This window comes from Collinsella tanakaei YIT 12063 (genome assembly GCF_000225705.1).
GTDB classification, from domain to species: Bacteria; Actinomycetota; Coriobacteriia; order Coriobacteriales; family Coriobacteriaceae; genus Collinsella; species Collinsella tanakaei.
This window is the reverse complement of the sequence record NZ_JH126467.1, coordinates 560,153-617,823: the sequence shown is the minus strand read 5'-3', so window position 1 is coordinate 617,823 and position 57,671 is coordinate 560,153. Positions and strand designations below refer to the sequence as shown.

Genomic DNA, 57,671 nt, shown 5'->3' with positions numbered 1-57,671 from the left:
GCGTGACGGGCAAGGGGTCCAAGGAGCGGCTGGTTCCCATCGCGGGGTCGGCTGCGAAGTCGTTGCAACACTATATATATAGCGGCGCGCGCGACGGGCTTGCGGCCCATGCGCGAACGCTAGACGAGTGCCCGGCGGTTTTTCTAAACAAGAACGGCGGGCGCTTGTCGCGCCAGAGCCTTCATGCCACGTGCGAGCGATACGGCCGCGCGGTGGGTATCGAGGGCCTGCACCCGCATACGCTGCGGCACTCGTTTGCGACCCATATGCTCGCCGGCGGCGCGGATCTGCGCGTGCTTCAGGAGATTTTGGGGCATGCGGATATCTCGACCACGCAGATCTACACGCATGTTGACCGAACCCAGCTGACCGAGGTGTACCTGGCGGCGCATCCGCGCGCCTAGCGGTCCGCGAGCGCGGCGCGTGCGGGACCGCGCGTGGGATTTGGTGGGACCGCGCGGGGGAGCGAGTGGGACTCGAGAGCGGGTGCGGGCGTGGGGTGCGGTGGGGGGGGAGCGAGTGGGACGTCGCCGACTCCATTGGGCCTCAAAAATTGAGATAAATATGGATATGAACCCAATTTGTGGGGGTGGGGCGTTGCGCGCTGGTGCGGACGGTCCCCATTTGGCATGACTGGGCGGACTAATTATCAAAAAATGCCATCTACCTGCTGGTTCACAACGCTGCCACAAACTCTCAAAAGTCGATTCAAGCTTAACTTGAAGGTTAGGGCGCTCTATCCAGGGGCGAGGGGTGGGCAAAAACAGCTGATACAACACAATATGTAGTGGTTGCTTGAAATCGCGAGTGGTCGTTTTTATGGGATGAGTGGGGGGATGGGTGGAGGGTGGGGGGAGAGAGTGGGAAAAAGTGTTGATAAAAGTCGCTCTAGCCCATAATATTGAAAGCGTCGACAGAGGGGGTGGTTCCCCGTACACGCGCATCCGAGCAACCGAGGGGAGGGCGCAGCAGTGATATTGACCGGAACATACGAGCGCAATCTCGATGCCAAAGGTCGTCTGTCCCTGCCTGCCGCCGTCCGTGACGAGCTCTCTTCGCACGTTTACGTGTTGCCCGCACCCGATGTCGAAGCCCTGTACGTGTTCTCGAGCGATGAGTACGAGAAGTGGGTTATGGGCCTCTTCGACAAGCGCGGCGGCTTCGACCCCCGCAAGCGCGAGGACCAGGCGCTCATGAGGAAGATCAACTCGATGGCGACTCCGATGGATATCGATTCGGCATCGCGTATCGGCCTCACTGAGGCGCTTCGCGAGAAGAAGCATCTTACTCGCGAAGTCACCGTGGTTGGTAACTTCGACCACCTGGAGATCTGGGACCGCGCTGTGTGGGAGCAGACGCAGCAAGCCGACGATGACGACCTAGCCGACCTCTTCTACTCGTAAGGACTGAACGCGAACATGGAATCGGGAACTTTGACACCTGCATTTCGGCATGAACCCGTCATGCTCCAGGAAGTGCTCGACACCCTGAAGCTCAAGCGCGGTTCCGTTGTGTGCGATTGCACGCTTGGCGGCGCTGGCCATTCGGTAAAGATGGCTGCTCAGGTGGGCGAGGACGGACTGTTGCTTGGCGTCGACCAGGACGACATGGCCCTAGAGGCCGCGGCGGCGCGCCTTGAGCGCGAGGCGCCGGGAACCCCCACCAAGCTCCTTAAAGGCAACTTTGGGGATCTTGACAAGCTTCTGTGCTCTGCAGAGGTGCCGGGGGTGGATGGATTCCTGTTCGATCTGGGCGTTTCCAGCCCACAGCTCGATATCCCTGGAAGGGGATTCTCGTACAACGAGGACGCCCCGCTTGATATGCGTATGGATCCGGGTAACAACACCCTAAACGCAGCTGAGGTCATCAACACCTATAACGAAGCAGACCTCGCCCGGATTCTTCGCGTCTACGGTGAGGAGAAGTTCTCATCGCAGATCGCTCGCGAGATCGTGCGCCGCCGCGAGACGTCGCCGATCGAGACCACCGGAGACTTTGTCGAGGTGATCAAAGCGGGCATACCCGCGGCGGCTCGCCGCCACGGTGGTCATCCGGCGAAGAGGAGCTTCCAGGCCATCCGCATCGAGGTCAACCACGAGCTCGAAGTTTTGGAGCGCGGCCTTGAAGCGGCTATTCGCTGGACCAACCCCAAGGGCCGCATATGCGTTATCTCCTACCATTCGCTTGAAGACCGCATCGTCAAGCACATGTTCCAGGAGATGAGCCAGGGGTGCATCTGCCCGCCGGAGATTCCGGTGTGCGTATGCGGGCACGTGCCGACATTGAAGGTAATCACCCGAAAGCCGCTTGTCGCCTCCCCTCAGGAGGTAGAGCGCAATCCGCGGGCTCGATCAGCTAAAATCCGCGTCGCTATGAGGCTGTAGCCGCATAGCGGTAACGATTGGGCAGGTCCGCGGCGCAACTTTAAACGAACCATAACTATAGCTAAGGACCGGGGTCTCATATCATGGCTTATTACAACACAAACACAGCAGTCGCCTATGATATGACGGCCGAGCCCTATATGGGCGAGGAGGCTTTTGCCCCCGCTCGCCCCCAACGCCTGGAGCGCCCGCGCCTCGACGTGGTCGGTGGCGCGGGCCGAGAGGCAAACCAGGCTGTCAGCCCGGTGTTCACCCGTGTTATCAAGGTCGCCCTTGTATTGGTGGCCATGTTCTTCGCCCTTGGCGTCGCCCGTGTTACCATAGCGAGCGCGACCGCGGCGACTCTGAACGGCAACGCGCAGCTCAACAGCACGCTTGAGACCGCTCAGGAGGAAAGCTCCAACCTGGAGGTCATGCGTTCCGTCTACGGCGCTACCACCCGTATTCGCGACCTCGCCGCCGGCACGCTCGGCATGGTCGAGGCCGAGGGCGGCGTCACCGTCGACGTGTCCGCTACGCCGGTCGCATCCGTTCAGTAGAGCTCCGCGATTTTTAGAGGGACTATGCCCTATAACAATTATGACGAGAGGGGATATCGCCCTCATAAACCGCGAGATGGCCGCAGCGTGCGCAATGCGCGTGAAGAGCAGCGCAGGGACGAGGAGCTTGAGCGCTCTTTGGTAACAAGGAGAAAGTTCTTTGGAGGTCTTATGGGCTTTGGCGCTCTGTTGTGCGGTGCCAAGCTTCTAGATTACCAGGTCTTCAATGCAGATGAATATCGCCAGCAGGCGGATTACCGCCGCCTGTCGCACCAGACGCTTTTCGCCAAGCGCGGTACCGTCTACGACCGCAACGGAAACGTCCTGGCGTCCAGCGTGGAGTGCCAAAACGTTTACGTGAACCCGCAACTTATCGAGAGCAAGCGCAAGGCGGTAAACGCCTTGGTCGATATTTTGGGCGTGGACGCCGCCGAGGTTCGCGACATCCTGGACCGCGATACCACGTTTGCCTACGTCAAGCGCCAAGTGGATCAAGAAGACGCCGATCTTCTTGCCGAGAAGGACATCGCGGGCATTGAGTTTGAGCCCACCATCAAGCGCGTATACCCGTATGGCAGCATGGCCTCGCAGGTGCTGGGCGTGGTCAACGTCGACAATGAGGGCATCTCCGGCCTGGAGGGCTACTACAACGACGACCTTATGGGCGAGAACGGCAGCATTGTCCGCGAGCGCGCCCGTGACGGCAGCTATATCGCGGGCGGCGCCTATGAGAAGGTCCCTGCGCAGGATGGTACGGACATGGTGCTTACCATTGATGCCAACATCCAGCGCGCGGCCGAGGATGCCATGAAGGAGGCCGTGACCTCGTCCGGCGCCAACTATGGTTCGGCCGTGGTATGCGATCCTACAACTGGAGAGATTCTAGCGGCGTGCTCGTACCCCACCTATGATCAATCAAACCTTGCCGAGGCGCGCACGGAGGACATGAACCTTCGCGTGGTGACCGACGCCTACGAGCCCGGATCGGTATTCAAGGCGTTGGTTTGCGGCATGGCGATCGATATGGACAAGGTCACGCCCGACACCGAGTTCTTGGTCCCCGCCAGCGTCGAGGTTGGTTCGGACCACGTCTACGACGTCGACAAACGCGACTACACCATGACTATGTCGGTGCGCGAGATCATGCGCCGCTCATCCAACACCGGTATGGTGCTGGTTGGCCGTAAAGTGGGCGAGGATAACTTCGCTAAATACTTAAAGAAGTACGGCCTGGGCACCAAGTCCGGCATCGATTTCCCGGGTGAATCCACGGGCATCATTCGCGATCGCAGCGAATATGACGGCTCCAGCTTGGGCTCCATGTCCTTTGGCCAGGGTATCGCCGTGTCGCCCATCGAGCTTCTGCGCGCTATGACCGGCATCGCCAACAAGGGCGTTATGGTAACCCCTCACTTCCTCAAGTCTAAAAAGGGCGAAGAGATCGACTGGGCTTCCAAGGAGAAACGTGCCATCAGCGAAGAGGCGGCCGAGCAGGTTGTCTCCATGATGGAAACGGTTGTGGCCGAGGGTACCGGCGCGGGCGCCCAGATCGAGGGCTACAACATCGCCGGCAAGACCGGCACCGCGGAGCGCGCCGGAGAGGGCGGCGGCTACCAGGAAAACAACAACATGGCGTCGTTCCTGGGTTTTGTAAGCCCCAAACATCCCAAGGCCATGGTCTACATCACCCTGGACGGCACGGCCTACACCTCCAGCGTGGCGACGCCGCCGTTCAAGACCATTATGCAGGCGACTATCGACGCGCTTGGCATCAAGGCGGGGGAGTAAAAAGCGTTCTATGGCACTCTTCGCCCGCCCGCCGGCGTGGACGAGTGCGGGCGGGCGCATGTTGCCGTCATGCGCTGTTCACATGGACTGCACCATTGCGTCTTGACCGAGCGGTACAATAGCAGGCTGTCTATAAGCTAACGAAGGGTCTAGCATGATAGAGATAGCGGTAAAGTACCTCGAGAACGTGACGGGTGCTAAGCCATGGACCGGCAATGCCGACCGCGTCTGCCGGGGTTGCGTCATCGATTCACGTCAGGTGGAGACCGATTCCATCTTTGTCGCCTTCCCGGGCGAGCGCGTCGATGGCAACGACTACGCTTCCCAGGCGATCGAGGCGGGTGCGGCGTGCGTCGTTTTGACCCGCGAGCCGTCTCGCGAGCTGATAAGGCAGGCGGACGATCACGAGTGCGCCATCTTCACCGCGGACGACGCCACCGAGTTCCTCCTGCGCCTGGCGCAGGGTTATCGAGCGCGCATGCGCTGCACCGTGGTAGGTATCACCGGCTCCATTGGCAAGACCACCACAAAGGACGTGCTGTGCGCCCTGCTCGCGACGCGCTACCGCGTCCACGCCACGCGCGGCAACTACAACAGCCTTATCGGCATGCCCCTCACCATTCTGGCCGCTCCGCGCAATACCCAGATCATGGTGCTCGAGATGGGCATGGACTCGCTGGGCCAAATCGAGCGCTTGTCGCGCTGCGCCCAGCCCACCTACAGCATCATCACTAAAATCGGCAGCTCGCACATCGGCCTGCTGGGCAGCCGCGAGAACATCGCGCGCGCCAAGGCGGAGATCGTTTGCGGCATGGCTCCCTCGTCCGTGAACTTCGAGGGGCATCATTCCAAGCTCATCCTCAATGGCGAGGACGAGTTCACGCCGTTTATCACCGCTGCGTTCGCCAAGCCGGCTGGCGTGGACGTGGTGCTGTGCGGCACGTCTGCGGACGATGACGTGAGTGCCACCAACATAGAGCTGGACCAGAACGGCTCGCCTGTCTTTGACCTTATGTTCGCCAACGGCGCGCAGTTCAAGACCAAGCTGGGTATCACCGGCAAGCAGGCTGTGCCAAACGCGCTGTACGCCGCCGCCGTAGCGTCCGAACTGGGCATTCCGCAGTTCACCATCGATGAGGTGTTCCGGGAGGCTCAGATCACCGGGCACCGCCAGGAGGTTCGCTTGGCTGCCAACGGCGCGCGCGTCATCGACGACTCCTACAATGCTAGCCCCGAGTCCATGGCCGCCGGCCTGGATCTGCTCTCCACGCTGCCGTGCCGCGGCGCGCGCGTGGCGATCCTGGGCGAGATGGGCGAGCTGGGCGATGAGGCTCCCCGCCTGCACCAGCTGGTCGGCGCATACGCCGCTTCCAAAAAGCCCGGGCTGCTGATCTGCGTGGGCGATGAGAACGCTCGACAGATGGCGTCCGCCGCCCGTCTTATGGGTATGGACGAGGACGGCATCCAGGTGGTGCCGGATTGCGACAAGCTCATCGCCCGCTATTCGCATGTTCTCGCCCCTACCGACCTTGTACTTGTTAAGGGCTCGCGCTTTGTGGGCCTCGATCGCTTTGTTGAAGAGGTGTGCTAGATGTTCTTCAACCCCGCTTACCCAACGTATCAGGCGTTTGTCGCCCTGGGTATCGCTGCTATAGTTACGGCGCTCCTCATGCCGCTGTGGATCAAGCTTCTTAAAAACGAGGGGATTGGCCAGCAGGTTCGCGCCGACGGTCCCAAGCGCCATCTGGTAAAGCAGGGCACCCCCACCATGGGCGGCGTAGTGATCCTGCTGGGCATAGTGGTGTCCTGCCTGCTGCTGGCGCAGCCCGCGCCCTCCATCATGCTGGCTGCCGGCGCCGCGTTGGCCACCGGTGCGCTGGGCCTGCTCGATGACGTTACCTCCGTGGCACAGGGCCGCTCGCTTGGCTTGACGCCGCGAGCCAAGATGGTGGGTCTCACGTTGATCGTGGTCGCGTTCTTCCTCGCCGCCGTCAACCTGTGCGGTGTGGAACCGGTCATTCGCTTCCCTGGCGGGTTCGCGATCGATCTGGGCGTCCTCACCACCACGTTCAGCGTAGCGGGCACCACCATCTCGGTGCCCTGGCTCTACCTCGTCTTTGTGTTCCTCCTGCTTGCGGGAATGTCCAACGCCGTCAACCTCACCGACGGTCTTGACGGCCTCGCCGGCGGTACGGTTATGATCGCCATGTTGGTCATGGCCGCCATCTGCTTCTTGCGCGGAGACCCCAACCTGGCCATCTTCTGCGCCGCATGCGCGGGCGGTTGCCTTGGCTTTCTGTGGTTCAATGCCTATCCGGCAAGCATCTTCATGGGCGATACCGGTTCGCTTGCGCTGGGCGCGGGCTTTGCCGCCGTCGCCGTGCTCACCAACACGGAGGTCATCTCTTTGGTAGTGGGCGGCTTGTTCATCGTCGAGGCGCTCTCCGTCATCATCCAGGTCGTCAGCTTTAAGGCCACGGGCAAGCGCGTCTTCCTCATGGCGCCCATTCATCACCATTTCGAGAAGCTTGGCTGGGCGGAGACCAAGGTGGTCATCCGCTTCTGGATCATCGCCGCCGCATGCGGGGCGCTGGGCCTCGCCTTCTTCTTCCAACTTGCATAGGGGAGTACCCATGTCATTGCCAGATCGATTTTCTCTGCTGGTCCTCGGCCAGGGAACCACGGGGCTCGATGTCGTCTCCTGGGCCCTGCGCCATCGCGGCGATCGCGTCGACTCCATTACGGTGTACGGCGGCGGCTCCTCTTCGCCTACGGAGAAAACCCGCTCGCTCGAGGCGTCGGGTGTTGAGTTTGTCTACGGCACCGAGCTTGTTCAGGGATCGTATGACGTGTGCGTAGCCAGCCCCGGCATCTCGGAGTTCTCCGAGTTCTTTGGTTCTGCTCGCGCGGCGAGCGTCCAGATTATGGGCGAGCCCGAGTTTACCTGGCGTCTGTCTCCCCAGCGCTGGTGCGGCATCACGGGCACCAATGGCAAGACCACCACCACCTCGCTCACCCAGCACCTGCTGCGCTCTAGCGGCATGGCGGCCTCTGCCGTGGGCAACATCGGCATGACCGCCATCAGTGCCGTTGATTCGCGCTCGCAGGGGGACTGGCTGGTCGCCGAGCTCTCCAGCTACCAGCTGGCCACCACGTGCGAGCTTCACCCCCGCGTGTCCGTGCTGCTCAACATCACGCCGGACCACCTTGCCTGGCACCGCTCGCACGATAACTACGCCCGCGCCAAGATCAGCCTCTTTAAGAACATGGACAAGGATGATCTTGCGATCGTGGATGTGGAGGACGATGGCATCAACGCCTACCGCGACCAGATCTTCGTTTCAGGCAGGCGCGTGCTGAGCGTCTCCTTTGAGGATCCGGGCACCGCTGACGCGGCCTTTGTGCGCGACGGCGTCCTTACGGTGCGTTTGGCGGACGATGAGACGTCGCTGGTGAGTGCGGGCGAGCTCAAGATCTTTGGTCACCATAACGTGATCAATGCGCTCGCGGCCTCTGCTGCGGCCCTTGCTTGCGGCGCCACCGCGGTCGGTGTTCGCGAGGGTCTCAAGGTGTTTGCGCCGCTGGAGCATCGCGTCGAGCCGTGCGGCGAGCTTGACGGTGTCCGCTACGTCAACGATTCCAAGGCGACCAACACCGACGCCGTCCTCAAGGCGCTTACCGCGTTTCCGCAAGACCGCGTGATCTTGCTGCTTGGCGGCCATGATAAGGGCACGCCCCTGGATGAGTTCGCTGAGCAGGTCGCCGCTCAGGTGGGCGCCGTCGTCTGCTTTGGCGAGGCGCGTGAGCGCTTCCGGCACGCGCTGGAGGAGACCGAGGGCGCCAGCGACATCGACATCGCGGTCGCCAGCGACCTGTGCGACGCCGTTGACGTGGCGCGCTCGCTCGCCGGCAGGGGAGACGTGGTGCTGCTATCGCCCGCGTGCTCGTCTTTTGACGAGTTCACCGGGTTTGAGGAGCGCGGACGCCGCTTTAAGGCGTACCTGCAAGAGCTGCGCGAACATGCAGCGGAAGTTGAAATGGACTAGGGGCGGTTTTAAGGAATCGCAACATTATAGTTGGACGAGGAGCCGCCAGTGGCACGTGATACGCGAAACAACCAGGATGCGCGCATGGACGCACGCGCCGGGGAAGGGGTTCGCGGTCGGGCCGAGCGCCCTCGCCGCCGACGCGCTACCGAGTTTGAGCATTCCAGCATGGGCGAGCGCCTGATCGCCGGCGTTCCCGCGCGCATCATGGCGCCCCGCCTGGTGTTTATCGTCTGTCTTGCGGCGCTGTGCTCATTCGGATTGCTTATGGTGTATTCGGCCTCTTCGGTCGAGGCGCTTCAAGAGACCGGCAGCTCGACGTACTTCCTGGTTCGCCAGCTTATCAATATGGCTATCGGTTTGGCGTTCATTCTTATCATGTGCATCGCGCCCGCTTTCTCGCTTGAGTCGTATCGCTTTTTTTGGACCAAGCCGTTTTGGGTTATCATCATGGGACTGCTGGTGCTTGTTAAGGTGATCGGTGCGGGGTCGGGCGGCGCTGTTCGCTGGATCGACCTTGGCTTTACCACCATCCAGCCCTCTGAGTTTGCCAAGCCCGTTGCCATCATCATCGCGGCGCGCCTTGCCGTGGATTATTTTATCGACCGAGAAATCGATTCCCAGAAGTTCATTAAAGGCCTGGTCTTGGGCATCGGTCTGCCTCTAGCCCTGGTGTTTGTTCAGCCGGACATGGGCAGTACCCTCATCATCGCCGTCGCGGTCTTCTTTATGCTCGTCCTTTCCGGGCTGCCCGGGCGCTATATCTTCTACATCCTCGGCGTTTTCGCGGTCGCCGGCACCGCCGCGCTTGTCGCGCAGCCCTACCGTATCGCCCGCTTGATGGTTGCGATCGACCCCTGGAAGGACCCATACGGTGACGGCTACCAGGCGACGCTCGCCATCATGGCGTTTGCGTCGGGCGGATTGTTCGGCCGCGGCATCGGTGGGTCGACCATGAAGTACAACTACCTGCCCGAGGCGCATAACGACTATATTCTTGCCATCATTGGCGAAGAGCTCGGCCTGGTGGGCACCGTCATCTTCTTTGCGGTCTTCATAGCGCTGTTGGTCTCTGCCTTTAGGATTGGAACGCGCTGCCCTAATCGGTTTGGCAGGCTCATAGCTTACGGCTCCTCGCTCATGCTTGGCATCCAGTTCTTTGTCAACGTCATGGGTATCTTGGGCGTCACGCCTATGACCGGCAAACCCATTCCCTTCATTAGCTACGGCGGATCTTCCGTGCTGACGTCGATGATCATGGCCGGTCTTATCCTGCGCGTCTCGATCGAGAGCAACCAGACCACCATCCATGACGTGCGTCGCCAGAGCCTCTCCGTGGTTGATCGCGACCGCGGTGGACGGGCGACCTCATCTGGCTTTAGCGTGCTTACGGGCGGCGGCTCCGCGCGAGGCGAATCTTCGCGCGGGCGTTCCTCGCAGTCGGGCTCGCCGCGTCAGGGGGGTTCCACCCGGGGCGCAAGGTCCTCGTCCACATCCTCGCGGGGTCCTGCGGGCTATGGTCGTACCGGCATCTCCGGAGGCTATGATCGCGTGAACCTTAACGGCGACCCCTCGGACCGCTTGCGGTCGCGCGATTCCGGCCCGCGCGTGAACAGGTATGATGGTTCTGGCCGGCGCGACAACCATGGTGGTCGTACCGGATATTCAAATTCAACCAGGAGGGGTCGTTATGACCGATAAGCTCTCTGTCGCTATCGCCGCCGGCGGCACTGCCGGACACGTTAATCCCGCACTTGCGCTTGCGGAGGAGCTGCGGCAGCGCGGACATGCGGTCCGCTTCTTTGGCGAGTCGCGCCGCCTTGAAGGCAAGTTGGTGCCCCAGGCGGGATTCGACTTCTTTCCCGTACACGTCACCGGCTTTGACCGGGCCCGCCCATGGACCCTGGCGACCGCCCTGTACCATCTAAGCCGCGAGCAATCCAGGCTTGTCCGTGCGTTTAAGGACGATGCCTCGCTCAAACCGGACGTGGCCATCGGCTTTGGCGCCTACATCGAGCTCCCGCTTATGCGCGCCGCCGCCAAGATGGGTATCCCCGTGGCGCTGCACGAGCAAAACTCCGTACCCGGCCTTGCCAACAAGCAATCCGCCAATGCCGCGTCTCTTATCGCTATCGCGCAGCCCAGCGTTGAGAAGATCTTCCGTGAACATGCCGGCGCCCATACCAAGATTGTTATGACCGGCAACCCGGTGCGCCGCTCCGTGCTTGAGGGCGATCGCGCTCGCGGCCGCGCTGCGCTGGGGGTGGGCGAGGACGAGACCTTGCTGCTGGTCTTTGGCGGCTCTCTTGGTGCCCATCACCTCAACGAGCGCATCGCTGCGTTAAAAGAGCGCCTGCTTTCAGTCCCCGGCTTGCATGTTATGCACTCGACCGGTGCCGACGACTTTGAGGCGACGCGCGACCTTTTGGCCCTGACGGATGCGGAGGCAAGCCGTTGGACGGTCCAGCCCTATATCCAGGATATGGGCGATATGCTGGCGGCGGCGGACCTGGTGCTCTCGCGCGCCGGGGCCTCGTCCATCGCCGAGATCGCCGCCCTGGCCGTGCCCTCCGTGCTGGTGCCCTATCCCCACGCCACGGCGGACCACCAAACCACCAACGCCCGCTTCTTGGTAGATGCCCATGCGGCTGTGATGTTCGCGGACGCGGATATCGATGGCAAGGCGTTTGAGGATACCCTGGCAGACCTGCTGGCGAGCTCGTCCAAACGCTCCGCGATGAGGCGGGCGGCCAAGGATTTGGCGCAAGACCGCGCGGCGCAGATGCTCGCGGACCAGATAGAGGCATTGGTTCGTTAACCGCTTGCATGCCCCCATCCTGCTGGTTGATTTGCCTGGGCGATCGCCTGCGGGATGGGGGTATTTTCCTATGCGTGCGCGGTGAGTGCATAAGGGCGCGCATGAGAGTACAATAGATAAGTTAATCATGTAAGCGACGCTACGAGGAGTAGGCATGTCGAACATCGTAGTACCCGAGACAACCGAGGCGCCCGCGTTTAAGAGCGCGCATTTCATTGGTATTGGCGGCGCCGGCATGAGCGGCATCGCGCTGGTGCTGCATGAGCGCGGCTACGCGGTGAGCGGCTCGGACCTCAAGACCTCCCGCTACATCCGCCAGCTCACCCGAGCCGGCGTCGATATCCATATTGGCCATGAGGCCAAGACCATCGATGAGGTCAAGCCCGAGGTGGTTGTTGTTTCGACCGCTATTCCCGAGACCAACCCGGAGCTGGTTCGCGCACGCGAGCTGGGTATTCCCGTGTGGCCTCGCGCCAAGATGCTCTCTGCGCTGGGCCAGGGCTACACCACTGTCGCCGTGGCGGGTACGCATGGCAAGACCACCACGTCTTCTATGTGCGCCACCATGCTCGACCGTATGGACCTGGACCCCAGCTTCCTTATCGGCGGCATCGTCGAGGGCTATGACACCAACGGCCGCAACGGCTCGGGCGAGTTCTTTGTCGCCGAGGCGGACGAGTCCGATAGCTCATTTTTGTACCTCAACCCCAACGTGGTGGTGGTTACCAACGTCGAGGCGGACCACATGGACCATTACTCGTCCCTTGAAGAGATCGAGGAGACGTTCTGCACGTTCATGAATTTGGTGGGCGAGGACGGTTGCGTTATCGCGTGCGGCGACCAGAAGCGCCTGGCCGAGCTTGCCCGTTCCACCGGCCGTCGCGTGATCACCTATGGCGTCGATGCCGATAACGACGTGGTCTGCATCCCCGGCGAGTCGATGCATGCCATCGGCGCAACCTTTACGGTGAAGCTGCCCGACGGCACCACCCATGAGGTTTCCATCAAGCACAACCCCGGCCATCACAACATGCTCAACGCCACCGCATCGCTCACCGTGAGCTACGTGCTTGGGTTGGACGTGGACGCTGCCGCCCGGGCGCTTTCCAGCTTTGAGGGAGTGCGCCGCCGCTTCACCCATGTGGGCGATGTCAACGGCGTGACGTTGGTGGACGATTACGGCCACCATCCCACCGAGATCAAGGCGACCCTTGCCGCGGCAAAGGAGCTTGCTTTCAAGCACGTGTCCGTTGTGTTCCAGCCGCATCGCTACTCGCGCTTGCAGGCGCTGCGCGATGATTTCGCCAACGCTTTCGCGGACGCCGACAAGCTCATCTTGATCGACGTGTTCCCTGCGGGCGAGATGCCCATTCCGGGCGTTACCAGCAAGATGCTTGCCGACAGGGTGCGCGAGCTGCATCCCGGTATGGACGTGCGCTACGTTGCCGATCGCGCCGACCTTATGCAGTGCATCGATGAGACCGTCTCGGACGGCGACCTGCTGATCACCATGGGCGCCGGCGACGTCACCACCGTGGGTCCCGACTACCTCGAGCACGTGCAGCAGCTCGATGGCGACCGCTAGATCGCCATGGGTCTGTTCAACGCTGTCATGTCCCTCTCGGGACTCATCGATACCGAGGTTGTAGAGGACGAGCGCCTTGCTCGCCATACCAGTTACCGCATCGGCGGCAAGGCGTCCCTCTTCATCACCTGCCATAGCTACCACTCGCTGCGCCGGACCGTGGAGGTTCTGGGGCGCGAGCAGGTGCCGTGGGTCATTATCGGCAAGGGTTCCAATCTGCTTGTCGCCGATGACGGCTACCAGGGTGCGGTGATTTCGCTGGGACGCGAGTTCAGCCGCTTTGTGCTCGCCGATGACGGCGTAACTATTACCGCCGGCGCCGGCGCCATGCTGGCGCGCTTGGTTAACGAGGCGTTGAGCCGTGAGCTCTCGGGCTTGGAGTTTGCCGTCGGCATTCCCGGTACCGTGGGCGGCGCGATATCCATGAACGCGGGCTCGCGCGATGAGTGGATAGGCGCCCTGGTCCAAGACGTTCTTACCTATAAGGCGGGCGAGGGCATTCGCCATTACGGTCGCGATGACGTCACGTGGGGGTATCGCACCAACACGCTGCCGCGCGACGAGATCGTTCTGGAGGCTACGCTTCGCCTTGCCCCCGGCAACAAGGCCGATATCAGGACTAAGATGGAGCGCTCGCTTGCGCGCCGTCGCCGCACGCAGCCCATCGGTTCCGCCTCGTGCGGATCGGTGTTTCGCAATCCGCCCGACATGAGTGTTGGAAAGATGGTCGAGGACTGTGGATTGAAGGGTTTTTCTATAGGCGGCGCCGAAGTCTCGACGATTCACGCTAACTTTATCGTGAACAAAGGGACCGCTTCGGCCGATGATGTCGCGGCGGTTATTCGACATGTGCACGGAAAGGTAAAGGAAACGTATGGCGTCGAGCTCCAACCGGAAGTCAAATTCCTCGGCTTCTAGAGCCGCGAAGCCCACGTTCCGCAAGGCGACCGCTGCGCAGAAGCGCCCCGTTTCAAGCTCCGCTCCTGCCACGCGTCCAGCTTCGGTTCCCGCTCCCAAAAAACCTATCAGCGCCTATACCGCGCCGTCTCGCAAAACCTCCAGCAGGGTTGCGGCAAGCATTAAGGCTAAGCGACCCGCCAAGCAGGTCTCTGGAAAGGGGCCGGCTCCCCGCGGACTTCAAAGCGTTCCGGCAAAACCCGCCGCCGCTCCCATGTCTGGCAAGGGCATCAAGAAAGCCGGCATGCGCAAGGCCGCCGTGCCAACTCTCAACCAATCAATAAAGAAGGGTTCGCGCCCCGTAACGGCGCGCGCGCTAAATACCCCGGCTCCCCAGGCAGCGCCTGCCAAGGAGCCGCGTCCCGCCGGCAAGATCGCATCCGGTGCAAAGGCCATCGCCTCTAAGCTGCCGGTGCCCCGTGTTCCGCGAGCGGCCATCGCCGCCGTTTTGCTGGGCGTGCTGGCGCTGGCAGTCGCCGCCATCGTTATCTTGAACTCCGGCTTGTTCGCCGCTACCGAGATCAAGATAGAGGGCAGCGTCCATGTGACGCAGGGGCAAGCGGAGCAGCTGATCGACATCAAAGAGGGGACAACGCTCTTCAACGTCAACGAAGCCGAGCTGTCGAGCGCGCTCAAGAAGAACCCATGGGTCTCCGGCGTGGATATCGAGCGCGAGTTTCCCCATACTCTTGTCATCACCCCGCACGAGCGAACGGTGATAGCGATCGCTTATATCGCCGCGGATGATATCGCGTGGGCGATCGGGGATGATTCGTGCTGGATTGCGCCCATGTCGCTGAGCGTGTACGTGGATGCGGACGGCAACATCGTCGATGACGTAGAGCCCGTCGTCGCCGATTCCCAGGACAGCGCTACCCAAGATGGCGCCTCGCAGGATGCGGACGCTCAGGATCAAGTGGATACGGCGGCGACTGCGCTGCCCGAGGGCATCACCGCGCTTTCCGGCAAAGATGCCGCCGAGGCCCTTGCCAAGCAGTCGAACGCGATTCTGCTGTGCGACGTTTCCGCCGATGTGTCTCCGTCAAGTGGCGATGACGTCACCTCTGATTTGGTCTTGGACGGCATCGCCTACGCGAAGGGTTTCACGCCGGAATTCGTCGCCCAGATCAAAGATATCTCCATTGCGTCCGAGGAGGCGATTTCTGCAAACCTTGACTCCGGAGTGGAGATCGCGCTCGGCCCGCCTGACGATATCGCCCTGAAGGAGCGTGTGGTGACGCAGCTGCTCCAGCAGGAGCAGGGAGTCACCTTCATCAACGTGCGAACGCCCAATGCGTATACATTCCGCAGCGTTCCCACGTGATGCCTTGGACAAAATCCCAGCTCTCGGTGAATGGTCAGCTGGTCTACCTGCTGTTTGTTTGTTAAATTCACATTTGGGGGCGTATGCATTTGACTTTTATCGGGAAAACATGCAAAGATAACGTGTTTTATCTCTAGGTTTAATCTTAACTTGAGGGTTATCATTACCGTTGTTTATTCGCAATCTTGCGTATACGGATGTTCGGAGGACCGACACATGCACGAGAACGAGATCAACAACTATCTTGCCGTCATCAAGGTGGTCGGTGTCGGCGGCGGCGGTACCAACGCGGTCAATCGAATGATTGAAGAGGGTATCCGCGGCGTCGAGTTCGTGGCCATCAATACCGACGCGCAGGCGTTGGCGATCTCCGATGCCGACATCAAGGTGCACATCGGCACCGACCTCACGCGCGGCCTGGGCGCCGGCGCCAACCCCGAGGTCGGCCGCAAGGCAGCTGACGAGAGCCGCGACGACATCGCCGAGGCTCTGGCTGGCGCCGACATGGTCTTCATCACCGCTGGCGAGGGCGGTGGCACCGGTACCGGCGCTGCTCCCATCGTTGCGGACATCGCTATGAACGAGGTCGGCGCGCTGACCGTCGCCGTCGTCACCAAGCCCTTCACCTTTGAGGGCCGCAAGCGCAAGAAGGCCGCCGAGGAGGGCATCAAGACCCTGTCCGACAGCGTCGACACCCTCATCGTCATCCCTAACGATAAGCTCCTCGACATCGCCGAGAAGAAGACCACCATGCTGGAGGCCTTCTCCAACGCCGATGGGGTCCTTTCCCAGGGTACCCAGGGTATTACCGACCTGATCACCGTCCCCGGCGTCATCAACCTGGACTTCGCAGACGTCAAGACGATCATGCGCCAGGCTGGCACCGCTATGATGGGCATCGGCGTCGCCTCCGGCGATTCCCGCGCGGTCGACGCTGCCCAGCAGGCCATCTCCAGCCGCCTGCTCGAGAGCTCCATCGATGGTGCCACCCGCGTCCTGCTCTCCATCGCCGGTTCCAAGGACCTTGGCATCCAGGAGATCAACGACGCCGCCGACCTTGTCGCCAACGCCGTCGACCCCGAGGCCAACATCATCTTCGGTACCGTTGTGGACGAGTCCCTGGGCGATCAGGTTCGCATCACCGTCATCGCCACCGGCTTCTCCGATTCCAACGTCAACCGCCAGGATGACCTTTTTGCTCAGTCCCAGGCCCAGGCAAAGGCGGAGGCTGCTCCCCAGCACGCCGCCCAGGCCGCTCCCACCCGCAACATCGGCGGCACCGAGCTTCCCAACTTTGGCAACGACCAGTTCGAGCTGCCCGACTTCCTTAAGCGCGGCACGTTCTAACGTTTTTTCAGTACGATAGCTTGCTTATATAGGGCGCCCCGGCATCAACGTCGGGGCGTCTTCTTGTTTCTCGAGCTTATGCTCTCGTGCAGACACGTCTCGCACCCCGTGCGGCCCCTTTGCACGATATGGTTGCCATAATCTGACCCATGCAAGCGCTGGTTGCTAGGACAGGCTGCCCGATTGTGAGATGGTGGATGTATCGAAGCGGCTTTTCTATGGGAGGCGAAGCGATGGACAAGGGGTTCGGGGAGCGTTTGGTCGCCCTGCGGCAGGGCAGGGGATATAGTCAAGAGCAGATCGCCATGCGGTTGGGTGTGACTCACCAGGGGAGAACACCCGCGTGACGGAACAGGGGGAGGATGTCGATGTGCAGAGCCTGCGCGCGGGCGATGTGGTCGATGTCCGCTTTGCGGTAGCGACCAAAGATGTTGACAACCCATATGAACTGCCGGCGCTCATCCAGCCGGATGCTATCGAGGTGGTTGAGAGCTCCCGCGCATCCGGTGGTGACTAAAATGAAGCGCGGCGTGTGAGGATCGCGTGCTGCGGGTACAACGTATACCAAATGAGTTTGGGGCGAGGGCGGAAGCGTTCTCGCCCCGTTCCGTTATGCAGATACTGATGATTGGTGGTCGATGCTGTGGAGCGCTTTACCGTTGACGGCGTGACCCTTGTGGGGTCTCGTGATGCCGATATCGCCTTTGGTTTCACCGAGCGCACAGGAGGGGTTTCCAAGCCTCCGTATGCCTCGCTTAACCTGGGAAGCCATGTTGGAGACGACCTTGAAGCAGTACAGCATAATAGGCTTTTAGTCTTGCGTGCGCTGGGAGTTGAAAACCTTTACAATGCCCTGATAATTCCCAACCAAGTTCATGGTGATGACGTGGTGGCGGTGCGAAATTCTGGTGCAGGCTATCTCGAGAGTATTCGCGAGCGGGTTGCGCAGGGCGCGGACGCCATCGTATGCACCGCCCGCCAAGTTCCCGTCATGCTCTGCTTCGCTGATTGCGTACCGGTTATTCTGACCTGCGGAAACAATGGCTTTGCCGTGGTTCATTCCGGCTGGAAGGGCACATATGCCCGTATCGCAGCAAAGGCGGCCCGCGCGCTGTGCGAGGAGACGGGAGTCGACCCATCCGCTATTTCTGCGTATATTGGCCCGCATATTCAAGGGGACGAATATCAGGTGTCTGATGACCTGATGCATAAGTTCTCTTTACAATTTGATACCATTGCAGAAACCGCATCGCGGCTTTTGGATCTGTCCGCGTGCATACGTCAGTCGCTCGAAGAAATTGGAGTTCCTCCGTGCGCAATTCACGACTTGCGGCTCTCGACCGTGCGTCTCAACGACCGGTTCTTCTCGTACCGGGCGGAGAACGGCACTTGTGGTCGCCACGCCGCCATAGCCGTGGCCCTCTAGCGAGCATCGCTATCGGGGCCCTCACCCTGGCAACAGCCCTATCAATCTCTGCATGCTCTTCCGGTGCCTCGGATGGCCAGATCACGGTGGCGGGTTCGACCACCTGCCTGCCCATCGCCGAGGTCGCCGCTGAAGCCTACACCGAGCAGACGGGGCTCAGCGTCCTCGTCTCCGGCCTGGGCTCCAGCGCCGGCATCGAGGCCGTCTCCAATGGGACGGCGGAGATCGCGACCTCCTCGCGCGGTCTTAACGAAGAAGAGCAAAAGCTGGGCCTCACCACCATCCCGGTCGCGCACGACGGCATCGCCGTCATCGTGAACCCGGACAACCCCGTCCAGAACCTCTCGACCGAGCAGCTTCGCGATATCTATGCGGGCAAGATCACCAACTGGTCGGAAGTGGGCGGCGAGGACCTCGCTATCCAGCTCGTCAACCGTGACGAGGCATCCGGCACCCGCGAGGCGTTCAAGTCCATCATCATGGACGGCGAGCCCTTCGACCGCCGTGCCGCCGTACTTTCCGGCACCGGCCAGGTGCGCGACGTCGTCAGCCGCACCCGCGGCGCCATCGGCTACATCTCAATGGGCTTCGTGGAGTCCAAGTACGCCGAGACCCAGGTTCGCGCCATCAACGTGAACCACGTGGAGCCCATCGAGGCGACGGTCGCCAGCGGCGGCTACCCCATCTCCCGCGACCTGTATTTCTTCACCAAGGGCGAGCCCACGGATGAGGCACAGGGCTATATCGACTACGTCTTGTCCGAGGAAATGGACGAGCAGATTCGCGAGGCCGGCTTCATTCCCGCCGGCAATGGCTCTGAAGCAGGGGAGGAGTAGCACATGGGCGATACCGCTTCCAACGTCCAAGTGACGTCTCAATCGCGCAAACGCGATCTTGCCCTGGTATCCCGCAGCACCTACCTTAAGGAAAAGGGGTTGCAGTACCTGTTCTTTGGCTGCGCCTTCCTTGCTGTGGTCACCGTTCTTTTGATCTTCGCTTTCACCATGATGCAGGCCGCTCCGGTCTTCACGGATATCGGCCTTGCCAACTTCTTCAGCTTCACCTGGGCTCCCACGGAGGGACAGTACGGCATCCTGTCGCTCCTCGCGGGCTCCGGTCTGGTGACCGTAGGCGCGTTGGTGCTGGGCGTTCCTTTGGGCGTGGGCACCGCCGTCTACCTCACCGAGATCGCGACCGACCGCGTGCGCGCCCTCATCAGCCCCGCCGTCGACCTGTTGGCCGGCATCCCGTCGATCATCTACGGCTTCTTCGGCATGGTCATCATCCGCCCGGTGGTGGCCGAGCTTACCGGCGGCATGGGCTTCGGCGCGCTTACCGCGTGGTTCGTGCTGGCGATCATGATCGTCCCCACCATCACCACGCTCACTATCGACGCGCTCAACTCCATCCCCATGGGTATCCGCGAGGCCTCCTACGCCATGGGCGCAACCAAGTGGCAGACTATCTACAAGGTCGTTATCCCCGCTGCGCGCTTCGGCATCGTCGACGCGGTGGTTTTGGGCATGGGCCGCGCTATCGGCGAGACCATGGCCGTCCTCATGGTGGTCGGCAACGCCCCGGTCATCCCGGACTCCATCTCAAGCCCCGTATCCACCCTCACCAGCCAGATCGCGCTCGACATGAGCTACTCGTCCGGCCTGCACCGCACCGCCCTGTTCGGCATGGGCGTGGTGCTCTTCATCATCTCCGCCGCGCTGGTGGGCATCGTCCGCGTTCTCTCAAAGATGAGGAAGGAGGGGTAGGCGATGGCTCAGGACGCTTCTACCTCTACCGAGCAGCTTAGCTCCTCGCAGCGCATCAAGCGCGCCCTTTCGCACGGCAAGCAGGGCCGTATCTCCAAGAACACCTCCAACAAAGTGATGCTTGGGGTCTTTCGCCTGGCTGCCGCCATCACCACGCTGGTGCTGGTGGCCATCATCGCCTACGTCGTCGTCAACGGCCTTCCGCATATCTCGCTCGATTTCATCTTCGGCTGGCCCCACGGCGTCAACGCGGAGGGCGGTATCTGGCCCACCATCGTCTCGACTATCTACGTGACGGCGCTGGCGATGCTCATCTGCACGCCCATCGCTGTTTTGGCGGCCGTCTATCTGGCCGAGTACGCCAAGCAGGGCAGGCTCGTCAACACCATTCGCTATGCCGCCGACACGCTGGCCTCAGTGCCCTCGATCGTTATGGGCCTGTTTGGCTACGCGCTCTTTGTCGAGGCCATGGGTTTGGGACTCTCGATGCTTTCCGCCGCGCTCGCGCTGGCGCTGCTCATGTTGCCCATCGTCATGCGCACCACCGAGGAGGCCATCCGCTCGGTTCCCCGCTACATCCGCTGGGGCGCCTACGGCTTGGGTGCCACCAAGTGGCAGGTCGTCTCTAAGATCGTGCTTCCCTCCGCTTTCGGCCGCATCGCCACGGGTATCGTTTTGGGTATCGGCCGCGCCATCGGCGAGACCGCCGTTGTGCTCTACACTATGGGCCAGGCAATCAACATGCCCGTCACGCCGCTTGATTCCGGTCGCCCCATGACCGTGCACCTGTACCTTCTGGCCAACGACGGCATCAACATGAACGCCGCCTACGGTACGGCGCTGCTGTTGATGGTCATCATTCTCGCGTTCAATCTCTTCGCCCGCCACCTGTCGCGAAAGAGCAAGTAAGGAGCTTATCCCGTGTCCGTATACCAGTCCGCACCCGCAGTAACCGAGAGCGCGCTGATCGCCCAGAACTTCGACTTCTGGTACGGCGACTTCCATGCTCTTACCGACGTCAACCTCAACATCGCTAAAAACAAGATCACCGCGTTCATCGGCCCCTCTGGTTGCGGTAAGTCGACGTTTCTGCGCTGCATGAACCGCATGAACGACCTTATCGAGGGGACCCGTATCGAGGGCACCATGACGCTGGACGAATCCGATATCTACGCCGAGGGCGTCGATCCGGTGGATCTGCGCCGCCGCGTGGGCATGATCTTCCAGCAGCCCAACCCCTTCCCTAAATCCATCTACGAGAACGTCGCTTTTGGCCCTCGACTGCAGGGCGTGACTAGCAAAAGCGACCTCGACGACATAGTCGAAGAGTCCCTGAAGCGCGCCAACCTCTGGAAAGAGGTATCCAATCAGCTCTCTAAGGACGGCTTGGCGCTCTCCGGCGGACAGCAGCAGCGACTGTGTATCGCCCGCGTGCTGGCGGTTCAGCCGGACGTGCTCTTGATGGACGAGCCCTGCTCAGCCATCGATCCCACCTCCGTTCAGAAGGTCGAGGACCTGATGGCCGAGCTCGCGCCCGAGATGACCATCATCATCGTTACGCACAACATGCAGCAGGCCGCCCGTATCTCCGATTACACCGCGTTCTTCTTGCAGGAAGTTGCCGGAGAGCCTGCTACACTGATTGAGTATGGTCAGACCGACGCTATCTTCACTAGTCCGATGGATAAGCGCACGGAGGACTATATCACCGGTCGATTCGGCTGATTGGACAGCCGACCGGTCATTATCGGTTGCGGGTTTGTATTCGCCCGCGCTCGTCTGATTGGAGCCAAGAATGCGCAAACTGTTTTCCCGTCAGCTAGTCGAGGCACGTCACGAGATGCTCTCCATCTTCGAGGCAGTCGACCTCACGCTTCATGACGCCATCTCGGCGTTTGTCTTAAACGACAAGAAGCTTGCAAACAAGGCTAAGAAGGCCACCTTGCAGATCGATGCCCGCTGCGCCAACCTCGAGGCCGTCTGCTACAACCTCATCGCCACGCAGTCGCCGGTCGCCTCCGACTTCCGTCTGCTGCAGACCATCATCTACGTGAACTTCAACCTTGCCCGCATGAGCGACCACGTCCGCTCCATCGCCCGCGGCGCCAAGCACAAGGCCAATGCCGATCTCAAGATCCCCAACGAGCTGGTCGAGCTCATCGAGACCGAGGCCTCGCTGGTCTACCAGGTTCTGGGCGCCACCGCCACGGCCCTGGTCAACAACGACCTGTCCGCCATGCGCTCGCTCATGGACCTGGACGAGCCGGTGCGTCAGGTCTACGAGGAGTTCTTCCGCGTGTACAACCACATCGTCTCCGTCGAGGAGCCCGATGAGCACGCTTACGACGACCTTCGCCGCACCATCATGACCTCCCGCTACCTGGAGCGCATCTCCAGCGTCTCCGTTGAGATCGGTACGCGCCTGACCTTCCTTTTGACCGGTCAGCGCTGGAGCGCCTCCGACATCCTGGAGGCGGACGAGGGCGAGCTCGAGAGCATGCGCATCCCGTCTGGCGAGGGTGTTATCCTGGAGCCCAAGTCTGACGCGCGCTACGTTGCCGACCTGCCTTTGGACGAGGTTGGCGCGAAGCTTGCCACTTTGATTCGCGAGCTCGATGCAGAAGATGAGGACGAGGACTAGCGGTTTTCTTCCTTATAGATTGCGCTAGGCGCTTTGGGCACGTTCCCGAAGCGCCTTTGTTTTGCGCATACCGTGTTACGAGATGCGTTGCGCGGGGGTGCCGCCTCAAAGGTGCGCTAGTATGTGCTCACATGGTTATTTGGCGAAGGTGGTCGTATGGACATCAGCTTGCAGGATCAATTGAGGCGCCGTCGCGAGGAGATTCTCTTCCGCATGGATACGGCTTTGAGCAAAAGCGGTCGCACGCTTGCGGACGTTGAGCTTATCGCCGTGTCCAAAACGGTGGATGTGGAATACGTCCAGGCCGCCATTGCCGCCGGCTACCGAGCTTTTGGTGAGAACCGCCCGCAGGAGCTCGCCCGTAAGATCGACGGCCTGGAGCAGATGCGCGCTGCCGGCGCGGGTATACCGGACGTGCGCTTCGACATGATCGGCAACTTGCAGACCAATAAGATCAACGCGGTTTTGGGACGTGCGGACCTTATCCATTCCATCAGTTCGCTGCACCTGGCAGAAGCCGTTGCAAGCCGCGCTTCCCGTCGCATCGAGGATGGCCTGCTTGACGCCGCGCAGCCGGTTTTGCTTGAGGTGAACGTGAGCGGCGAGGAGACCAAGTCGGGCTTTTCGGTCGACGAGGTTCGCCAGGCCATACCGCACCTGCAGACACTTTATGGAATTCGCGTTTGCGGACTTATGACCATGGCGCCGCGAGGGGATAAGAAAATGGCTCGCGCGACGTTTGCGGGATTGCGCGAGTTGAGGGACGAACTTTCCGTCGAGTACCCCGATCTTTCTTTGGACGAGCTCTCCTGTGGAATGAGCGAGGACTTCGAGATCGCGCTCGAGGAGGGTTCTACCATCGTTCGCCTTGGCAGGGTGGTGTTTGACCCCGCCTTTGCAGTAGAATAGGCTGGTCAGGCGTGTTGGCTTGACCTGCACCATTCACACACTAACCGCACGACGGGCAGAGAGGTAGGAAACGTGGGCTTCCTAGGTGAACTCAAGAGCAAGCTCCCCTTTGGGCAGGAACAGGGTGGCTATGGCCGCGATTCCTATGCACAGGGCGACGGCTATGACGATTACTATGACGATGGCGGTGCGGATGCCGGCTACGGCGATGATTACTCGTCCGCAGGCTATGGCGGAAACGACCAGGGCTACGGCTCGTATGGCGAACAGGACAGCGGCAACGGCATGCTTGGCCAGACCCGTCGCGGCGAGGCGGAGTCCGTAGCGGTCTACACCCGTAGCGGCCAGTTGGTAGGCGATGCCGATCGCCATGCGACCACGTTCAACCCGCCCACGCGCTCGCACGATGCGTATCGTCCCGGCGCTTATGACACCCCGTCGAGCTATGCCGAGACCCTTCGCTCCGTCCCCTCGCCGGCAAGCCCTGCTTCCAGCTCCACGGCAGCTGACGCCGCGGCTCATCGCAGCGCCGTTGTGAACGGTACCCCTCAGCTTCCCGCATACATTCTTCGTCCGGAGAGCTATGACGACATCGAGACGGTCGTTCGCCGCGTGCGCACCCGTCAGCCCGTCGCCCTGGTTTTCGCCGGCGTTCGCACCGAGGTTGCAAAGCGCGTGCTTGATTTTAGCTATGGCTTCGCTTGCGGCCTTGGCGCGTCTGTCAAGGAAGTCGCCGACCGCGTCTTCATCGTGTTGCCCGAGGGCTGCGAGGTCAAGGAATCCGATCTGGCCAAGCTTCGCGCCGAGGGCTATATAAAGACCAAGTAGGAGAGCTGTGACCCCGTACACCCTAGTTCAGATTATTGATTCGCTTATCAATTTCTACAACATCCTGATCATCGTCTATTGCCTGCTGACATGGATTCCCATGAACCCCAACGGATTGCTGGCGGACATTGGCGCGGTGCTCGATGGCATTGTAGGCCCGTACCTTAATTTCTTTAGGAGGATCATGCCTCCCATGGGGGGTATAGACTTCTCACCTGTTATTGCTGTTCTTGCGTTAACCTTCATCGAGCGTCTTTTGGTGTATTTGATAGGTATAATCTTGTAGGAATGCATGGTCGCGGCAGTAAGTTGCGGCATTAACGGCACGGAAAGGATTTTTCGATGGCTATCACCCCTGCAGATATTCAGGCCCAGACTTTTTCTGAGGCCAAGCGCGGCTATGATCCCGCCGAGGTCGACGTCTTCCTTGAGAAGATTTCCTCTGAGGTTGACGCTATGCTCAACAAGATCGTGGATCTCAAGAATCGCCTGACCGCTTCTGAGCAGCAGCTCGCCGAGGCCCAGGCGCAGCTCGCTCAGGCCCAGGCTGCTCCCGCGCCGGCTCCCGCACCCGCTCCCGCGCCTGATTACACCGCTTCTGAGCGCCAGATCTCCGCGGCCCTTATCGCTGCGCAGCAGACCTCTGATGCCATCGTTGCCGAGGCTCAGGAGAACGCCGAGCGCATTCGCAACGAGGCCGATGCCAAGGCCCGCGAGGTCATCCGTCAGGCTCTCGCAGAGAAGCAGAGCGAGATCGAGGAGATCGACCGTCTCAAGGCTTCCCGCGAGGACTTCAAGAACGAGTACCTCAAGCTCATCCAGCACTTTATGGACGAGGCTCAGAATTCCTTCCCGTCCGACCTGCTCATGAGCACGCCCACCGGCTCCGCTGCTTCCGCTGTTCCCGTGGAACCCGTCGCTCCGGTTGTCCCTCAGCCCATGCCTGTGGCTGACCCGTTTGCTCCGCTGGACAACTTTGGCGCTGACGATCTGGACTAGTCTTCATTTCATAGTTATCGCTATTGCCAAGAAGGCCCCGCATGTGCGAGGCCTTCTTTTTTCTAGGTTTTTGTTTTTGGACGAGTGGCGCACGAGTAGCGGATGAGTGGCGGGTGCGGCAGCGATGCTTTGTCCGCGCTCTAGAACGGATTCGCTTAGCTTCTGCTTGCGCTGGCGCTGACCAACGCCTTTCCCAAGGTATCGCACGCAAGGCCTAGCAGCACTCCTAGCAGTATCCCGCCTACGGCATACATGTCGCCGCCTGCTGCAAAGGTGGAAAACGAGCCCATGAACGCGCCGGGCACAAAGGAGAGCAGTTTGCTTCCGCCTGCAAAGCACATGAGAAACGTGGTGGCGAAGGTCATGAAGAGGCCGAATGCCTGACCGCCTATAAGCGCTCCCAGATTGAGCGAGAGCAAGGCGTAGGCGATACCGCTTGCTACGCAGGCAAAGGTCGCAGGCAGGCTCTTAGTGCCTTTGCCGGGCGCTGCGAAGTACGCGGTGCATCCTGCAAAGCCCGACCAACCCGGAATGCCCGCCATGGGCGCCAGGATCATCCAGACGGTGCAGAGCAGGGCGGTTGCAAAGGCGGGAAGTACGTTGCTTGCTTTGAACATGCTTATCCTTCCAGGTGATAAGGGCGCTAGGCGCGAACGTTAAGGAAGTCTTCTTTTGCGATGGTGCGCTCTGCCCGCTTTTCGGGTTCTGCGATCGCGTCTGCCGCATAGCCCACGGTAAGCATGTGGATGGGGTAGGCGTCTTGAGGCAAGTCGAATTCATCGATGGCGATACGGGGGTCAAAATGGCACACCCAGCAGGTCTGCAGCCCCAAGTCGACCGCCTGCATCATCATCTGGTCGGTAACTATGGCAGAGTCGATCTGCGCGGCATTCATGGAGTCGTACTTGCGCGTCCAGGCAACCTGCTCTTTAGCGCATACCAAAAGGACCAGCGGCGCTCCAAAGACGCTTCCGTCCTTGGCAAAATGGTGTGCCGCCTTGGCGGCTTTCCCTTTAAGGGCAGGGGTGTCGCAGACAATCACGCGAGTGGGGTGGTTGTTGCAGGCTGAGGGCGCCAGGCGGCCGGCCTCGATAATCTGCGCGATCTTCTCGTCCTCGACGGGGCGGTTCTGGTAGTCGCGGCAAGAATAACGAGTAAGGGTAAGGTTGGAAAAGGCCATGGGCCCTCCTTTCGTAGCGGATGACCATCTGGATCCGAATCAAACGAGTCTCAACGCGCTCTATTGTACGCAAGCGCGTTGGCATATGCGGCGTGCGCCGGGATTCTTGTGATGCGACTTTCGGCGATAGCTAAGAAAAAGGCCCCGCTTGGCGGAGCCGTAGAAGATCATTGCCTGAAGGACGAGCTGACGTTTCAGCGGATCCTAGCTGTTCTTCATGACGATGGACTCGACCGTGTCGGCGACGAACTCGCAGGAATCTGCAGCGAACTCAAGGAACATGTAGACGTCGCGCCAGGAGATGACGGCCAGAGGGTCGAGGTCGGTGGTGTGCAGCGTGCGCATGGCGTTGATAAACAGGTCGTCGCATTCGCTCTCGATGGTGTTGACGGTGATGACGTGCTCGCGCAGGCTCTTGGAGCGCTTGAACTGGGGGAGCTCGAGAACCAGATCATGCATCTGCTCGCAGGCACGCATGACCTTGGCGGACATCATGAGCGCGTCCGGTCGCATTTCTTGGATGTTGGTGAAGTAGATGCGATGGAGCACGCCCTCGATGCGATCGGTGACAACGTCGAGCGCGTTGGCGAGCGTCGAGATATCCTCGCGCTCGATGGGTGTGATGAATGCGCTAATCAGCGCGTCGTTGACCTCGTGGACAATTTCGTCGGCGCTCTGCTCGATCTCGTGCATCTCGGCGACGGCGTCCTCGATCTTGGCGGGGTCGAAGTGACGCATGACATCGTCCAACTTCTCTGCCGCCTTGCAGGCGAGCTCTGCCGCCTTTGCGAAGCTGTCGTAATAGAATGCGTCGTTCTTTTTTGCCATGATGGCTCCTTTTGTACCGCTTGATTGGGGTTCTACATCGCCCGTGCGGGCGTTTCGTCTATATTGATTCGCTTAGATGAAGAGCAAGAAGAGCTTTGCCATGAGGAAGCTGATGAGGCCGCAGCCGGGGAAGGTGAAGACCCAGGTGAGCAGCATATCTTTGACAACGCCAAAGTTGATGGCCGAGAGGCGCTTGACCGCGCCGACGCCCATGATGGCGGTGGTCTTGACGTGGGTGGTGGAAACCGGGATGCCGGTGAGGGTGGCTAGCAGCAGACACAGCGAGCTTGAGAGGTCCGCGGAGAAGCCCTGGTATTTCTCGAGTTTCACCATGTCCATGCCCACGGACTTGATGATCTTCTCTCCGCCCACGGAGGTGCCCACGCCCATGACGATCGAGCACAGCAACATGAGCCATACGGGGATGACCATGTTCTCGACGGAGGCCTGTCCGTTGCAGAAGGCGACGCCCAGGAACAGCACGCCGATGAACTTCTGGCCGTCCTGCGCGCCGTGCATAAAGCTCATGCCCGCGGCGCCGGCGATCTGCGCCCAGCGGAAGAAGGTGTTCGATTTGCGGCGGTCCGTGTTCGCGAAGAGCAGCGTTACGACCTTGCAAACGCCCCAGCCCGCGGCGAAGCCCAAGCCAAGCGAGAGGACCAGACCGTAGAGGACCTTGACCCACTCGTTCATGTTGACGCCGTCCGCGCCTCCCAGGGCGATCGCCGCGCCGGTAAGGCCCGCGATGAGGCTGTGGCTCTCGCTGGTGGGGATACCGAAGATGCTGGCGCCCACCGAGTAGACGACGATCGAGAACAGGGCCGCGCATAGCGCGATAAGCGCGATCTGCGTGTTAGCTCCAAAATCGACCATGTTGGAGATGGTGGAAGCGACGCTGGCGTTGATGTGGGTCATGATGAAGACGCCCAGGAAGTTAAAGATGGCGCTCATGATGATCGCGGCCTTGGGCGGCAGGCAACGCGTGGTCACGCAGGTTGCAATCGCGTTGGGCGCGTCCGTCCAGCCGTTGACAAAGATTACGCCCAGCGTGAGGGCGACCGTCATTGCAAGTATTGGATTGGAAAAGACTTGCGAGATGAAATAGGAGAATGATACGTCCACTGAAACCACGTTCCTATCGTGCGGATGTCCCTCCGCACCCTACAAAGCACATAATAGGATAACACCTTACACAATATTAACGAGGTCTTAATACGGTTATCGTTTGTAAGGACTCCGTAAGGGATTTTAAATCATCGAGCACCAAGTGGTTTGGGTAATCCCATCTAACGGCCCATGAGGCTACGCGCGCTTGGTAGACGGCTGTCTGTATCTCGTTGGGATAGTTGGTGGTGAAAAGGCAAAGCGGGCCGATAAGCCGGGTTCTGTCGTGGGCGATCATTTATCTTGTCTGCACGTCACCGTGCAGTTCCACGCACGCTACCCGAACGCGGACCGGGCCGGTCCATGGCGCTCCTATTTGCGCTTGCTCCGGATGGGGTTTACCAAGCCGCCATGTTGCCACGACGCTGGTGGTCTCTTACACCACCGTTTCAGCTTTTCTCTCACCCGCATATAGCGGGCAGCGGGAGTCTTCTTTTCTGCGGCACTTTCCGTCGGGTCGCCCCGCCTGGCCGTTAGCCAGCATCCTGCCCTGTGGAGCCCGGACTTTCCTCACATGCGAACATGCCGCACGCGCGATCGCCTGGCCCGCTTTGCGATGGAGTATTGTAGCACGCCCCGCGCGCCGCCGCGCTTGCCCGTGCGTATCATCGAACGCTCCACATATATAATGGGTGTCTGAAAGACATGGATTTCGATGGCCGCGCTTGTTGCCGGCGGCGCCGAAAAAAGGGGGAGTTGTGGACGATTACATCACCATGAGGGAGGGTGTCGAGGCGACTGGCGAGTTCGTCGACCGCAAGAGCCGCTTTATCGCGCAGCTGGTTCACGTTGAGAGCGAGGACGAGGCCAACGCCCATATCGCCACGGTGAGGGCCCGTCACTACGATGCCCGCCACAACGTGTCGGCGTGGATCTTGCTAGACGGGCGCGAGCGCCAAAGCGACGACGGGGAGCCCCAGCGCACCAGCGGCATGCCCACGCTGGAGGTGCTGCGCGGGGCCGGCCTTAAAAACGTCTGCTGCGTCACCACACGCTATTTTGGCGGAACGCTTCTGGGGCCGGGCGGCCTGGTGAGGGCGTACACCGCCGCAGCGCAGGAGGCGATCGCCGCGGCGCGCTCGGCGGGGCAGCTGGTGGAGATGACCAGCGTGGTCTCCGTGGACGTTCGCGTGCCGTATCCGCTCTACGACCAGGTGCAGCATCTGGCAGCGGGTTCTGGCTGCAAGATCGCGGGCACCGATTTCACGGATACCGTGTTGCTGCACCTGGTGTTCAAAGCGGGGGAGCAGGCTGCTTTTTTGGCAGCGCTCACCGAGCTTATGGGCGGTCGCGAAGACGTGAGTGTTGGCGAGGAGCGCTTCGCCGAGTTTTAGGTCCTAGGGGTTTGCGGTCCCCAAAGGAGCGCATTCCAAAAAGCACGGGACTAAAGGGCACGGGGGAGATGGGCGCTATCGCGCGCCGGCCTCGTGCGCGCCCTGCTCGACCAGAATATCAACGGCGAGGTCGATCGCGTCATCGATGCAGCCCGGGCAGCTGCGCAGGGCTCCGGCGTCAGAGCCGATTCCCTTGAGCTCGCGGCACACCGTGGACCCATTGGTGCTGGCAAAGCGGGCGCTCAGCTCGCGAGAAAGCTTGTAGGTCTTGACCTTGCTGCCAATCTGGTCGCGGCCGGTGCTTTCCACCTGGCTTAAGGCCATGACGGCTCCGGAGACGGCGCCGCAGGTCTCGGTCATGCCGCCCATGCCGGCGCCAAAGCCCTCCGCCAGTACAAAGGCGCCGTCTGCATCGAGGTCGATGGCAGGTGCCATCGCGCAGACGACCGATTGCGCGCAGTTGTAGCCCATTTCATGCAGGCGTGCGGCCTCCTTCTTGATCTCGGAGCGGTTCAAGAAGATTTCATCCTTGTTGATTGCCATGTTGAAGTCCTTTGCGTATCGAGTTGGGTATACCATTTTACTCGTGTGCGCGTATCGAGCGCATGTGAAAGCGTCTGAAGAAGGAGCGAACTATGGCTGAACATATCGGAACCACGTGCGTCCAGGGTGGATACCGTCCCGGCGACGCGGAGCCCCGCCAGGTGCCCATCTACCAGTCCACCACGTGGAAGTACGACACGTCCGAGCATATGGGAAAGCTCTTCGACCTTGAGGAGTCCGGCTACTTCTACACTCGCTTGCAGAACCCCACCAACGACGCCGTCGCCGCGAAGATCTGCGAGCTCGAGGGCGGTACCGCCGCCATGCTGACCAGCTCCGGCCAGGCCGCGAACTTCTTCGCCATCTTCAATATCGCCGGCTGCGGCGATCACGTGGTGGCGAGCTCCGCTATCTACGGCGGCACCTATAACCTGCTCGCCCATACCATGCGCCGCATGGGCCTTGAGTGCACCTTCGTCGCCCCTGATTGCACGGACGAGGAGCTGGAAGCCGCGTTCAGGCTCAACACCAAGGCAGTTTTCGGCGAGACCATCGCCAACCCCGCGCTCGCCGTCCTCGATATCGAGCGCTTCGCCGCCGCGGCGCATGCCCACGGCGTGCCGCTGATCGTCGACAACACGTTCCCCACGCCGGTCAACTGCCGCCCCATCGAGTGGGGCGCCAACATCGTGACCCACTCTACCACCAAGTACATGGACGGCCATGGCGCCGCCGTGGGCGGAGCGATCGTGGACGCCGGCACGTTCGATTGGAATGCGCATGCCGATAAGTTCCCGGGCCTCACTACGCCCGACGTGAGCTATCACGGCGTGGTCTATACCGAGCGCTTTGGCCTGGAGGGCGCCTTTATCACCAAGGCGACGTCCCAGCTTATGCGCGACTTTGGCTGCATCCAGTCTCCCCAGAACGCCTTCCTGCTCAACCTGGGCCTGGAGTCCCTGCACGTCCGCATGCCCCAGCACTGCAAGAACGGCCAGGCGGTGGCGGAGTTTTTGCAGCAGCACCCCAAGATCAGCTTCGTGCGCTACCCGGGTCTTCCGGGCGACGCCTATCACGAGCTCGCCCAGAAGTATCTGCCCCAGGGCGGATGCGGCGTGGTCAGCTTTGGCTTCAACGGGGGTCGCGCCGCGGCCGAGCAGTTTATGAAGAGCCTGCGTCTGGCGCAGATCGCCACGCACGTTGCCGATGCCCGCACCTGCTGTTTGCACCCTGCAAACGCGACGCATCGCCAGATGAACGACGAAGAGCTCGTCGCTTGCGGCATCACCCCGGACATGGTGCGCCTCTCTTGCGGCATCGAGTCGACCGAGGACCTTATCGCCGACATCGCCCAGGCTCTCGACACCATCTAAAGACGCGGCCTCCTCGTGCGCATGGACCTCGCGCATGAGCGCATGCGAAACAAGCCCGCACCGTCCGCCTGTATGGACGGTGCGGGCTTAGTTTTTTGGGTAGGATGATTCTCGGCGTTGGATCTCGTCCCTTGTTTGGAGGACACTCCCGTGAAGACCACTACCATTACCTATGCAAGCTATGATGGCACCTCGACTATCCGCGCGCTGCTGTGGGAGCCGGACCATGAGGCCGCTCCTTCAGGCCCGCGTGGTCTGGTGCAACTTGTCCACGGTATGTCCGAGCACGTGGAGCGCTATGCGGGCTTTGCCGAGTATCTATGCGGCCGGGGTTTTGCGGTGTGCGCCAACGATCATATAGGTCATGGTAAAACGGTGGCGAGCGCAGATGACCTTGGGCACATGCCGCTCGAGAAAGGCGAGGAGGTTCTGCTCCATGACGTGAACGCGCTACGAGAGCTTGTCATGCAGCGCCTGCGCGAGGACAGCGGTTCGTCCGGAGACCTTCCGTATATCATTTTTGGACATTCCATGGGCAGCTTTATCACGCGCGTCTACCTTACGAGGTACGCCCTTGGCGTTCGCGCCGCGGTGATTTGCGGCACCGGTCAGCAACCGCGCGCACTCTCGGCGGTGGGCAAGGCGTTGACCCGCGGTATCGCCCGTTCGCGCGGAGAGCGATACGTCAGCGAGCTGGTCGACGGCATGGGTGCGGGAGCATATGGCAAGGCGATCGAGGGTGCGCGGACGGACGTCGATTGGATCGCAACCGATCCCGAGGTGGTCGATGAGTATCGTCGCGATCCCCTGTGCGGCCAGAAGTTCACCGTGGGCGCCTACCACACGTTGTCGACGTTGGTGGCGGACGCGACCGATCCCAAGCTTGTCGCGCGCGTTCCCCACGCGCTGCCCCTCTTCTTTATCGCCGGTGCAGAGGACCCGGTGGGGGATTGCGGTGCGGGCATTGAGCGCGCAGCTCAGATGTATCGCCGTGCCGGCATGGAGCGCGTTGACGTGAAGATCTATCCCGGCGTTCGCCATGAGATCCTGAACGAGCCCATCAAGGGTCAGGTGCATGAGGACGTTTCCGTTTGGCTTGATGAGGTGCTGGGCTCCTAGCCTTCATTGCGCTTTCGGCACTGCCGTTTGGCGATGGCGCGTGTTTCGAAGCAACCTTGATAAAGCTGAAGGCGCCGGCGCGCGGCTCGCTATTCCAGCGCGTTTTGATAGCCGTCCAGTTTGCTCGTGCAATGCGGGCAGCGGGTGGCGCCGCGGTCTATCTTCTGCTTGCAGTAGGGGCATACGCGTGGCTTCGGTGCGGCATCGCCGTCTTTTTCCTCGGCAAGTCCCGCCTTGATCGCGGCTGCTTTCGCGGCAGCCTCCTTGATGTCGTTAAATTTGTTCAAGGCCTTTACGATGGCGAAGACCGCGGCTGCCGTGATGAGGAAGTTGATGACGGCGGAGAGAAACGCGCCAAAGTCGACGATGTTGCCGTTGAGGTTGATCGCGAGGCCGGGAATCTCCGCCCCGCCTCCGGTGATAAAGGAGATGAGGGGTTGGATGATGTTTGCCACCAGCGAGTTGACGATGGTGGTGAAGGCGCCGCCCACGATAACGCCGACGGCGAGGTCGACTACGCTTCCGCGGCTGATGAAGTCCTGGAATTCCTTGACAATCTTCTTGAGAGCCATGCGAGCTGCCTCCTTGTCTTGATGATGTTTGGGCGTTGTCGTGGGCGGACGGTGCAAAGGGATTGCGTTTAGCGCGAAAACCCTGCATCGGAGGCCGGCAAACTTGATTATACATGTCGCGGAATCTTCGTGCGGCGCATGGTATTACCTTGCCCCTTTCGACCGTTCCGTGTTACAACACTGTGCGAAAAATGCAGGGTCGGGCACGTTATGGTCGGACCCCGGCGTATCTACGCGGCCGCGGGAACGATAGCGCGGCACGTGGCGGGAGGGGTGCACCTTCGTCATCAGAGCGCGCGGCGCCACTTGTGAACAAGCGAGGTACGCATGAGCGAAGATCAGCGCATCCACGATGCCGTGGAGGGCAACACCCACGGCAAGAACAAATGGGCTATCCTGTTTACCGTTTTAATCATGACGTTTATGGCCACGCTCGACTCGAGCATCGTCAACGTGGCGCTGCCCGTGATGCAAAAGGAGTTGAGCGTGGGGCTCGACCAGATTCAATGGGTCTCATCCATCTACCTGCTCACCACCTGCGCCGTGCTGTTGGTGTTCGGCAGGCTGGGCGATATTTACGGCAAGGTTCGTTTTTTCCAGGTGGGCGTGGCGATCTTCGCGCTGGGCTCGCTTTTGTGCGGCATGGCGACCACGCTTGAGTTTTTGGTGCTTGCCCGCGCGGTGCAGGGCGTGGGCTGCGCATCGGCCATGGCGAACAACATGGGTATCATCACCGAATCGTTCCCGGCGCGCGAGCGCGGGCGCGCCCTGGGGCTGCTCGCGAGCTTTGTTGCCCTGGGAATGATGTGCGGTCCGGTTTTGGGCGGCTTTATCGTGAGCGCGCTGCCCTGGGAGTATATCTTCCTTATCAACGTGCCCGTGGGCGTGGTCTCGCTGTTTGTTGGCTTTAAGACCTTGCCCCACGTAGCGCCGCAGTCGGTTGGACGGCGCCTTGACGTCTTGGGCTCGGTGCTGCTGGTTCCCGGCATGCTGCTCACCTTCATATCCATCACCATGCTCGAAGCGGGGGCCACGCCTTCGACCCTGCTGATGCTCGCGGCGGGTCTGGGTCTTATGGTCGCGTTCGTCATGGTCGAGCGCCGGGTGGACGACCCCTTGGTCGCGCTTTCGGTCTTTCGCGACCGCGCCTTCATGGTGAACATCGCGTCCCTGTTCATCAGCTTCGTCGCCATCGGCGTCTACGAGCTCATGACGCCGTTCTACCTGCAGGATGCTCGCGGTTTCTCGCCCGATACGGCGGGTCTGATCTTTTGCGTCATCCCGCTTGCGAACGCCATCGCCGGCCCCATCTCCGGCGCGGTGTCCGACCGAATCGGATGCGAGCGCCCTACGTGCGTGGGCCTGTTCGTGTTCGCCGCGGGCCTTTTGCTGGTGGGCTTTTTCGGCGAGGAGACGGGGCTCGTCCACATCCTCATCTGCCTGGGCCTGGCGTCGCTTGGCACCTCTATCTTCCAGTCGCCTAACAATTCCCTGGTGATGGGTTCGTTGCCGCGCGAGGCCCTGGGCTTTGGCGGTAGCCTGGCCGCGCTTGCCCGCTATTTGGGCATGGCGATCGGCATCAGCGGATCCACGTCGCTACTCTACAGCCAAATGAGCGTGGCCGCTGGATATCGCGTTACTTCGTATGTTGCGGGAAGACCGGACATTTTCCTGTACGGATACCGTATAGTCTATGTAGTTACGGCGGCGCTGGTCGCCATAGGTTTTGTGATGACGCTTGTTCGGATGATGCGCCGCAAGTAAGCGCCGGGTCGGAAAAGGGAAGGAAACGCTGTAATGAAGGAGCTTGAAGATCGTATTCGCAAGGACGGCATCGTCAAGGCCGGGGGCGTGTTGAAGGTGGATGCGTTCCTTAACCATCAATGCGATACGCAGCTGTTCGACCACATGGGCGCCGAGTGGGCGCGCCTGTTCGCCGATGCTCCCATCAACAAGATTCTCACCATCGAGGCCAGCGGCATAGGCTTGGCGTGCATGGCGTCTCGCCACTTTGGCAACGCGCCGGTGGTTTTTGCCAAAAAGGCCCAGTCCATCAACCTGGATGGCGAGCAGTACTCCACCACTATCTACTCCTTCACCAAGCAGCGCGAGTTCCCCGTTATCGTGGGCAGGCGCTTCCTTTCCGAGGGCGACCATGTCTTGATCCTGGACGATTTCCTGGCAAACGGCTGCGCGCTCGAGGGACTCATCAGCATCTGCGAATCCGCCGGCGCCACGGTCGAGGGCATTGGCATCGCCATCGAGAAGGGCTTCCAGTCCGGTGGTGACAAGCTGCGCCAGCGCGGTTATCACCTGGAGTCGCTAGCCCGCATCGTGTCTATGGACGATGAAACGGGTCAGATCGAGTTCGCCTAACGGCGACCGTATCGCGGGTTCGTTTGAAAGCCGTTTTACAGGTTGTTTCGCAGGTTGATTATATGGACGAGGAAAAGCCGACATATAAGGCGTTCGCCGCATGGGCGGCACAGAGCTTGGAGGAGGTCGCGCGCGACTGCGAGGTGCAGGTTTTTCGCGCGACCGGTCCGGGCGGCCAGGGCGTGAACACCACGGATTCCGCTGTGCGCATGCGCCATGTTCCCTCGGGCATCGCGGTGACGTCGCGCGAGAGCCGCAGCCAGTTCCAGAACAGGGCGTGCTGTCTGCGTAAGTTGCACGCGGAGTTTGAACGTCGTTCTTGTCCACCTAAAAAGAGGAAACCCACCAAGCCCACTAAGGCCGCCCGCGCGCGTCGCCTGGCGGATAAGCGCCACCGCGCGCAGGCAAAGGAACGGCGTCGCCGCCCCGGTGCGGACGACTAGAAGATAACGGGGCGCGTGACTTGCTTTGGTCGAGCGGCGCGAGAGTGCCTCTATGACGGGAAGTCGCTCTTTCGCTGCTTTCTTGGATCCTCTCCACGGAAGCGCGACGCGAGCGCGCAAACGGCTGTTGTTCATTAGCCCAATCGCCTCATGGTTTGATCGCATCGTTTAAAAAAGCAACAGAGTTCATGATGACCATGTCGCTGTATCCGTTTTTGGCGATATGGGCTGGCTCGTTGAGCTCATGGCTACCGAGACATTGCCGGTGCCAGGACGGTGAGGGCACTAGGGACCATGGTGATGGTGGCGCTGCGGGCGCGGATTTGCTCGCCGTCCGCCTGCAGGGGATAATCTTCGCCGTCGAAGAGCGGGCGCACGCTCTGCGCACGGCGGCCGTGAACGTAGCGCGAGCTAAGGTGATGTCCGTTCTTGGCGCGCAAAAAAACCGGTAGCGCGATGGCGCGGGGGATCTTGCCGTGGGCGTAGCAGATGTCGAACAGGCCGTCTGAGGGGTCGGCGTCCGGGCAGATGCGAAAACCGGAGCCGTAGGTGGGACCTATCTGGATGGCCATGATGATGGATTCAAGTTCATGCCACGCCTCGTCCTCAAACTTGACGCGCAGGGGAAAGCGCCGGTAACCGATGCCGAATACGTTGAGGCCGCTGGCCAGGTAGAGCGTGTCCCCCGAGAGGCCGGTCGACTTGCGCAGCTCGTAGGTGCCAATGGCTATGGCGGCGTCCAGACCGCAGGAGAAGGTCTGCACAAAGTAGTCGGTGCCACGGCCCGCCTCGCCGACGTAATCGATGCGGCCTACGTCCATGGCGCGCTTGCGCGCGTGGGAAAGCCAGCTAAGGTCCGCGCCCATAGTCTGGTCCATGCCGAGCGTGCGCGCGTAGTCGTTGCCCGAACCCACGGGAAGCACTCCCAGGCAGGGGCGCGCTTCGGATCCGATCGCCATAAGGCCGCAGGCGGTCTCATGCACCAGGCCGTCTCCGCCCAGCGCGAGCACGGTGTTGTAGTCGGTTGCCTGCGAGGCGATCTGCGTGGCATGGCGCGGGTGTGTGGTGTGGACCACTTCGAATGCGCTGTCATCGTGCATGTACATGGACAAGAAGCGCTGGACTTGTTGGGCTGCGGTCGCTGCTGCCCCGGACTGCGCGGTGGGGTTGACGATGATCAGCGTTTTTCCCAAGTTGGTGCGGGTGTTCATCAGTCCTCCGGGACGGTTGCGGTGGCGGCGTCTGCGCTGTTGGCTTCGGCGATGGTGTCGGTGGCGTCGCTCGGGGCGCTTTGATCGACTTGCTCGCGATGGCGCTGGATGGCTTGGTCCACCGTGAGCTGCTCATCGCCCGCAAGAGAGCGGCGCTTGGGCGTGACGATGCGCTGCGCTGGATACACGCCGCGGTGCCCGGCGACCAGGTAGCTTACAAAGGAGGCGATAACAAAATAGCCCGCCGCTCGTCCGCCAAACAGGTCGATGCCCAGCATGATGGTGGTGATGGGGACGTTGAGGGCAGATCCAAAGACGGCGATCATGCCCAGCGCGGCGGGAAAGGAGGGGTCGAAGCCCACTGCTTGGCCAAGCACGCTGCCCATGGACGCGCCAATGCCGAACAGCGGCGTGACCTCGCCGCCTTGGTAGCCCGCGCCCAACGTGAGCGCCGTGTAGGCGAGCTTGGCGAAGGGGTCTATGGGCGAGCTAGCGCCTTCGAACGCGGAGGAGACCATCCATTCGGAAAGGCCGCCGTATCGCCATCCGTCAAAGACGGCGTAGGCGCCCAGCAGCACAAGCGATCCCACGAGCGCTGCGACGAGGTAGTTGCGAAAGCGATTTGCGTAGAAGCGCTTGATGGTGCGAATGGAAAAGGAGAAGAGTCTGGCGGTGAGACCAAACGCGACGGCGGCGAGCACCACCAGTAAAATAGTGCGCGGCGACATGGACGGGATGTTGCCTATAACGTGGAGTGCGTGGTGGGTGCCCAGCATGCGGCTGACCGCATCGCCGGTGAAGGACGCGATAAGGCAGTACAGTCCAGAACTGTAATCGAGCTTGCCCACGTAGCACATCTCCATGCCAAAGAACGCTCCAGCCAGCGGCGTGCCGAAGACCCCGCCGAAGGCGGCCGAGATGCCGGAGAGCATAAGATCATGGTGGTCGCGCTCGCCCAGCTTGAACGCGTGGCTTACGTTGCTGGCGATGGTGCCGCCAATTTGGACCGCGGTGCCTTCGCGACCCGCAGATCCGCCGGCAAGGTGCGTGGCGACGGAGCAGAAGAAGGTGAGGAAGGCCATGCGCGCATGGATGAGGCGGCCGGTGAGGGCGCTGTCGATAACCAGGTTGTTGCCGCGACCGGCCTGCAGGCCGCGCGTGCGGTAGAGCCACGCGGTGGCGAGCAGTACGGGTGGCAGCAGGGCGAACAGGGCGCGATGCTGCTCGCGCGCGCCGCTCACAAGGTCAAGCGATGCCAAAAACGCCCATGCGGCGGCACCCATGGCGCATGAGACCAAAAGCACCAGCGCAAGCAATTTGCAGCTTGCATGCATGTTTCGCGCGTTGCGGCGGACATCTGCGGCAAGTAGGCGCTCGCCGTATGCGATAGCGCTGGTTGCGTCTTCAAGGGGCTTTTTGGTGGTGTTGGTTGCCATGGTTGCGGTCCTTATTCAATCTTGGGCAAGGCACGGACAAGTCGGACTTGTCCTGCTTTGTGGTGATGCGGGATATCGCGCGTGCGGGCTGGAACCAAGTATAGGGGTTTCATCGACGGTTCGAGTTACGCGCTTGGCATTTGGAGACTATACTTCTCGAAGAATAGTACTGCTTGCATGCCGCGGGTGCGGCGCGAAAGGGGAGGGCGCATGGCCGAGAACTTGATGGTGTTGGAAGAGGCCCAGGCGATCGTGTTGGAGCACGTCCACCCCACGCCCGTGGTCGAGGTTCCGCTGCACCTGGCAGCCGGTCTTCCCGCGGCAGCGGACCTCGCGACCGATATCGATTTATCGCCTTTTGCCAACAGCGCGATGGACGGCTATGCGGTTCGCGCCTGCGACCTTGCGGATGCGAGCGCGGACTTTCCCGTGGAGCTTGTCGTCATTGGACATGAGGCTGCGGGCCACGTGTTTGAAGGCGCGGTCGAGGAGGGTTGCGCGGTGCGCATCATGACGGGCGCGCCCATGCCGGCGGGTGCGGACGCCGTGGTGAAGTACGAGATCGTCGAGCTTATGGAAGGTGACGGCAACGAGGGCTCCACGGTGCGCTTCACCGCTTCCGCCCAGGTGGGTGACAACGTGCGCGAAGCGGGCCTTGAGGCCCGTGCGGGCGAGGCGGTCATGCACGCGGGCGAGGTCCTGGCTCCCGCTGGATGCGGCCTTTTGGCGTCTGCGGGTATCACGGCGGTGCCCGTGCATCGTGCGCCGGTGGTGGGCGTGCTGTCAATTGGCACCGAGCTTGTGGCGCCGGATACGGTCCCCGGTCGCGGGCAGATTCGCGATGCAAACTCGAGCGCCCTTTTGGCGTCTGTGGTCGCGGCGGGCGGGGAGCCCAGGTTCTACGGCATAGCGGGCGATAGCGAGGACGAGATCTCGAACATGATGCTCGCCGCGGCGGAAGAGTGCGACTTTGTTATCTCGAGCGGCGGCGCGTCTGCGGGTGATTACGACTATGTGACCCGTCTGGTGCGGCGCGAGGGTCGGGTGCTGTTCGATCGCGTGTCCATGCGTCCCGGCAAGGCGATCACGTTTGGACTTATCCGTAATACGCCCTATCTGGGACTTTCCGGTAACCCCGCGGCGGCGTGCGTTGGATTTGAGATGCTTGCCCGCCCCGCCCTGCGTAAGATGCGCGGCTACGCGGTCGTTCCTCGTCCCCTGCAGTATGCCCGCGTCGCCCATAACGTGCGCAAGACCCAGGCCAGGCGTTTCTACGACCGTGCGGTGCTGTCTCGCGATGAGGGCGGCGAGCTGGTGGTTGTTGCGGCAAAAAGCCAGAATTCAGCGCTGCTGGGCACCCTGCAAAATGCCAACTGCCTGCTGATGGTGCCCGATGGGGACGCGGGCTTTTCCGCGGGAGATATGGTGCCCTGCGTGCGCATCGATCTGCCCGAGGGCACCGTTTTGTAGCCGTATCGAATCGCATATAGCCGGGGAGGCCCCTATGGATATATCTTTTGCCGTCATCACGTGCTCGGATACGCGCGATCTTACTCGCGACGAGGCAGGCGCCGCGCTTAAGCGCCTGGTGTTGGAGGCGGGCTGGTCGGTTGCCAGCCATGTTGTGGTCAAGGACGAGCAGGAGCAGATCGCTCTCGCCATCGTCGATGCATGCGACCAGGTGGATGCGGACATTGTGATCACGTGCGGCGGAACGGGTCTGTCTCTGCGCGACGTGACTCCCGAGGCGACCCGCTCCGTATGCGACCGAGACGTCCCGGGCATCGCGGAGGCCATGCGGGCGTATTCCATGACAAAGACGCGCCGCGCCATGCTGTCGCGCGCGGTGTGCATGCAGCGTGGACGCCACCTGGTGATCAACTTCCCCGGTTCCACCAAGGCGGCGCTGGAGTGCTGGGAGGGTATAAGCGACCAGCTTGAGCACGCATGCAAGATGACCGCCGGCTGCGGGCACTAACGCGTGTGCTTGTAATTATTCTCTTACGAGTATAATGAGGGCGTTGTTTCGCACCAGCCTATTCTTAAAGGGGGAAATCTCATGTCAATGTTCACCGCCATGAGCCGCCGCGGCGCGCTCGCCCTTATCGCCTCGCTTGCTATTGCGGGGTCCGTTGCCGGCTGCTCTGGCAACACCGCCGCGCAGGGCAGCGCCGAAGCTGCCGGTTCCTCGTCCACGCAAAGCGCGGAAAAGGTGGAGCTGCAGATCTTTGCCGCCAACTCGCTGGAGAAGGCGCTGCCCGAGGTTCAGGCGCTCTATACGGAGCAGACGGGCGTGACCTTTGCGGACACGCAGTTCAAGGCGTCCGGCGACCTGGTTGAGCAGATGCGCGCCGGGGCACAGGTCGACGCGCTGATCACGGCGTCCAAGGGTACTATGGACGATGCGGTCGAGGCTGATCTGGTGGACGAGTCCACGCGCGAGGACATGTTTGTGAATGACCTGGTGATCGTGAAGGCCGAGGGTTCCGACCTTGCCGTTGCCTCTATCGAGGACGTTGCCAACCTGGACGGTAGGATCGCTATCGGCGATGCGGCCACGGTGCCCGCCGGCAAGTACGCCAATCAGGCGCTGGCCTCCGTTGGCCTCTACACCAATGCCGAAGGCGCGGATGGCGAGTACGCCGCTTCGATCGCGGACAAGGTCGCGCTTGCCGACAAGGTGGGCACCGCCGCCAAGTACGTCTCTACGGGCGACTGCGTGGCCGGCTTTGTCTACAGCTCCGATATCTTCCGCTACGATGGCATCGAAGAGGCGTTTGTCTGCCCGGAGGATTCCCATAAGCCCATCGTGTACCCCGGCGCCGTGTCCGCTACCAGCGAGAATGCCGAGGAAGCGGCCAAGTTCCTGGAGTTCTGCCTTACCAATAAGGATGCGCAGAAGATTTGGGCCAAGTACGGTTTTGAGCTCTCTGAATAGATGCGCCGCGCAACGCGGCAAGGAGGTGGCGCGTTGAGCGCATGGCGTATCGATACGGCGGATGCAAGGGCGGCGTGGCTGGCAGTGGTGGTCGCGGTCATCATGGTGGCGAGCGTCGCCCTGTGGCCCGCGCCCGTCATGGCGGCCGGCGCCTCCGGCCCCGCCGTCGCCGCCACGCAAGAGGGCGCCGCTTTTGGCATCTACGGCTTTGAGCGCAACGCCAAGGGCACCGCGCGCGCTATGGACGGCCAGCCGGCGGGGTATCGTTTTCCGTTGCTGGATGACTCTAACGTGGTAGTTGTTCGCACGCCTGCAAACGTGTTGGTGCACGTTGACGCAGGTGCCGCCCAGGCAGCTGGCTTTGATTGCGAGGACGCGGACGATCAAGCGGCGCTGCGGCGCATGCTGTGCGAGCTTGACGCGGCGCACTCTATGGGCGGCGCCGCGCTGGCTGACGTCGAGAACCCCTGGATCTTCACTACCGAGCCACAATGCGTGCAGGCTCCTTACCGCTACCGGTTTTGCGTGACGGGCGAGGACGGCGACGCCTACGCGGTGGTGGACGCCGCCGGACAGGCGGACGCTGCCGACGCTGCGGCTGCAGCTGAAGACATCGATCTGGGCGACGGTGCGCTGTGGAGCGATGACGCGCGCCTGGTAGCCGCCGACCAGGTGTCCTTGGCGGCCGAGCCCACGTGGCTCGAGGGGTTGGGGGCGTTTTTCGCCCGAATCGATTACCGTCCGCTGTGGGTGTCCATCAAGACGGCCGGCGTGGCGCTTGCGGTCTCGTTTGCGCTGGGGCTGCTTGCCGCATGGCGCACCATGGGTACCACAAGCCGCATCAAGGGCGTGTTGGATTCCGTCTTCACCATCCCCATGGTGTTGCCGCCCACCGTATGCGGCTTTTTACTGCTGATGCTCTTTGGCCAGTCCACCGCTGTGGGCAGGTGGCTTATCGACCACGGCGTCTCGCTGGTGTTCACGTGGCCCGCTGCGGTGATCTCTGCGATTGTCGTCTCATTTCCGCTGGTCTACCGTACCGCGCTGGGGGCTTTCGAGGCCCTGGACTCGCAGATGCTCGATGCCGCCCGTACGCTGGGCTGGTCCGAGTGGCGCATCTTCCATTCGCTTATGCTGCCCCTGGGCTGGCCCTCTATCGCCGCGGGCACGGTGCTGGCCTTCGCCCGAGCCATGGGCGAGTTTGGCTGCACGCTGTTTTTCGCGGGCAACTATGCGGGCATTACGCAGACCATCCCCATTGCCATCTACTTTGAGTGGATGGGCGGCGACACGGACGTGGCGTTGTTCTGGGTGCTTGTGGTGATCGCTTTCAGCTTCTTGGTGATTCTTTTTATCAACCTGTATACGGCGCGTTCGCAGGCTTATCGCAGCCGGGGCTACATCAAGGGTCGCGCCGTCGGCGACGCTTTACACGTGGGCTCTAGGGTGCAGGGCGTTCAAGATGCGGCGTTTTTGGACGATGACGAGGCCGCGGGCGGCGACGCGCTGCGCATCGACCGCGATGCCCTGCGCGAACTTATGCGCACGGACGCAGCCGTGGGCGCTGCGGCGGGAGCTGCCGCGGGCGCTGCGGCGGGAGCTGCCGCGGGCGCGGTTTCGACGGGACGTGGGTCCTCGTCCCCATCATCCGCAACGCGAGACGGCAAGGGAGGCCGCTGATGTCCTTGGTCCTCGATATCAAGAAGGCCTACCCGGACTTCTCGCTTGACGTGAGGCTGGAAGCCGCCGGCGAGCGCGTGGCGCTGCTGGGAGCCTCTGGTTGCGGGAAAAGCTGCACCCTGCGCTGCATCGCCGGAGTGGAGACGCCCGACGAAGGCCGAATAGCGGTGAACGGCGTGACGTTCTTTGATTCTGCGCGCGGCATCAACCTGTCGCCGCAGCAGCGCAAGTGCGCCCTGCTGTTTCAGAACTACCAGCTGTTCCCCAACCTGAGCGTTGCCGATAACGTTCTTGCCGGCGTTGAAGGGCGGCTTTCGCGCGAAGGGCGCGATGAGCTCGCGCGGCGCTATCTCTCCATTTTTGGTATGGCGGGGTATGCGGACCGCTATCCCGCCAGGCTTTCCGGCGGACAGCAGCAACGCGTCGCGCTTGCTCGCATGCTGGCCGCGCGTCCGGCGATCTACATGTTCGACGAGCCGTTTTCTGCGCTCGACTCGTTTTTAAAGAGCGCGCTTGAGCAAAATCTGCTTGACCTGTTTTCCGTCATCGATTCCACGGTGCTCTATGTAAGCCACGATATCGATGAGGCGTGCCGACTGTGCGAGCGCATCTGCGTGCTACACAACGGGCGCGTGGAAGAGGACGGCACGGTGGAGCAGGTTGTTCAGCGGCCCCAGACGCTTGCCGCGCTGCGTCTGACCGGGTGCAAGAACACCAGCCGCGCGCGGAAGGTGGGCGATACCCTGGTCGAGGCGCTCGATTGGGGCATGACGTTCGATGTGGGCGCTCCGGTTGCAGACGATGTTGCCTACCTGGGCGTGCGCGCCAACTACTTCCATATCGACAACCGCGAGGCGCCCGGCAAGAACAGCTATATGCTGCGCGTGGCGCGGGTGAGCGATTCTCGTTTTGAGCGCCTGGTGCTACTGGATCCGCCGCGCGCGGACGCATCGAGCCGCCTTACGTGGAAGGTGAACACGGTGGGCGCGGACATGGCGACCCTGCCGCGCGAGGGCGATTGCCTGCGCATGCATTTTGACGCGGCCAAGATCTTGATGGTGAATAGGTAAAAGACGGCGGACGACTAGCCAATGGGCGATCGTCCGCCGTCTGCGTGCACGCGTGTTTCAGGTGCGCTTTGAGCGCTCTTTAGGCGAGCTGCGTGTTGATGAAGCGCGCCAGGATGGCGGCGACCTCCGCACGCGTCGCGGTCGAGGCGGGGTTGAGCATGCCCGATTCATTTCCCAGGATTAGGCCCTCTGCCACCGCCCACTGCATGGCGTCCGCAGCGAACTGCGAGGTGAGGCCTGCGTCCGGATGGGTGGACTGGACGCGCGCGGAGGTGTCGAGCCCCAGCATGGTTGCATAGCGCATGAGGAACACCGCGACCTGCTCGCGGGTTACGGGGTCCTCGCCACCAAAGACGGAGCCGTCGCCGTAACCTGCGACGATACCGTTTTCGCTGCCCCATGCGGCTCCGTTGGCAAACCAGTCGCTTTGCGCAACATCCGTGAAGGCGCTTGCCGGCTGGTCCTGGCGCGCGTCTTCCAAGTTAGCGAGCATGCAGACGAACATGGCCCTGCTTGCCGCCGCGTTGCCCTGGAACTGCAGCGCTCCTCGCTCCCCGGGAACGCCGTTGATGATGCCGCGGGCGCTCGCGTAGCCTACGACTTCTTGTGCGAACCAGTCGGTTTCCCGTACGTCCTCGAACGATTTGCCGCGGCTGGCGATTTTGATGGTGGCGTCGTTTTCGATAGGGAAGGAGACGCGGTTGTTCGCCAGCGCTGTCTTGGCGAGCACCTTCTCGTTCCCGTTGGCGTCTACCAGCACGGCGACGGTGCCCGGGGCCAGCTCGCTGTCCTGCGAGTCCAGGCTGACCTGCAACGGTCTCGCCGGCGCGGTCCCTGCGATGTCGATGGTAATCGCAGGTGCGTCCGCGCTACTTGCGCCGGCGATCGCGTACTTGAGGGGCAGGGTGGCGCGGCCGGTTTTGGCGACGCTTGCCGGAACGGTGGCGCTGATGGCGGTGGCGTCGCCGTCCTTGTCGAGCTTTATGGTGGTGCTGACGCCGTCGGGAGCCGTGGTGTCGATGGTGGACGTGCCGTCCTTATGCGTGGTGGTGGTCACCTTGTTACCGGCATCATCCGTCTCAACCTTGATGTTGTCTCGATCGGGTTGCGGCTGGGGCTGGGGCTGGGGCTGGGGTTGCGGCTGGGGCTGCGGCTCGGGATCGGGTTCCGGCAGCGGCTTTGCGGCAAGGCCGCGCTGGGCGCGGAAGAGCTTCTTCGCTGCGGTGTCCAGCAGATCCTTTTGCTGCTCTGCGGCCGCTTCGGTGTCGTAGGTGTCCAAGCAGCTATCGAGCGATGCCTTGGCCTCGTCGCGTGCGGCGGTGAATGCCTTCCAGCTCTCGTCCGTATACACGTCGTCGTTGGTAACCGCGTTCGCCTCGTCCAAAACGGAGGAGATGAGCGTGGTGGAAACGGTCCAGTTGCTCATGACGCCAAGTCCCAGCGAAATCTTGTTGCAGGGGGTCTCGCCCGCAACAAAGGCGCCTTTTGCTCCCATGCCGATGTAGACGGTCTTGTCGCCTACGGTTGTTGAGACGGTTTTGGCCGTACCCTCGCCTTCGATGGTAAAGATACTGCCCGCGTCGCCGAGCACCAGGTTGCAGCCGTTGTCGCCCGCTGTGATGGCGAGCTTGCGCCCGTCCGCAACGCTGGCGATGGTGTAGCCGTCGCCCGTACGGTCGATCTTCCACACCTGGTTTGCTATGGGGAACTTGCCGGACGTATCCGGCGTCACCGCGTTGTTGGAGATGGAGCTGCGCAGGCGGTCGGGGGCGGCGCCGCCCGGCAGGTTGTACATGATGCGTCCGCCGTCTTCCTGTCCGTGGATAAGGTAGACGCCGTGCTTGGGAAGCTGCGTCGCCAGCGTGTAGGGCGCCTCGTAGGTGGCGTTGACCTCATGGGTGCCTAAGCGGTCGGGGAGCACCGTGGCCCCGCGGCTGGATACGTAGACGTCCCAGGATGCTGCAAGGTGGGCCTTCGCGCCGTTCAGATCAAAGGCGGCGACCACCTTGACGCGTGCCTTGCCCGCGTTCGCGCCGGTTAGGGTGGCGCTAGCGCCTGCGGCATCGATCTTTACGGCGGGAGCGCTGTCGGTGGAGTCATTGCCGGCAGTCTGTTCGACCGTCCAGGTGTATTCGATCGCGTCCACGCCGTCGACTGAGGCGGAAAGCTCTATTTCCTCGTCCACATCAAGCGCTTCGACCATGTTGGAGACCGCAAGGGCGGGCGTGGTCGCGCTGTAGCTCCAGCCCTCGCCCACAAGGTCGAGCAGGGAGAACTGGTTGAAGATCACATCCTGCGTGCCGTCGCTCTTTGGCTCCTGCTGCTCGTAGACAATAGCCATCTTATCGCCGTCTACCTGCGTGAGGCAGGAATAGAGAAAGCGCCCCGGGAACTTGATGTCGTTGGCGTTGAGCCAGGTGACCTTGTTGGTCGCGGCGTCGATGGAGCCTATGCGCACCGCTCCGTCGCGTCGGCCGCTTGTCTTGGGGTATGACGCGGCGATGAGGTTGGACCACACGCGGCCCTGCGCATCTACCAGGCAGCCGTCGACGTTGATGAAGGAGACCATGCAGTTGCCGGTGTACTGAAGCTCCGTATCCAGGGTGTAGGCGCTCCAGGTCTGCCCGTTATCAAAGCTGTCGGCATACGAGATCGCGCCCGCGCTGTTGCGCGAGTACATGCGCACCCCGCCGGCGGGCAGCCTCACGGTCTGAGACTCGCTGGACTTGCCGCTGCCGTTAAATTTGTTGGAGCGCTCGCCGCGCTGCCAGGTGGCGCCTGCGTCATCACTCCAAATGGCGCTTGCGCTCTCGTTACCGCCTTGCTTGCTCTCGTAGATTTGGAACATGATGCGCTCGCCGCCGCCCTGGAACGGAACCACCAGGCCGCGCCCCGGGCAGATGCCGGTAAAGGGCTGGTCGTCCTTGCGCTTGACGTTCAGGATCGAAGGCTCGCCCCAGTCGATGCCGTCTTGCGTGGGCGTGCCCTTGACTAGCCAAATGTAGCAGGTGGGGTATGCCTTCCATTCGCTTTGGGAGTAAAAGACGTTGGCCTGGATATCCTTGCCGGTCTCATGTTGCTTGACCACGGTGCGAGACGCCGCGCCGTCAGCTACGGTATACAGGTCGAAGTACGCGTCGACCCAAGAGCCGGTAAGCGCGCCGTTTTTGTCTTTAATGGGACGAAGATCGATGCGCGCGCCGTCTATGTCGAACGTCTGCTTATCTGCCGCATCGCAATAGTAGGTGTACTGGTCTGCGTCCAAGCTTGCGATGGCGCCGGCCTTGCCGCGGCTGATGAGGAAGTTTCCGTTCTCGTCGAAGCCGGTGCTTTGGCAGCTGGCGCCGCCGGTGCCCCAAATGCCGGTGCCCGCCGGCCAGGCATCCGCCATCATGTAGACGGTGCCGTCGCCGCCCTGGATAAACGTGGGGTCGATAAACGAGGCGCTGTTTCCCTTGTGGCCGCCGTTTTGGCTGGGGTAGTCCACAAACTCGTTCACCAGCTCCCACTCCCAGGTTTTGCCTCCGTCCTTGGAGATGCTCACAAGGCCGTCCAGGTTCTCCGGGGAGTCGCCGTAAACGCCCCAGCGCGCGTCCGCGCCGGCGAGCAGCCAGCCGTTATCCAGGGTGATGATCGACGGGATGCGGTAGTGCTGGCTGTTGCCGGTTTGGTTGGAGACAAAGGGCTGGCCTGCCGTGGTGCCTGAAAGCGCGCGCGAACTTACCGAAGGCAGGGGAGCGGTGGCGCTTGCCGCTGCCTGGGCTTCAAAAAGAGGGTTTGCGATCAGCGTGGCGGGTACGGCGGTGCCCGCGAGCCCGGCGGCGATGAGGGACGCCGCGGCGATTGTCCCAAATGACTTCAGTTCCATGTATCCATCCATTCTGCTACGTACCACCTTGGTAGGCGAGGCGGTAGGGCGTTGTCGGAGCGGCCGCGCTATAGCCAGCCGGTCAACGTAGTGTATGGATACAGATGTCACTTGAAAAGAGAGAGAACGGTTACATATGTAAGGTAAGAGTGCAAATGGTAGATAATAACCGGTATTCGGTCGGCGCGTGAAACGGTTGATATCGGTAGGCTGGGGCGAACTTGCTATCAGCGCGCTATGCTGCCGCCGATGCATTGCGAGTAAAGCGTCGGCGGCATATTGAATGCATAGGCTTATGGCATGGATTCCGCAAAAGAAAACAGGCCAGAGCTTTTAAGCACTCTGACCTGCAAATCTGTCTGGAGCGGGCGACGGGAATCGAACCCGCGTCATCAGCTTGGAAGGCTGGGGTTCTACCATTGAACTACGCCCGCGTCTATGGTCGGGACGACAGGATTTGAACCTGCGACATCCTGCTCCCAAAGCAGGCGCGCTACCAAACTGCGCCACGTCCCGACGTCCACAAAGAGGCAGTATAGAGCTTTCTCGCCAAACAGGCAAATGATTTCTTATTTTGGCAAACATGAACAACATGTTGCGGCGTAGTTTCAACTTGATGCATCAGAGTAAAAGCATTACGCGTGCTTTATCATGTTACGCCGTATGGCTGAGGGCGCTATGCCCATCCAGCAAGAGCTAAAGGAGATATCATGAGCTATACCCAGCGAATTGTTGCAGAGTTGCACGAGCGCTATGCCGACCAGCCCGAATTCATCCAGGCTGCAGACGAGGTCTTGACCTCGATCGCCCCTGCGGTAGATGCCAACCCCGCCTATGAGGAGGCAGGCCTTCTCGAGCGTCTGGTCGAGCCCGAGCGCGTCGTTATGTTCCGTGTTCCCTGGGTCGACGATGAGGGCAAGTGCCAGGTCAACCGCGGCTACCGCGTCGAGTTCAACTCCGCTATCGGCCCCTACAAGGGTGGTCTGCGCTTCAACCCCACGGTAACGCTGGGCATGCTCAAGTTCCTGGGCTTCGAGCAGATCTTCAAGAACTCCCTTACCACGCTCCCCATGGGCGGCGGCAAGGGCGGCTCGGACTTCGACCCCAAGGGCAAGTCCAATAACGAAATCATGCGATTCTGCCAGTCCTTCATGACCGAGCTCACCCGCCACATCGGTCCCAATACCGACGTTCCCGCCGGCGACCTGGGCGTTGGCGGTCGCGAGATCGGCTACATGTTCGGTCAGTTTAAGCGCCTGCGCAACGAGTGGACCGGCGTTCTCACCGGTAAGGGCCTCTCCTTCGGCGGCTCCCTCGCCCGTACCGAGGCAACCGGCTACGGCCTGGTCTATTTTGTGGACGAGTACCTCAAGTGCCACAACGACTCCTTCGAGGGCAAGACCGTCGTGGTCCACGGCTCCGGCAACGTCGCTATCTACGCTATCCAGAAGGTTTCCCAGCTGGGCGGTAAGGTCATCGCCGCTTCCGACACCAAGGGTTGGGTCGAGGATCCCGAGGGCATCGATTACAAGGTCCTCGAGGACATCTACAACAAGAAGCGCTCCGGCAACGACCGCGGCGTGAGCCTTGCCATGTACGTCGACGCGCGTCCCGCCGCTACCTGGCATGCAGAGGACGGCCGCGGCGTGTGGCAGCTTCCCTGCGACATCGCCCTGCCCTGCGCTCGCGAGAACACCCTGCTGCTCGAGGACGCTCAGGCTCTGGTCGCCAACGGCTGCAAGATCGTGGGCGAGGGCGCCAACATGCCCACCACCACCGATGCCACCAACTACCTGATCGAGAACGGCGTCGCCTTCATGCCCGGCAAGGCTGCCAACGCCGGCGGCGTTGCCACCTCTGGCCTCGAGATGGCTCAGAACGCCGAGCACCTCTCCTGGAGCTTCGATGAGGTCGACAGCAAGCTCGAGAACATCATGCGCGGCATCTACCACGCATGCGACGACGCCGCGACCGAGTACGGCTTCGAGGGCAACTACATGGTCGGCGCCAACATCGCCGGCTTCAAGAAGGTCGCCGATGCCATGATGGCCCAGGGCATCGTCTAATCGATTCGTTCGTCATTTGATATAGCCTTCATCAAAGGGGCGTCCTTGGTTTGTCGGGGACGCCCTTATTTACTTGCTATTCTGACTTCCTCGTTAGTGGATTGTTATTTTGTAACGCTCCTTCCCAACGCGTCAGTTGCAAGTATGGCGGCATAAAGCTCATCGGGCGTAACGTCTCCAGCAAGATTGTGAATCGTCTCTCCCGGTACGCATGCATTCTCTGCAATAGTGCGCACCTGGTCGTTGTTGGTGACACCAAGCTCTGCTAGGGTAACGGGGAGACCCACTTCTAGGCAGAAAGACTGGACGTCTTCGAACTCCTCTTTGGTCGCGCCTTCCAGGGTTAGCTGGACCAACGTACCAAACGCGACGCAGCAGCCATGGGGCGCGCTATGCCCGCCCAGAGCGGTCAAACCGTTGTAGAAGGAGTGCGCGGCGGCACAGTTGACGTTATCAGCGCCAACACCAGAGAGGTAGACGTTTGCCTCGATAATGGCGTCAAGCGCAGGGGTCACCACGTTGGCGTTACAGGCGGCAATCGCCTGGGACCCATAGTCTCGCAGCGTTTTGTAGCAAAGTTCCGCCAGCGCCATGCCTGCGCGGGTGATGCCGGTTCCCTCAAGGCTTGGGGATTCCGTGCGAATGGATGCGCGGCCTTCGAAGAAGGTTCCCAGCGCGTCTCCCATTCCGGCTACGAGGAATCGTGTGGGCGCGTTGGCGATAACAGTACTGTCAACCATGACGGCGTCGGGATTGGTCGGGTAGAACAGATACTTATCAAAGCTTCCGTCATCGTTATAGATTACGGAGAGCCCCGTGCACGGAGCGTCGGTTGCGGCGACCGTAGGGATAATGACAACGCGCTTGCCGGTGTAGTATGCCGTGGCCTTTGCGGTATCAACAGCCGATCCGCCGCCCACCGCAACAACGGCGTCAATTTTATCGTCCTTAACAATTGCCTGCATCTTGGCTATCTCGCCATTGTTTGACATGCCGCCAAAGATTTCATAGCGGCGGTAGTTTTCTGAATCGCCAAAACTGGCCTCAATATTGTCGTGACAAGCGCTGTGCCCGCTGCGCGAGCAAATGAACAGCCAGCGATGGCCCATGTATCCCATTTCATTGTGGAATTGGAGCGTCGCATCTTTTCCCTGAACGTATTTCAAAGGTTCTCTCATTGCACGCAGTAGCTTCATAACAGCTTCTTTCCTCTTGCCGTCGCTAGCAGCTCATTCAGCCAGTTCTTAGGCTGGAGCGATTGTAGGATCGAGCGGGTCCAGTCTGCTTATTTGGACGATGTATGAAACGCATCTTTCATAACGCCGATAGGGGAGCGGTGCAAAAGGCTTGTTTGGTGTAGCATGTGGATCAAATTTACGTTCATCTGTGGACGGACCGTGTGCTGCCCCGGGCACTATTCTATGTTCATGGGTCATAATGCCCATGTATCTGCTATCATACAAAAGTTGCTGTCATATATGCGGGCGTGGCGGAATTGGTAGACGCGCTGGGTTTAGGTTCCAGTGGGATTCCCGTGAAGGTTCGAGTCCTTTCGCCCGCACCATCTGACAACATTGGTTTTATCGTCAACTGGGTTTGATCGGCACCCCATCTAAGCCGATGGTATTTGAGGAGGAACGTTGAACATCTCTGCTTCTGACGTGAAGGACGCCAAGCTTACCGCTACGGTCACCATTCCCGCTGCCGACGTTGATGCCACCATCAAGAAGGCCTACAAGGCTGCTGCCAAGCAGTACCGTTTCCCGGGTTTCCGCCCCGGCAAGGCCCCTCGTCCCGTCATCGACAGCATGCTGGGCAGCGAGGCCGTTCTCGCTCAGGCCACCAACGAGCTGATCGGCTCCAACGAGGCCAACGTTCTCAACGAGCTCGACATCGTCCCTGTCAAGGAGGGCAACTACGAGAACATCGATCTTTGCCGCGACGGTGAGGACTACACCTATTCCGTCGAGTTCACCCTCCGTCCCTCCGTCGTCCTGACTTCTTATGACGCCGTCGAGATCGAGATGCCCCCTGCAGAGGTCACCGAGGCTGAGATTGACTCCCAGGTCGACATGCTCATGGGCTATCACGCAACCTTCGAGGACGTCGAGCGCGCCGTCGAGGCTTCCGACTACATCACCATGGATGTCGAGAACGTTAAGAACGCCGAGGCCATCGCCGGCGAGGGTCGCATGTTCGCTATGGACTCCCAGTCCATGCCCGCAGAGTTCACCGAGGCCGTCCTGGGCATGAACGTCGGCGACGAGAAGGAGATCTCCTGGACCCCCGAGGGCGCTGAGGAGGCTACTATCAAGGTCACCCTCAAGTCCGTCAAGGAGCGTAAGGTCCCTGAGCTGACCGATGAGTTTGTCAAGGAGTCCTTCAGCTTCGACAGCATCGACGCCATGCGCGACGCTATCAAGCTCGAGGTCGAGGCTGACAAGTCCTCCAAGCTTCCCGCTCTCAAGGAGAACCGCGTTGTCGCCAAGCTGGCCGAGCGTCTCGAGCTCGACAAGGTTGACGAGGACTACGAGCAGTCCGTCTTCTCCGAGCTGGGTCAGAACTTCCTGCAGAACCTCTCCGCTCGTGGCATGACCCTGGACGCCTGGCTGTCCGCCAACGGCCTGACCTCCGAGGCGTTCATCGCCGACCTGCACCAGCAGGCTGACGACGTCGCTCGCGAGTCCCTCGCCCTCGACGCCCTGGCCCGCGAGCTCAAGCTCGAGGTCACCGACGAGGACATCGACGAGGAGTTCAAGAGCGCCGGCGTCGAGGACGTCGAGGCTTCCAAGGCCGCCTTTGTTGCTGAGGGCCGCATGCCTGCCGTCCGCGACTCCATCCGTCGTTCCAAGGCCGTCGACTGGCTGGTCGAGACCGCTAAGGTTACCGAGGTTGACGAGTACGCCGAGCGTGCCGCCCAGTAGGGATATCAACCGACTCGCACACCCTCTTCGAGGGTAGAGTAATATACCGGGTAACACCGGATCAGTTTCGTACGGTGCAACGACTCATAGCGCGCATGCGCGGTCGTGCACCGTACGTCTATGTAACGCTGAATGAAAGGAGAGGGCATGGTTTCACGCATCGACTCCGCGCTCGTTCCGTACGTCATCGAGCAAACCCCTCGCGGTGAGCGCAGCTACGATATCTACTCGCGCTTGCTCAACGACCGCATCATCTTCCTTGGTGAAGAGATCAACTCCGTGACCGCCAACCTGGTCATCGCGCAGCTGCTTCATCTTGAGAGCCAGGATGCCGAGAAGGACATCTCGCTGTACATCAACTCCCCTGGTGGAGAGGTCTACTCTGGCCTGGCCATCCTGGACACCATGAACTACATTAAGCCCCAGGTCTCCACCATCTGCGTCGGCATGGCTGCTTCCATGGCCGCTGTGCTGCTTGCAAGCGGTGCCAAGGGCAAGCGCTTCTGCCTGCCCAACTCCATCGTCATGATTCATCAGCCCAGCGGCGGTGCCCAGGGCCAGCAGACCGAGATCGAGATCGCAGCGCGCGAGATTCGCGAGACCCGCGCCACGCTCAACAAGATTCTTTCCGACGCCACCGGTCAGCCTTTCGAGAAGGTTCAGGCCGACACCGAGCGCGATAACTATATGCGTGCTCAGGCCGCGCTCGAGTACGGTCTGGTCGACCGCATCGTTTCCTCCCGCGTCGAAGCTGCGAAAGAGAGCAATTAAGCATGCCTTCCGATAATCACGATACGCATGATCACGGCGTCGTCCGCTGCTCCTTCTGCGGTAAGACGCAAGATCAAGTCCGCAAGCTGGTAAAGGGTCCCTCCAATACCTTTATCTGCGATGAATGCGTTGCCGCATGCTCTGAGATTCTCGAGGAGTCGCTGGCACAGGATTTCATGGCTGCTTCCTACGGCATGCCGCCCATACAGGACGCAATGGGCGAGTTCGAAGTCGAGGAAGATGATCCCTCCACTTCCGAGGTCGCATCCAGCCTCATCCGCCGCGTGCCCACGCCGCATGAGATCTATGACGAGCTTTCCCAATACGTCATGGGCCAGGAAGACGCCAAGCGCGCCATGTCCGTTGCCGTCTACAACCACTACCGTCGCGTTTTGGAAGGTTCCACCGCTCAGACTGATGCCTCTTCGTTCAGCTCGCTTGGCAAGCATGCCAACGATGCGGACGATCTCGAGGGAGTGGAGCTCGCCAAGAGCAACATCTTGCTTCTTGGTCCCACCGGTACCGGCAAGACCCTGCTGGCGCAGACGCTCGCTCGCATCCTCGAGGTGCCCTTCGCGATTGCCGACGCCACGGCGCTGACCGAGGCGGGCTACGTTGGTGAGGACGTTGAGAACATCCTGCTCAAGCTTATCAACGCCGCGGACGGTGACATCGGCCGCGCGCAGATTGGCATCATCTACGTGGACGAGATCGACAAGATTGCTCGCAAGGCGGAAAACCTCTCCATCACGCGCGACGTCTCCGGCGAGGGCGTGCAGCAGGCGCTCTTGAAGATCCTCGAGGGCACTGTCGCGAGCGTTCCCCCCACCGGCGGCCGCAAGCACCCTCAGCAGGAGCTTCTGCAGATCGACACCACCAATATTCTGTTCATCTGCGGCGGTGCTTTTGTTGGCTTGGACAAGATCGTCTCCGACCGTGTGGGCAACAAAGGCGTCGGCTTCAACTCCGAGATCGCCGGCCCCACCTCCGCCGACGAGAACGACCTGCTTCGCCAGGTGCTTCCGCAGGATCTCAACGCGTTTGGCATGATCCCCGAGTTCATCGGCCGTACGCCGGTCATCACCCAGACCCAGGCTTTGGACGAGGATGACTTGGTTCAGATCCTCACCGGTCCGCGCAACGCGATCACCAAGCAGTATCGTCGCATGTTCCAGCTGGAGGGCTGCGAGCTCGAGTTCGAGCCCGAGGCCCTGCATGAGATCGCTGCCAAGGCGCTGTCCCGCAAGACGGGAGCCCGCGGTCTTCGTTCCATCTGCGAGGAACTGCTGCAGCAGACTATGTTCGACCTGCCTAGCGAGCAGAATGTCGCCAAGGTGGTTGTCACCGCCGCCGCGGCCCGCGGTGAAGAGCAGCCCCGTCGCGTTTACAAGGGTTCCGATATCGATCTCGACTAGCCCTTGCCATTGCATTTACCAGCATGACGCCGCCCCGAATTTGCGATTTTGGGGCGGCGTTGCTGTAGTTAATATCGTTAGTAATTATGCAATCGATATAAGTTTCATCGCCCCTTGAACGGCGCCGTACAGGTTAGCGTCGTTTCCGAGCTGGGCGACGACCATGTTGGGCGTCGGGAAGCCGTCGAGCGGGCCCGTGACGCCCGAGAGCGCGACGTCCATCCGCCTCTAGAGTGCCTCCATGAGCTCTGTGTCACAGATTCGAACGTGGTATTATCAGATTACTGTTCTTTTTTGTTCAAAATGTTCGTATATGTTTGAGAGGTGCGTTGTGGACGTGCGTTTCGTCGCGGTGTTCATAGTTTGTTTTCTGGCCTCGCTGCTTGGCCCTCTGTGCGGAATCGGCGGCGGGGTGATCATCAAACCGGTCGTTGATGCGATGGGTGTGATGGGCGTCGGCGCGGTAAGCTTCCTGTCGAGCGTCTCGGTGCTGGTCATGTCGCTGTCCACGCTCGTCCAAAATGCGTGTACGCGATCGTCGTCAATCGACTCGCGGTCCTTGATGCCCATCGCTGTCGGCTCCGCGGTGGGCGGTGTGGCGGGCAAGGTCGCCTTCAACCAAATGATTGCCGTTCTTCCCAACGCCGATCTTGTGGGTGCGGCACAGGCGGCGGTGCTCATCGTCTTCTCCGTGCTTGTTCTCATATACACCCTCAACAAAGACCGTATCGCCGGCGTTGAGCTTCGTGGTGCCGCTCCGCAGGCCCTTGCCGGTATTTTTGCCGGTGCCTGCTGGTCGTTCCTCGGTATCGGCGGCGGACCGTTCAACTTGGCCATCCTGGTGTTCTTCTTCTCCATGGAAAGCAAGACGGCGGCTCAGGCCTCCCTGTTCATCATCGCGTTTTCGCAGACGGCGAGCCTTGTCTATACCCTCGTCAGCGGCAGCGTGCCCGATTTTTCCCTTATCGTGCTTGTCGGTATGTGCCTTATGGCCGTCATGGGCTCCGTGGTGGGTCGCAAGTTGTCGAAGCGGATGGACAGCTCCACCATCGATCGCCTGTATGTTTTCGCGTTGTTGCTGATCATTGCGATCAGTCTTTACAACTTCGCTCGGTTTGCGATTTTGTGATGTGCGCTTAAAGACTTGGAAGCCTGAAGGTCCGGCAGCCTGAAGGTCCGGCCCTTGAGTGTGCTTGGCCGCCGCGCTTGAGAAGCTCGATGCGTTCGCAGCCGGCGCGACCGCGCTGCCCAACATCCTCACGAACGCCTGGTGGTTCACTTTCGTCCAGCTCGGCGGCTCCGGCGGCATCATCGGCCTTGTGCCGTGTATGCTCTTCGTGGCCAAGAGCGAGCGCTGCAAATCCCTTGGCAAGATGGCTGTCGCTCCGGCGCTCTGCGGCGTCTCCGAGCCCGTTGTCTTCGGTATACCATCGCGGAAAAGGAGCACAAAGAAGGCATTCAATCGCAAATCGTGCGTCAATGGGGCGTGCAACTGTGAATAGCGGGCGGGACCCGGGTTGATAGCATTGTTCCATAAGGGTGGCTCTATCGACCTGGGTTTTTAATATGAGTTGAACATTGTCAAGTGGCAAAACGTCCCCGCCCCCGGGGAGCTACCGCGGGGGGCGGGGACGACCTATCTTCACCCGGGGGACGCGCCGCTTGAGGGCGTGTCTGCTCGACGCACGTTCGGCACTCTAATATCCGCGGGTCGGAACCGCATTTCGTTGCTACGGCTGGGGGCCTCCGGCTTCATCGCAGTCTCGTGGCGGGCGTGGCGGTCCCCCGCTGCCCAGAAAAAGGAACTGGAATGGCCTCCCAACGGCCTCGAGCGCGGCGCGCCCCGGGGTCGGACTCCTATCTCGCCGCGGGCGCTACCGGACCATGAGCGCTATCGCCCAGACCCAGCAGGCCATCTCGCGGGCCGTCGCGCAGTTCGCCACGCAGGGCCTCTTTCCCGCCTGCGACATGGCGTCGCGCCTGTCCTGCAGGCGGCGGTTGCACTT

At 61.3% G+C, this 57,671-nt stretch carries 51 protein-coding genes, 3 tRNA genes, 1 other RNA gene and 1 pseudogene (1 of these 56 cut by a window edge); 43 read left to right on the top strand and 13 right to left on the bottom strand.

Annotated elements, in window-relative coordinates; all coding sequences use genetic code 11:
* The 25 genes from HMPREF9452_RS03035 to HMPREF9452_RS02920 form a co-directional block, all read left to right on the top strand.
* Positions 1-404 carry the 3' end of a site-specific tyrosine recombinase gene (locus HMPREF9452_RS03035; protein WP_009140637.1) on the top strand. 523 nt of this gene lie to the left of the window's left edge, so the window shows 404 of its 927 coding nt (coding positions 524-927); its start codon lies beyond the left edge, outside the window; its stop codon occupies positions 402-404.
* A gap of 567 nt (positions 405-971) precedes the next feature.
* Complete coding sequence (locus HMPREF9452_RS03030; RefSeq protein WP_009140636.1) at positions 972-1,403, top strand: division/cell wall cluster transcriptional repressor MraZ; 432 nt, start codon at positions 972-974, stop codon at positions 1,401-1,403.
* A 15-nt stretch (positions 1,404-1,418) separates the two neighbouring features.
* On the top strand, positions 1,419-2,384 hold the full coding sequence (gene rsmH, locus HMPREF9452_RS03025) for a 16S rRNA (cytosine(1402)-N(4))-methyltransferase RsmH (RefSeq protein WP_009140635.1): 966 nt from the start codon (positions 1,419-1,421) through the stop codon (positions 2,382-2,384).
* A gap of 83 nt (positions 2,385-2,467) precedes the next feature.
* A complete protein-coding gene (locus tag HMPREF9452_RS03020) occupies positions 2,468-2,923 on the top strand; it encodes a cell division protein FtsL (RefSeq protein ID WP_009140634.1) in 456 nt (151 codons plus the stop codon).
* Positions 2,924-2,947: 24 nt separating this feature from the next.
* Positions 2,948-4,711 (top strand): peptidoglycan D,D-transpeptidase FtsI family protein, encoded by a 1,764-nt coding sequence (locus tag HMPREF9452_RS03015; RefSeq protein ID WP_232205000.1) that lies wholly within the window; start codon positions 2,948-2,950, stop codon positions 4,709-4,711.
* Positions 4,712-4,865: 154 nt separating this feature from the next.
* Complete coding sequence (locus HMPREF9452_RS03010) at positions 4,866-6,302, top strand: UDP-N-acetylmuramoyl-tripeptide--D-alanyl-D-alanine ligase (protein WP_009140632.1); 1,437 nt, start codon at positions 4,866-4,868, stop codon at positions 6,300-6,302.
* Entirely contained in the window at positions 6,303-7,334 is a 1,032-nt protein-coding gene (gene mraY, locus HMPREF9452_RS03005; protein ID WP_009140631.1) for a phospho-N-acetylmuramoyl-pentapeptide-transferase, read from the top strand.
* A gap of 10 nt (positions 7,335-7,344) precedes the next feature.
* Positions 7,345-8,757 carry a UDP-N-acetylmuramoyl-L-alanine--D-glutamate ligase gene (gene murD, locus HMPREF9452_RS03000; RefSeq protein ID WP_009140630.1) on the top strand — a complete coding sequence of 471 codons (1,413 nt, stop codon included), beginning with the start codon at positions 7,345-7,347 and terminating at the stop codon, positions 8,755-8,757.
* A gap of 48 nt (positions 8,758-8,805) precedes the next feature.
* Complete coding sequence (locus tag HMPREF9452_RS02995; RefSeq protein ID WP_009140629.1) at positions 8,806-10,458, top strand: FtsW/RodA/SpoVE family cell cycle protein; 1,653 nt, start codon at positions 8,806-8,808, stop codon at positions 10,456-10,458.
* A complete protein-coding gene (gene murG / locus HMPREF9452_RS02990; protein ID WP_009140628.1) occupies positions 10,448-11,575 on the top strand; it encodes an undecaprenyldiphospho-muramoylpentapeptide beta-N-acetylglucosaminyltransferase in 1,128 nt (375 codons plus the stop codon). The genes HMPREF9452_RS02995 and murG overlap by 11 nt, the downstream gene beginning before the upstream one ends.
* 154 nt (positions 11,576-11,729) lie before the next feature.
* Positions 11,730-13,160, top strand: a complete 1,431-nt coding sequence (murC, locus tag HMPREF9452_RS02985) for a UDP-N-acetylmuramate--L-alanine ligase (protein ID WP_009140627.1) — start codon at positions 11,730-11,732, stop codon at positions 13,158-13,160.
* Between the two features lie 6 nt (positions 13,161-13,166).
* Positions 13,167-14,078: a UDP-N-acetylmuramate dehydrogenase gene (gene murB, locus HMPREF9452_RS02980; protein WP_009140626.1), complete on the top strand. Its 912-nt coding sequence runs from the start codon at positions 13,167-13,169 to the stop codon at positions 14,076-14,078.
* Positions 14,035-15,441, top strand: a complete 1,407-nt coding sequence (locus HMPREF9452_RS02975; protein WP_009140625.1) for a cell division protein FtsQ/DivIB — start codon at positions 14,035-14,037, stop codon at positions 15,439-15,441. Before murB ends, HMPREF9452_RS02975 begins: the two co-directional genes overlap by 44 nt.
* 216 nt (positions 15,442-15,657) lie before the next feature.
* Complete coding sequence (gene ftsZ / locus HMPREF9452_RS02970) at positions 15,658-16,788, top strand: cell division protein FtsZ (RefSeq protein ID WP_009140624.1); 1,131 nt, start codon at positions 15,658-15,660, stop codon at positions 16,786-16,788.
* Between the two features lie 343 nt (positions 16,789-17,131).
* Positions 17,132-17,305 (top strand): hypothetical protein, encoded by a 174-nt coding sequence (locus HMPREF9452_RS11725; RefSeq protein ID WP_009140622.1) that lies wholly within the window; start codon positions 17,132-17,134, stop codon positions 17,303-17,305.
* A gap of 126 nt (positions 17,306-17,431) precedes the next feature.
* A complete protein-coding gene (locus HMPREF9452_RS02965) occupies positions 17,432-18,214 on the top strand; it encodes a polyphenol oxidase family protein (protein WP_009140621.1) in 783 nt (260 codons plus the stop codon).
* Complete coding sequence (locus HMPREF9452_RS02960) at positions 18,178-19,050, top strand: phosphate ABC transporter substrate-binding protein (RefSeq protein ID WP_009140620.1); 873 nt, start codon at positions 18,178-18,180, stop codon at positions 19,048-19,050. The genes HMPREF9452_RS02965 and HMPREF9452_RS02960 overlap by 37 nt, the downstream gene beginning before the upstream one ends.
* A gap of 3 nt (positions 19,051-19,053) precedes the next feature.
* Positions 19,054-19,977 carry a phosphate ABC transporter permease subunit PstC gene (gene pstC, locus HMPREF9452_RS02955; RefSeq protein WP_009140619.1) on the top strand — a complete coding sequence of 308 codons (924 nt, stop codon included), beginning with the start codon at positions 19,054-19,056 and terminating at the stop codon, positions 19,975-19,977.
* A 3-nt stretch (positions 19,978-19,980) separates the two neighbouring features.
* The gene (pstA, locus tag HMPREF9452_RS02950; RefSeq protein WP_009140618.1) at positions 19,981-20,886 is read left to right on the top strand and encodes a phosphate ABC transporter permease PstA; all 906 of its coding nucleotides are present in this window, start codon (positions 19,981-19,983) and stop codon (positions 20,884-20,886) included.
* Between the two features lie 12 nt (positions 20,887-20,898).
* Entirely contained in the window at positions 20,899-21,702 is an 804-nt protein-coding gene (gene pstB / locus HMPREF9452_RS02945) for a phosphate ABC transporter ATP-binding protein PstB (protein WP_009140617.1), read from the top strand.
* Between the two features lie 70 nt (positions 21,703-21,772).
* Positions 21,773-22,618, top strand: coding sequence for a phosphate signaling complex PhoU family protein (locus HMPREF9452_RS02940; protein ID WP_009140616.1), 846 nt, complete (start codon positions 21,773-21,775; stop codon positions 22,616-22,618).
* 156 nt (positions 22,619-22,774) lie between these two features.
* Positions 22,775-23,527, top strand: a complete 753-nt coding sequence (locus HMPREF9452_RS02935; protein WP_009140615.1) for a YggS family pyridoxal phosphate-dependent enzyme — start codon at positions 22,775-22,777, stop codon at positions 23,525-23,527.
* A 72-nt stretch (positions 23,528-23,599) separates the two neighbouring features.
* Entirely contained in the window at positions 23,600-24,355 is a 756-nt protein-coding gene (locus tag HMPREF9452_RS02930) for a cell division protein SepF (RefSeq protein ID WP_009140614.1), read from the top strand.
* Positions 24,356-24,362: 7 nt separating this feature from the next.
* Positions 24,363-24,641: a YggT family protein gene (locus HMPREF9452_RS02925; protein WP_009140613.1), complete on the top strand. Its 279-nt coding sequence runs from the start codon at positions 24,363-24,365 to the stop codon at positions 24,639-24,641.
* A gap of 56 nt (positions 24,642-24,697) precedes the next feature.
* Entirely contained in the window at positions 24,698-25,354 is a 657-nt protein-coding gene (locus tag HMPREF9452_RS02920; RefSeq protein ID WP_009140612.1) for a DivIVA domain-containing protein, read from the top strand.
* A 155-nt stretch (positions 25,355-25,509) separates the two neighbouring features.
* On the opposite strand, the gene HMPREF9452_RS02915 is transcribed toward HMPREF9452_RS02920, so the two are convergent.
* From HMPREF9452_RS02915 to rnpB, 5 genes are all read right to left on the bottom strand, one after another.
* The gene (locus HMPREF9452_RS02915) at positions 25,510-25,971 is read right to left on the bottom strand and encodes a DUF1097 domain-containing protein (protein WP_009140611.1); all 462 of its coding nucleotides are present in this window, start codon (positions 25,969-25,971) and stop codon (positions 25,510-25,512) included.
* Between the two features lie 26 nt (positions 25,972-25,997).
* Positions 25,998-26,534, bottom strand: a complete 537-nt coding sequence (locus tag HMPREF9452_RS02910; RefSeq protein ID WP_009140610.1) for a nitroreductase family protein — start codon at positions 26,532-26,534, stop codon at positions 25,998-26,000.
* Between the two features lie 204 nt (positions 26,535-26,738).
* A complete protein-coding gene (locus tag HMPREF9452_RS02905) occupies positions 26,739-27,362 on the bottom strand; it encodes a DUF47 domain-containing protein (protein WP_009140609.1) in 624 nt (207 codons plus the stop codon).
* 72 nt (positions 27,363-27,434) lie between these two features.
* On the bottom strand, positions 27,435-28,484 hold the full coding sequence (locus HMPREF9452_RS02900) for an inorganic phosphate transporter (protein WP_009140608.1): 1,050 nt from the start codon (positions 28,482-28,484) through the stop codon (positions 27,435-27,437).
* 236 nt (positions 28,485-28,720) lie between these two features.
* Positions 28,721-29,079: RNase P RNA component class A (gene rnpB / locus HMPREF9452_RS11235), an RNA gene on the bottom strand.
* A gap of 145 nt (positions 29,080-29,224) precedes the next feature.
* Here rnpB and HMPREF9452_RS02895 point away from each other — a divergent pair.
* Positions 29,225-29,860 (top strand): IMPACT family protein, encoded by a 636-nt coding sequence (locus tag HMPREF9452_RS02895; RefSeq protein WP_009140607.1) that lies wholly within the window; start codon positions 29,225-29,227, stop codon positions 29,858-29,860.
* Between the two features lie 75 nt (positions 29,861-29,935).
* Here the strand turns inward: HMPREF9452_RS02895 and HMPREF9452_RS02890 are convergent, their stop codons facing one another.
* A complete protein-coding gene (locus HMPREF9452_RS02890; protein WP_009140606.1) occupies positions 29,936-30,403 on the bottom strand; it encodes a C-GCAxxG-C-C family protein in 468 nt (155 codons plus the stop codon).
* A gap of 92 nt (positions 30,404-30,495) precedes the next feature.
* On the opposite strand from HMPREF9452_RS02890, the gene HMPREF9452_RS02885 reads away from it, so the two are divergent.
* The gene (locus HMPREF9452_RS02885; RefSeq protein WP_009140605.1) at positions 30,496-31,776 is read left to right on the top strand and encodes an O-acetylhomoserine aminocarboxypropyltransferase/cysteine synthase family protein; all 1,281 of its coding nucleotides are present in this window, start codon (positions 30,496-30,498) and stop codon (positions 31,774-31,776) included.
* 150 nt (positions 31,777-31,926) lie between these two features.
* On the top strand, positions 31,927-32,895 hold the full coding sequence (locus HMPREF9452_RS02880) for an alpha/beta fold hydrolase (RefSeq protein ID WP_009140604.1): 969 nt from the start codon (positions 31,927-31,929) through the stop codon (positions 32,893-32,895).
* 89 nt (positions 32,896-32,984) lie between these two features.
* On the opposite strand, the gene mscL is transcribed toward HMPREF9452_RS02880, so the two are convergent.
* Positions 32,985-33,467: a large conductance mechanosensitive channel protein MscL gene (mscL, locus tag HMPREF9452_RS02875; protein WP_009140603.1), complete on the bottom strand. Its 483-nt coding sequence runs from the start codon at positions 33,465-33,467 to the stop codon at positions 32,985-32,987.
* A 327-nt stretch (positions 33,468-33,794) separates the two neighbouring features.
* On the opposite strand from mscL, the gene HMPREF9452_RS02870 reads away from it, so the two are divergent.
* The 3 genes and pseudogenes from HMPREF9452_RS02870 to HMPREF9452_RS02860 all read left to right on the top strand — a co-directional run.
* Positions 33,795-35,231: an MFS transporter gene (locus tag HMPREF9452_RS02870; RefSeq protein ID WP_009140602.1), complete on the top strand. Its 1,437-nt coding sequence runs from the start codon at positions 33,795-33,797 to the stop codon at positions 35,229-35,231.
* Between the two features lie 33 nt (positions 35,232-35,264).
* Positions 35,265-35,843 carry a xanthine phosphoribosyltransferase gene (locus HMPREF9452_RS02865; protein WP_009140601.1) on the top strand — a complete coding sequence of 193 codons (579 nt, stop codon included), beginning with the start codon at positions 35,265-35,267 and terminating at the stop codon, positions 35,841-35,843.
* A gap of 143 nt (positions 35,844-35,986) precedes the next feature.
* Positions 35,987-36,286, top strand: a pseudogene (locus HMPREF9452_RS02860) (peptide chain release factor family protein); the annotation flags it as partial.
* A 248-nt stretch (positions 36,287-36,534) separates the two neighbouring features.
* On the opposite strand, the gene HMPREF9452_RS02855 reads toward HMPREF9452_RS02860, so the two are convergent.
* Both HMPREF9452_RS02855 and HMPREF9452_RS02850 read right to left on the bottom strand, forming a co-directional pair.
* Positions 36,535-37,497: a diacylglycerol/lipid kinase family protein gene (locus HMPREF9452_RS02855; protein WP_009140599.1), complete on the bottom strand. Its 963-nt coding sequence runs from the start codon at positions 37,495-37,497 to the stop codon at positions 36,535-36,537.
* Complete coding sequence (locus HMPREF9452_RS02850) at positions 37,497-38,933, bottom strand: chloride channel protein (protein WP_009140598.1); 1,437 nt, start codon at positions 38,931-38,933, stop codon at positions 37,497-37,499. The genes HMPREF9452_RS02855 and HMPREF9452_RS02850 overlap by 1 nt, the downstream gene beginning before the upstream one ends.
* 210 nt (positions 38,934-39,143) lie before the next feature.
* Between HMPREF9452_RS02850 and HMPREF9452_RS02845 the strand changes: the two genes are divergently transcribed.
* The 5 genes from HMPREF9452_RS02845 (at position 39,144) to HMPREF9452_RS02825 (ending at position 44,621) form a co-directional block, all read left to right on the top strand.
* Positions 39,144-40,403, top strand: a complete 1,260-nt coding sequence (locus HMPREF9452_RS02845; RefSeq protein WP_009140597.1) for a molybdopterin molybdotransferase MoeA — start codon at positions 39,144-39,146, stop codon at positions 40,401-40,403.
* 34 nt (positions 40,404-40,437) lie between these two features.
* Complete coding sequence (locus tag HMPREF9452_RS02840; protein WP_009140596.1) at positions 40,438-40,911, top strand: MogA/MoaB family molybdenum cofactor biosynthesis protein; 474 nt, start codon at positions 40,438-40,440, stop codon at positions 40,909-40,911.
* Positions 40,912-40,992: 81 nt separating this feature from the next.
* Positions 40,993-41,871 (top strand): molybdate ABC transporter substrate-binding protein, encoded by an 879-nt coding sequence (modA, locus tag HMPREF9452_RS02835; RefSeq protein WP_009140595.1) that lies wholly within the window; start codon positions 40,993-40,995, stop codon positions 41,869-41,871.
* A 33-nt stretch (positions 41,872-41,904) separates the two neighbouring features.
* Positions 41,905-43,551, top strand: coding sequence for a molybdate ABC transporter permease subunit (gene modB / locus HMPREF9452_RS02830; RefSeq protein WP_009140594.1), 1,647 nt, complete (start codon positions 41,905-41,907; stop codon positions 43,549-43,551).
* Entirely contained in the window at positions 43,551-44,621 is a 1,071-nt protein-coding gene (locus HMPREF9452_RS02825; RefSeq protein ID WP_009140593.1) for a sulfate/molybdate ABC transporter ATP-binding protein, read from the top strand. Before modB ends, HMPREF9452_RS02825 begins: the two co-directional genes overlap by 1 nt.
* Positions 44,622-44,700: 79 nt before the next feature.
* Here HMPREF9452_RS02825 and HMPREF9452_RS02820 read toward each other — a convergent pair whose 3' ends face one another.
* The 3 genes from HMPREF9452_RS02820 to HMPREF9452_RS02810 form a co-directional block, all read right to left on the bottom strand.
* Positions 44,701-48,489 carry an S-layer homology domain-containing protein gene (locus tag HMPREF9452_RS02820; protein ID WP_040362135.1) on the bottom strand — a complete coding sequence of 1,263 codons (3,789 nt, stop codon included), beginning with the start codon at positions 48,487-48,489 and terminating at the stop codon, positions 44,701-44,703.
* A 360-nt stretch (positions 48,490-48,849) separates the two neighbouring features.
* A tRNA-Gly gene (locus HMPREF9452_RS02815) sits at positions 48,850-48,923 on the bottom strand.
* A gap of 5 nt (positions 48,924-48,928) precedes the next feature.
* A tRNA-Pro gene (locus HMPREF9452_RS02810) sits at positions 48,929-49,005 on the bottom strand.
* Positions 49,006-49,199: 194 nt separating this feature from the next.
* On the opposite strand from HMPREF9452_RS02810, the gene gdhA reads away from it, so the two are divergent.
* Positions 49,200-50,555 (top strand): NADP-specific glutamate dehydrogenase, encoded by a 1,356-nt coding sequence (gene gdhA / locus HMPREF9452_RS02805; RefSeq protein ID WP_009140591.1) that lies wholly within the window; start codon positions 49,200-49,202, stop codon positions 50,553-50,555.
* A gap of 104 nt (positions 50,556-50,659) precedes the next feature.
* On the opposite strand, the gene HMPREF9452_RS02800 is transcribed toward gdhA, so the two are convergent.
* Positions 50,660-51,751, bottom strand: coding sequence for a glycerol dehydrogenase (locus HMPREF9452_RS02800; protein ID WP_009140590.1), 1,092 nt, complete (start codon positions 51,749-51,751; stop codon positions 50,660-50,662).
* A 284-nt stretch (positions 51,752-52,035) separates the two neighbouring features.
* Here HMPREF9452_RS02800 and HMPREF9452_RS02795 point away from each other — a divergent pair.
* The 6 genes from HMPREF9452_RS02795 (at position 52,036) to HMPREF9452_RS02770 (ending at position 57,167) form a co-directional block, all read left to right on the top strand.
* Positions 52,036-52,119 (top strand) — tRNA-Leu (locus HMPREF9452_RS02795).
* Between the two features lie 76 nt (positions 52,120-52,195).
* The gene (tig, locus tag HMPREF9452_RS02790; protein WP_009140589.1) at positions 52,196-53,479 is read left to right on the top strand and encodes a trigger factor; all 1,284 of its coding nucleotides are present in this window, start codon (positions 52,196-52,198) and stop codon (positions 53,477-53,479) included.
* Between the two features lie 147 nt (positions 53,480-53,626).
* Entirely contained in the window at positions 53,627-54,250 is a 624-nt protein-coding gene (locus tag HMPREF9452_RS02785; RefSeq protein WP_009140588.1) for an ATP-dependent Clp protease proteolytic subunit, read from the top strand.
* 2 nt (positions 54,251-54,252) lie between these two features.
* Positions 54,253-55,665 carry an ATP-dependent Clp protease ATP-binding subunit ClpX gene (gene clpX / locus HMPREF9452_RS02780; RefSeq protein WP_009140587.1) on the top strand — a complete coding sequence of 471 codons (1,413 nt, stop codon included), beginning with the start codon at positions 54,253-54,255 and terminating at the stop codon, positions 55,663-55,665.
* Between the two features lie 331 nt (positions 55,666-55,996).
* Positions 55,997-56,794, top strand: coding sequence for a sulfite exporter TauE/SafE family protein (locus tag HMPREF9452_RS02775; protein WP_009140585.1), 798 nt, complete (start codon positions 55,997-55,999; stop codon positions 56,792-56,794).
* 58 nt (positions 56,795-56,852) lie between these two features.
* Positions 56,853-57,167 carry a PTS transporter subunit EIIC gene (locus tag HMPREF9452_RS02770; protein ID WP_040362133.1) on the top strand — a complete coding sequence of 105 codons (315 nt, stop codon included), beginning with the start codon at positions 56,853-56,855 and terminating at the stop codon, positions 57,165-57,167.
* Positions 57,168-57,671: the final 504 nt, after the last annotated feature.

Excerpts from the sequence above, each read along its gene's own strand:
- pstC (WP_009140619.1), top strand. The coding sequence starts at position 19,054 with ATGGGCGATACCGCTTCCAACGTCCAAGTGACGTCTCAATCGCGCAAA.
- HMPREF9452_RS02885 (WP_009140605.1), top strand. The coding sequence starts at position 30,496 with ATGGCTGAACATATCGGAACCACGTGCGTCCAGGGTGGATACCGTCCC.
- HMPREF9452_RS02850 (WP_009140598.1), bottom strand. The coding sequence starts at position 38,933 with ATGGCAACCAACACCACCAAAAAGCCCCTTGAAGACGCAACCAGCGCT.
- HMPREF9452_RS03015 (WP_232205000.1), top strand. The coding sequence starts at position 2,948 with ATGCCCTATAACAATTATGACGAGAGGGGATATCGCCCTCATAAACCG.
- HMPREF9452_RS02820 (WP_040362135.1), bottom strand. The coding sequence starts at position 48,489 with ATGGAACTGAAGTCATTTGGGACAATCGCCGCGGCGTCCCTCATCGCC.
- HMPREF9452_RS02855 (WP_009140599.1), bottom strand. The coding sequence starts at position 37,497 with ATGAACACCCGCACCAACTTGGGAAAAACGCTGATCATCGTCAACCCC.
- HMPREF9452_RS02890 (WP_009140606.1), bottom strand. The coding sequence starts at position 30,403 with ATGGCAATCAACAAGGATGAAATCTTCTTGAACCGCTCCGAGATCAAG.
- pstA (WP_009140618.1), top strand. The coding sequence starts at position 19,981 with ATGGCTCAGGACGCTTCTACCTCTACCGAGCAGCTTAGCTCCTCGCAG.
- HMPREF9452_RS02940 (WP_009140616.1), top strand. The coding sequence starts at position 21,773 with ATGCGCAAACTGTTTTCCCGTCAGCTAGTCGAGGCACGTCACGAGATG.
- HMPREF9452_RS02845 (WP_009140597.1), top strand. The coding sequence starts at position 39,144 with ATGGCCGAGAACTTGATGGTGTTGGAAGAGGCCCAGGCGATCGTGTTG.
- mscL (WP_009140603.1), bottom strand. The coding sequence starts at position 33,467 with ATGGCTCTCAAGAAGATTGTCAAGGAATTCCAGGACTTCATCAGCCGC.
- ftsZ (WP_009140624.1), top strand. The coding sequence starts at position 15,658 with ATGCACGAGAACGAGATCAACAACTATCTTGCCGTCATCAAGGTGGTC.
- rsmH (WP_009140635.1), top strand. The coding sequence starts at position 1,419 with ATGGAATCGGGAACTTTGACACCTGCATTTCGGCATGAACCCGTCATG.
- HMPREF9452_RS02905 (WP_009140609.1), bottom strand. The coding sequence starts at position 27,362 with ATGGCAAAAAAGAACGACGCATTCTATTACGACAGCTTCGCAAAGGCG.
- HMPREF9452_RS02920 (WP_009140612.1), top strand. The coding sequence starts at position 24,698 with ATGGCTATCACCCCTGCAGATATTCAGGCCCAGACTTTTTCTGAGGCC.
- HMPREF9452_RS02840 (WP_009140596.1), top strand. The coding sequence starts at position 40,438 with ATGGATATATCTTTTGCCGTCATCACGTGCTCGGATACGCGCGATCTT.
- gdhA (WP_009140591.1), top strand. The coding sequence starts at position 49,200 with ATGAGCTATACCCAGCGAATTGTTGCAGAGTTGCACGAGCGCTATGCC.
- HMPREF9452_RS02800 (WP_009140590.1), bottom strand. The coding sequence starts at position 51,751 with ATGAAGCTACTGCGTGCAATGAGAGAACCTTTGAAATACGTTCAGGGA.
- HMPREF9452_RS03010 (WP_009140632.1), top strand. The coding sequence starts at position 4,866 with ATGATAGAGATAGCGGTAAAGTACCTCGAGAACGTGACGGGTGCTAAG.
- HMPREF9452_RS02915 (WP_009140611.1), bottom strand. The coding sequence starts at position 25,971 with ATGTTCAAAGCAAGCAACGTACTTCCCGCCTTTGCAACCGCCCTGCTC.
- mraY (WP_009140631.1), top strand. The coding sequence starts at position 6,303 with ATGTTCTTCAACCCCGCTTACCCAACGTATCAGGCGTTTGTCGCCCTG.
- HMPREF9452_RS02825 (WP_009140593.1), top strand. The coding sequence starts at position 43,551 with ATGTCCTTGGTCCTCGATATCAAGAAGGCCTACCCGGACTTCTCGCTT.
- murD (WP_009140630.1), top strand. The coding sequence starts at position 7,345 with ATGTCATTGCCAGATCGATTTTCTCTGCTGGTCCTCGGCCAGGGAACC.
- HMPREF9452_RS02785 (WP_009140588.1), top strand. The coding sequence starts at position 53,627 with ATGGTTTCACGCATCGACTCCGCGCTCGTTCCGTACGTCATCGAGCAA.
- HMPREF9452_RS02935 (WP_009140615.1), top strand. The coding sequence starts at position 22,775 with ATGGACATCAGCTTGCAGGATCAATTGAGGCGCCGTCGCGAGGAGATT.
- HMPREF9452_RS02865 (WP_009140601.1), top strand. The coding sequence starts at position 35,265 with ATGAAGGAGCTTGAAGATCGTATTCGCAAGGACGGCATCGTCAAGGCC.
- clpX (WP_009140587.1), top strand. The coding sequence starts at position 54,253 with ATGCCTTCCGATAATCACGATACGCATGATCACGGCGTCGTCCGCTGC.
- HMPREF9452_RS02910 (WP_009140610.1), bottom strand. The coding sequence starts at position 26,534 with ATGGCCTTTTCCAACCTTACCCTTACTCGTTATTCTTGCCGCGACTAC.
- HMPREF9452_RS03020 (WP_009140634.1), top strand. The coding sequence starts at position 2,468 with ATGGCTTATTACAACACAAACACAGCAGTCGCCTATGATATGACGGCC.
- HMPREF9452_RS02975 (WP_009140625.1), top strand. The coding sequence starts at position 14,035 with ATGGCGTCGAGCTCCAACCGGAAGTCAAATTCCTCGGCTTCTAGAGCC.
- murB (WP_009140626.1), top strand. The coding sequence starts at position 13,167 with ATGGGTCTGTTCAACGCTGTCATGTCCCTCTCGGGACTCATCGATACC.
- murG (WP_009140628.1), top strand. The coding sequence starts at position 10,448 with ATGACCGATAAGCTCTCTGTCGCTATCGCCGCCGGCGGCACTGCCGGA.
- HMPREF9452_RS02870 (WP_009140602.1), top strand. The coding sequence starts at position 33,795 with ATGAGCGAAGATCAGCGCATCCACGATGCCGTGGAGGGCAACACCCAC.
- murC (WP_009140627.1), top strand. The coding sequence starts at position 11,730 with ATGTCGAACATCGTAGTACCCGAGACAACCGAGGCGCCCGCGTTTAAG.
- modA (WP_009140595.1), top strand. The coding sequence starts at position 40,993 with ATGTCAATGTTCACCGCCATGAGCCGCCGCGGCGCGCTCGCCCTTATC.